Here is a 57,671-nt window from a genome sequence, read left to right as displayed (position 1 = left end):
TTTCCATCTCGTCAAGCAAAAACATGTGCGTAAAAAAAGGAAAAGGATCCAATTCATTTTTCTGAATAGCCACAATTGCTGCTTTTATTCCGTCAACATATTTTTGAGAATCGCGTTCGTGCGCGCTTATCATATCTATTCCCCGCCAGTTGAGCATTTGCACATTTACGTTTCGCATTCCATCCTGGTGAAATCCTGCCACAATAAGCTTTCCTCTTTCCCCCGTAAGTTCTATCGATAAATTCAGAGGCCATTCTTTTCCAGTGGCTTCAATCACACGTTCACAAAAATTACCTTTAGTTAATTCTTTAACTCTTTCAATAATCTGGTAATGATCATCCATTTTAACGATTTCATCTGCCCCGGCTTCTTTAGCCGCGTCCAGTGAAAACTGTCTCCTGGAAATCGCAATTACTTTTGCCCCTTTTGATTTTGCTAACTGGATTAGAAGCAAACCTAAAAAGCCACATCCTACAATTGCAACCGTGTGTCCGCTTTGGATATCAGCTCTTGAAAAAATGTTCATGGCACAACCTAAAGGCTCCCCGGGAAAAGGTTTGTCATCCAAGAAATCGGGTAACTTCACCAGGTTTTCCGGCTTCGCAATATCGTAAGTAGCATAGGCATTATAAGTAAGTCCTGTCACCCGCTCTCCTACAGCAAATCCTTTCACGTCCTCTCCCACGGCGTCTACTATTCCCCAGCCCTCGTGACCTGGATTACCTTTTTCAACTGGATAGTCGAACCAGTCCCGACCTTCCCAAACGGGAATATTTGAAGCACATACTCCGCTTCCCTGCAATTTTATCCGGACTTCTTCTTTTCCTGGTTCTGGAATCTCAGATTCTTTGGCAACTACTTTCCCCGGACTTTCAATTACCGCAGATTTATTAACTTCCGCCTCTTCAGGAAGTGAAGGCATTTCTTGTAATGTTCTGGTTATTCTCATAGAGCCATTGCTTTAGCTGATGATCTTGGATTATCTTTTAATTGAATATTTCTGGTCTTGCAAAGCCATTGAAGTAATTCTTCCATCCCTTCATCTACAGAATGTTTTGGTGACCAGCCGGTATCTTTTTCAAATTTCGAAGTATCAGACACATAATAAAGCTGATCCCCTGTTCTCCAGTCTTCAAAAGAAATATCCATTTCTTTTCCTGCTTTTTCCTTTATAACATTCAGGATTTCGATAAGGCTGACGGTATTTTTAGGTCCTCCTCCAATGTTGTAAACTTCTCCGGAAATCTTTTCGATATTCTCCCTTGCCGCTACAAAAGCATCCACGAGGTCTTCAACAAAAAGTATGTCCCGCACCTGCTTTCCGTTTCCGTAGATTACCACAGGATTATCTTCCAGCGCACTGATTAAAAAGTGTGCGACCCAACCCTGATCTTCTGTTCCAAATTGATGCGGACCATAAATACAACTCATCCTGAAAACGACAGTTTTCAACCCATAAGAACGGGAGTAGTCCAGGATATACTGATCTGCACCGCCTTTGGAGCAACCGTATGGACTATGAAAATCCAAAGGTCTCTCTTCGCTTATTCCATTTTCTTCTATTGTTTTATCTGATGGATAGTACCTGGTTTCATTAGGCTTCATCTCCAGATTGTTCAAATCCCCATAGACTTTATTTGTAGAAGTAAAAAGAAGTGGTGGCTGATGTTTAGATTTACGGATTGCTTCCAGAAGATTAAAAGTTCCCTGAAGGTTCACCTGAAAATCCAGCAAAGGATTAGTAAGAGAGGTGGTAACCGCCACCTGAGAAGAAAAGTGATAAACTTCTTTGGCATTTCTTACGCTTTCTTCAAGGATTCTCTTCTCCTGAATATCTGCAATCTGAATAATTAATTTATCTCCATATTCTTTCTGAAGCCATTGCAGGTTCTTTTCTACACCATCTCTAAAAAGACTGTCATAGATCATTACTTTTTTGCCTTCACTCAACAACCTACTGGCAAGATTTGTTCCTACGAAACCGGCTCCTCCTGTTATAAGACTATATTGCTCTTCATCTTCGAAGACATACTTTTTCTGAATATAGGAGTGATTCTGAATATTGTCCAGTCCACCATTTTCTAAAAGCCTGTAAAGCAACTTTTTTGTGCCGTCTGTCTTTTTTAGTCCGAAGAAATATTCCCTTTCATCCAAATGGAAACCTCCCACCGTCGCATTCTTAGGGTTAAGATCATTCAAGCTGTACCAATATACCCTATCAGCTGAAGTGTTTATTACTTTTTTAAATTCTTCGTATTGCTTTACCTCATCATTTTGCCAGGTAGAAAATCCTACTTCAGAAATCCAGAGTTCCTTTTCAAGATCAAATCGTTTAAGCACACGCTTAACCTGCTTAATGTTTTCTTCCCAGCCTTCCCATTGCTGATCGAAAACATGTGGAAACCCATGAATACCAATAGCATCAATATTTTCCAAAGTTCCGTTTTCAGCCATCATATGCAGCCAGTTTGGATCTATAGGACTCATTCCACCAAGCAAAGTTTTTTTACCTTTCTCTTTGGCCCAATAAGAAGCCATGTCGATCATTTTAGAAAACTTGTGCCAGGAATAATCCATTGTGAAGTCATACTCCACTTTATTGTTAGGTTCATTCCATAGTTCCACCCACTCAAAATAGTCTCCATATTTACTGATCATTAAATCCAGGAAATCTGCATAAGATTTTAAATATTTTGGAGGTGAAGAAGTTTTCGCAGTTTCCCCTATAGAAGGAGGAGTATATAGAAAACACGGAAGAATTTCTACATGTTTACTGAGTTCAGCAAAAAGCCAGTCATACCATTCCTCTGTGCCTTCCACATACCAGTCTGCCCAGGAAATCCCTGTTCGTAAATGGGTAATTCCTAAATTTTGCAGATCTTTAATTGTATTCTCAACTTCCTGATATTCTCCCGGCCTAAACCACTCTAGAATACCGATAACAGGAGTATTATTTTTATTTTCATTTTGCATAATGGGTCGGTTTAAACTGTTAATCCTCTGGAAGAAAGTTCATTACTTGCTTTGCTCACATTATCTGTAGCAATCTGATCCTTCAACCATTCTGCAAGCTCAAAAAGACCATCTTCAAAGTCCATCTGAGGTTCAAAACCTAAAATTTCTCTGGTTTTATCTGTATTCGCGAAGCAGTGGCGAATATCCCCAATCCGGTACTTGCCGGTAATTTCAGGAGAAATATCTTTACCCATTACCCCTGCCAGCTTATTGGCAATATGAGTAATGGTATACTGGTTACCACTACCAATATTCAGCACTTCACCGTTGGCTTCAGGCTTTTCCATTGCCAAACGACAGGCCCTAGCGACATCTTTAACATGAATAAAATCCCGTTTTTGCAAACCATCTTCAAAAATCATAGGAGCATTATCATTCAGAAGCCTGGAAGCAAATATGGCAAGCACTCCGGTATATGGATTAGAAAGCGCCTGTCTTGTTCCATAGACATTGAAAAACCGTAATGCGGTAGTCGGAATATTATATGCTTTTCCTGTGATGAGACTTAACCGCTCCTGATCGTATTTCGATAGCGCATAAACCGAAGCCAGGTTTGGCTTTTTACCTTCAGGAGTGGCAATTGGCGCTAACTCCTCTCCATCTTTGTACATTTCCCAGCGATCCTCTTTTAAATCTTCAAGTTTTCTTTCACACTCCATTATCAGGTTATCCTCAGAATCTTTGTATAAGCCTTCACCATAAATACTCATACTGGAAGCCACGACAAGTTTTTCTACGGGATTATTTGTAAGTGCCTCGAGAAGTGTGGCTGTTCCAAGATTATTCACTTCGGTATAATCTCTTATCTGGTACATACTTTGTCCCACTCCCACCATTGCGGCAAGGTGAAAAACGGCATGTACGCCCTCGAGCGCATTTTCTACTGCTTCTTTATCTCTAACATCTCCTACCAGAAGTTCTACTCCAGAGTTCAAATAAGAAGGTCTTTTCCTGTCTTTTCCATGAACCTGTTCAGAAAGATTATCCAACACTCTCACCTCATAACCCTGGTCCAATAATTCATCTGCCAGGTGAGAGCCAATAAATCCTGCTCCTCCGGTAATTAATATTCTCTTACTCATTTAAACTGTTTTTGGTTAATTAGAAAATTTGTTTTAATGGTCTGGTTATAATTTTATTAATACTTCTGTTGTTTTTCCTGCTAATGGCATAAAATACATCTTCGGCTAAATCTTCCGGTGAAATAAATCCCATATCCAGTCCCTCTACACTCGTGTGTCCGGAAATTTGATTTTCAAAGAATTTGGTATTGGTTATTCCGGGGCTTATAACTGTAACGTTTATATGCGGAAGAGTTTCCAACCTTAGCGTTTCAGCAATAACTTCAAGAGCAGTTTTTGAAGCACTGTAGATTCCTCCTGAAGGATGCGGTTGATTAGCTGAAACTGATGAGATGAACACAACATTTCCCTGCTTTTTTTCTAACATTGCAGGTACAAAAGCACGAATGATACGCAAGGCTCCCATCACATTAATATTGATTACCTCCTGCCATTTCTCGGGATCACCTTCAGTTAAAAGCTCCTGTATTCCTCTTCCTGCATTTATTACCAGAACATCCGGATCTCCTATGGTCTCTGTTGTATATTTAAAAAGATGGTCTATGTCTGAAGATCTGGAAACATCTGCCCTGCAGAAAAAGATGTTTTCTTCGTCTGTTTCAGTATTTTTAATATCGGCAATAACCGTTCTGAAATTTTCTGAAGAAAATTTTTTGGCAATAGCACATCCAATTCCGTTCGACCCGCCCGTTATTAATGCCTTTCTTGATAAAATTCCAGTTCGCATTCACTTTCTTTCTAATATTACAGGCTCTTCAGCCTAATCAAAATTTTTAATCTGTAAACCCAATGTTTCACAAATTACAAGCAGAATGTCGGTTAGATCTCCAAATCTCGCAGCCACTGTGGCGTACCAACCTTCTATGACAACCAAATTTATAGTAGATGAATAATAAATACTGCTAAAGACGGCATAAACATTTCTTAATATAAGTATTGATTATGAAAGCTGTATTTCCAAAAATTTCAGGCTATACGGTAGCTGCAGAAGCTATTACTTCTTTCATGTTGTTAATTAGGTGTTAAAAAATACTTATTTGCCATATCACATCTCTTATAGAAATAAAAAAACGGCTGCAAAACAGCCGTCTCAAGTATTAAAGCTTAATCTAATAATTTTATGGTGTGAGTACCACCTTTATACATCCATCTTTCTTCTCTTTAAAAGTTTTATAAGCTTCCGGAGCCTCGTCCAGCTTTAAACGATGTGTAATTATAAATGATGGGTCTATTAACCCTTTCTCCACCTTCTCCAGAAGAGGTTTAAGATAACGTTGTACGTGAGTTTGCCCCATTTTAAATGTAAGAGCTTTATTCATAGCCGCTCCAAAAGGAACTTCATTTACCATTCCCACATACACCCCGGGAATAGAAACAGTACCTGCTTTTTTGCAGCTCATCATTATTTGTTGTAACACATAAGGCCGGGACATAGGAACCTGTAATACTTCTTTTGTTTTATCTATTACTTTTCCAATCATGGAATCCCCGTGCGCTTCAGCTCCTACTGCATCTATACAGCAATCGGGTCCTTTCCCATTGGTCATTTCCATCAGCTTCTCGTAAACATCTGTTCGGTCGGTTGTTCTTATAGTTTCTGCTCTACCATGTGTCTCGGCCATATTTAATCTTTCAGGAACGTTGTCTATGGCTACAACTCTTTCGGCTCCAAGCATCCATGCGCTTTGTATAGCAAACTGTCCCACTGGTCCACATCCCCATATGGCCACGGTATCACCCTTTTGAATATTCGCATTTTCCGCAGCCATATACCCTGTCGGGAAAATATCTGAAAGGAATAACGACTGGTCGTCGGTAAGGGATTCAGGAACTTTTATAGGTCCTACATCAGCATAGGGCACTCTTACATATTCAGCCTGGCCTCCGTCAAAACCTCCCATCATGTGAGAATATCCAAAAATTGCTGATGTTGGCTGCCCCAAATTGGCTTTAGCCAATTCCTTTTTAGGATTGGAATTGTCACATAGCGAATATAACGTGTCATTACAATATTCGCAGTGTCCACAGGCTATAGTAAAAGGAACAACAACCCTGTCGCCTTTTTTAAATTTCTGAACGCTGCTTCCCGCTTCAACTACTTCTCCCATAAATTCGTGCCCAAGGATATCCCCTTCTTCCATTGTGGGTACCATTCCATCTACTAAATGAAGATCTGATCCACAGATTGCGGTAGAAGATATTTTTAATATGATATCACCGGCATCCTGGATCGTGGGATCTGGGACATTATCTATTCTTACATCATTTTTTCCATGCCATACTAATGCTTTCATAAATTATTTTTTTTGGTTAATAAATGGTAAACCCATATAAGGTTTTTTAAGCTTTGTCTTCATTCCGCACCCACTTCCCGTGGGCCGGAACTGCAACTTCTTCAAAATTTTTGCTAAGATTTTCCAGACCTTCCTTTAATTCTTCTCCTTCTACTGCTGCTCCATGACCGGTAATCGCAACCTGAGGCTCAAGTTCTTGTAGCTTTTGAACAGATTCTTTACTCTCTTCCCAGTTAGTAGTGAGGTAAACAGGCGGACCATTCACTTCCGTTTTTTGAACAAGCACCTTATATAATGAATCCTGCTTAACGGTCACAAAAGCATCTGCCGCAATTAAAGTTCTGTCACTTTCCCTAAAGAGCGCTATTTGTCCCGGTGCGTGTCCAGGTACATGGATCCACTGCCAATCAGGAAGTTCCGGTACGTCTCCACCTTCAGGCAATTCCTTTAAAGCGCATTTAATGTTGATGGGCTCATGCGGATAAATAGAAGAAATTTTTGCCAGTAAACCTCCTTCTACTGAAGTATCTGGTTCAGGATATTTTTTCTCTCCCGTTAGATATAATTCTTCCAATGGATGTGCGTAAACAGGGCAATTCCATTCATTTAATAAATGAACAATTCCGCCTACATGATCAAAATGGCCATGTGTGAGAATAATAGCTGCAGGTTTATTGCCTTTCCCGAATCTATTTTCGGCTACCTTTTCTATTTCGGGGCCGGAATGTGGCATACCTGCATCAACAAGCACCCAATCTTTGCTCCCGGGCTTCCCGATCATTATTACATTAACAATCTGGTTCGTATAGTAGTAAATGTCACTCTGTATTTCACTTCCTTTTCCACTTCTAAAAGAGGTCATAGGAATAAATTTATCATCATCACTCTGCTTCATGTTCTCCTTCAATTTTAAAGTTTATTTTTCTATTATTTTTTTTGGTAAGGGATGATAAGCGGGACCTTCTATCACCTCCCCAGAGGTATCAAACCTACTGCCGTGGCAGGGGCAATCCCAGCTTTCTTCTAAATTATTCCAATGCACCATGCAAGCCATATGGGTACACAATGCAGAAACAACCTTTAACTCTCCATTTTGTTGCCGATAAACTCCTGCTTTTTCTCCGTTTCTCGTAATAATTGCAGCTTCTCCCGGCATGATTTCGAGCAAATCCTTATCATCTCCTTTAAAGCTAAGATCTTTTAAAAACTCTCCCGCAACATTTGCATTTTCCTTAACGAACTTTTTAGCAGATTTAACTGGCTGGTGTCTTGCAGCCTCATACAGATCTTCAAAGCGATTAAATTTATCTTCGATTTTATCTGCAATTATCATTGCCGAAAGTGTTCCGTAAATCAATCCGTCTGTAGAAAATCCTGTTGCTATAAATTCCCTGGAATTCTTTATTTTTCTACCTATATATGGAAGAAGATCGGCTGGCTTGTAATTTTGGCCTCCCCAGGTATAGGTAATCTGGCCAACAATAAACCTATCCTGCAAAAAGTTAACGAGATCCTCTACATGCTTCCGGTTGTTTTCTGCCTGCCCTACTTTATGAGGACTACCAACAGCTATTAAATATTTCTCACCGTCACGGCTGTAGGACCTAATAGAATATTTCTGATTATTGTAATATCCCCAGAAAATTCCCTGCGGATAAGATGTTGACTCTAGTTTTGCTGCCACTCCATATTCCCGGTACGGCCCTAAGGTTGTGTGGTACTGCAATTCTAAACCTTTTGGGGTGTGCGTGGCGTGAACAACATATTTTGCTGCAACTATGGCATCATCTGTATTTACCAGCACTCTGTCTGCCTGCTCCTCTACAGAACGTACTGTGGTATTTTCATAAATAGAGCATTTTTCCTTATCCAGGGATGCTGCCAATCCCAACACATACAAGAGCGGATTAAATTGGGCCTGATGATCAAAATGGATTCCGTTGTCCTGTTCAAACGGAAAATCTTCGGCGAGTTCAGTAAACGCAAGATTGATCTCTTCAGCAACTTTTATTTCCTCCAGTATAATATTATTTACATCTTCATATAAATAAAGAGGCTGCCTGCTGAAATCACAGTCTATATTAAATTTCTCTACATTTTCCTCTATTTTTTCCAGGGCACTTTTTCTGGATTCAATAACCCGCATCACCACGTCATTGTCATACTTCGATTTTAAAGAAGATAAAAGTTCATCGATAATTATATACAAATTACCAGTACTGTGCCCTGTGGTTCCATAACCTACACTTCTCGCTTCCAGAACAGCTACTTTAAAGCCTCTTTCTGTTAACGTCTGAGCGGTAGTAATTCCTGTAATCCCTCCTCCAATAATTGCAACATCAACAGCGATATCTCCTTCAAGTTTTGGATACTTTAAAGGATTTGTTGCAAAAGAGCTCCATAATGATTTTTTAAGCATTAATTATTTTTTTGTGGTTAGTAATACAAAAGCCTGTTCCATAAAATGACACAGGCCTACGTTTAACTTCATATTTGTAACAGGCTTAATAGGATTAAGCCTTTAATTCAGCATCAAATTCAAAAGAAGGCTCGAGCGCTCCTTCCACATCTTCATAAATTCGAATTCCCATACATTTAATTTCCCTTAACCAGGATTTCGTTTTATTTTTTTGCGATAATAAAACTTCCCTTACACCACTCTCATTTACATGAGTAAGTGCATAATTATATAACTGTAAATTTCTTTTTTCCCTTCTGTAACACTCTTTAATAAGACCGTGCCTTTCATGCCTGGAAGTTTTAAATAATGGAGTGGTTTTTTCTTCTGAAGCTACTTCTGAAAAATACAATTTCGAATCAGGTGCTAGTTCTTTTTCTGTTTTTTCAATTGCCTCCTGAAGTTTAGCAACAAAATTTTCTTTCTGGTTAGAGAGATTCCGAAAAAAAGATTTTATCAGTAATTTGTCAGCATGTTGGGTTATTTGCTGATAGTCTTTCTGATGAGAAAGATTTTTACATTTTAGAGATCTTAAAATCCTCAAGGTTATTTCGCGGGAGTTCATGGCTTTTCAGTTTTTTTATAGAAGGGAAATAAATATTTTCTTTGTTCAAGTTAATGACGAAATGGTTTGAAGTATCTAGATTTAACTTTTTTAACCTGATTCCCAACGGTCAGAAATTTTGGCATAATATTTTCTTTTAGGAAAAAACCTCCGAAAGACTTAAAATATTAATACTTCTTATTAATACCCTTCAACAAAAGAATTATTGGGAAAGCGTGGAAAAAGTTAAAATATGTTATTTTTTCAATTACTTTGTCTTCAGCAGAAGGAGGTATGTTGAACTCCTTTGATGTTCTAACCAAAAAAAATCAGCATAAGAAAAGCCCGCTTTCGCAGGCTTTCACATTATAAATTCAACAGAAAATTATTTTGCCTCTTTATTAAGACGTCCTTCTGCCAGTTTATTAAGCTTTTCATCAGCTCCATATTCCTGGTCCAAAGTTTTCTTCAGTTTTTTAGCAATATCGTCATGACCCAATTCTTTTGCATAGCGAACTGCAGTACCATAACCGGAAATTTCATAATGCTCCACACGTTGTGCTTCGGCTACTAAACCTGCATCTTTTACATCTTCCTCTGCATCTTCTTTAATGAATTCTTCAGCTTCTTTTATAAGTCCCTTCATGGCCTTACACTCTTCACCGGTTGGTTTGATTCCAAGTTCATCACAAATCTCTTTGATCCGCTTTTGATGCTCTTTGGTTTCTTCCAGGTGGCTTTCAAAAGCTTTCTTCAGTTTATCATCCTTGGCAGTTTTTGCCATTTTAGGCAAAGCCTCTATTAATTGAGATTCTGCACTATACAGGTCCTTTAGCTGATGTTCAAATAAATCTTTCAAATTTTTCATAACTGCTTATTTAAATTATTGGTTATAATTATAAAATTAGGCACGATTCCCAATCCTTTCAGTTAAATGGTTAATAATACTTTGTTGTATTTGTATTAAATTATTCTTGTTATAATCTTCCCCTTCGGAAGAGGAAGTTTTTAGAAAATTTGCTGTTGTCTCTTCAATTGAAAATGGAGGTAAGAATCAGGTGCATTTCTTTAAAGAACAACATATAAATAATATCTTTCAGCTTCTGAAAATCTCTTACGCATAAGCTGAAAATTATATGAAAATCCTCCATACCGCCGACTGGCATATTGGCAAGAAATTACATAAACATGATCTTTCACAGGATTTTGAGCTCTTTATTCACTGGCTCTCCGGTACTATTGAAAAGGAAAAAGTAGACGTCCTGCTTGTCTCGGGAGATGTTTTTGATCTTGCCAATCCTTCTTCGGAAGCCCGGAAACAGTATTACAAAGCGCTCATGGAACTTAGAAAGCTGGATTGCAAAATCATCCTTACCGGAGGCAACCACGATTCCCCGGCGATGCTGGATGCACCCAGGGAAATTCTTCGGGAGCTGGATATGCATGTCATTGGAGGTTTGCCTGAAAATCTTAAGGACGCCATTATTCCGGTAAATGGAAAAGACGGAAAACCAGAGCTGGTAATCGCTGCCCTACCCTATTTGAGGGATTCAGATTTGCGCAGCGCGAATGATGGTTATTCGTACGATGACCGATTGGAAGCCATCAGGAGAGGCATTCAGGGGATCTTTGCACAGGCAGCCGATATTTGCCAAAAACAATACCTGGCTTTACCGGCACTTGCCATGGGACATTTATTTGCTGCAGGTTCTGAAACTTCAGAAAGTGAAAGAGATATCCAGATTGGGAATCAGGCGGCATTTAATGCGCTTCAGTTTGGAGAATACTTTAGTTACATCGCCCTTGGCCACATCCATAAACCCCAAAAAGTCTCTGCTGCCGTGCCAACTTACTATAGCGGATCTCCGCTTCAGCTTTCGTTCAGCGAAAGAAAAGATGATAAGCGGGTGCTGCTTATAGATTCTGAAAATGGCTGGATTCCGGAAAGTATACCTGTGCCCTCCTTTCGAAAATTATTGAAAATCTCGGGAACTGTGGAGGAATTACACTTTAAGCTGGATGCTCTGGAAATTCATCAGAACCTTGATTCTTTAATTGAAGTGGAACTGAAAGAAGAAAATTACGACGCGACAAAAATTTATTTACTCGACGAGCTGGTCACGAATTTCAAAATTAAGGGTTATGAAATTGTAAAACACCGGGCCACCTTTAAAAATCAGGTAAAATCTGCCGGTGCACTTTATGAAAATTCACAGCAGCTGGAAGATTTAAAACCGAAGGAGGTTTTTTCAAAGCTTGTAGATGAGCATCAATACGACGAAGAAACAAGGAACGAGCTCCTTGCTGCCTTTGACGAATTACTGGAAGAAGTGGAAAATAGTAAAAACGAAGAAAAATGAAGATTTTAAGAATAGAATTTCAGAATATAAATTCGCTGAAGGGCAGTTACATAATTGATTTTACAGAGGCGCCTTTCACTTCCAGTTCTTTGTTCGCCATCACCGGTCCTACAGGAAGTGGAAAAAGCACCATCCTGGATGTAATTTCTCTGGCGCTGTTCAATCATGTGCCCCGCCTGGGAAAGATCACAAAAAATGAGATCCTTTCTAAAGGCGCCATCCTTACCCGAAATCAAAAGGAGGCATTGGCGGCGGTTACTTATCAATGTAAAAGCGGCATTTTTCGCTCCCAGTGGAGTATTTCCACTAATCGGAATGACAATCTGAGGGATTATGAAATGGAGATCCTGGAAGAAGCTTCGGGAAAGATCCTGGATGTGAAGAAATCTGATATTCCGGGGAAAAACGAGGAGCTGATCGGACTCAATTACAACCAGTTTATAAAATCTGTTTTGCTGGCGCAGGGAGAATTTGCGCAGTTTTTAAAGGCTAAAAAAGAAGAGCGTGGGGAATTACTGGAAAAGATCACCGGCACCGGGATTTACCGAAAACTTGGAATTAAGGCTTTTGAAAAAAACCGTGCGGTAAACCAGGACATCCAGGAACAGCAAAATGAAATAAAAATTATTCAGCAGAAATTGCTGGAGGAAGAAATCCTGAAAGATCACAAAGAGCAATTTCAGAAGAAAACGAGTGCCTGCGAGAATTTTCAGAAGGAAATTGATGTCCTGAACAAAGCTTTGGAGCTTAAGGATACTATTGAAAAACAGAAAAAGGAGATTTTCCGGCTGGAAACTCAGAAAACTGAAGCTTTGGAGCGTCTGAAAACTTTTGAAAAAGAACACGGATTGCCACTAAAGCAACATGAAAAAGTTCAGGATTTTTCTGATGATCTAAGGGAATGGAATCAGTTAAAAAAGGAGATTTTAAGGCTGAGAGATGAATTAAAAAACATTCGGGAAAGGCAGCAGGAAAACCTTCAAAAAGCCGATGCTCAAAAAAGGCAAATATCGACTTTTATACATGCGGAAGTTACTGCTGAAGATCTTTCAGAAAAACTCCAGGCATTTACCAGGAAAATCCAGGAGTTGCAGGAGCAAAAAAAGGAAAAATTGAGTGAATATTCTTATCAGAAGTCTCAGTTTTTATCAGAATTAAGAGAAGTTCCGTTTCAGCTCAATGAAAAAGACCTTCTGGAAAGTCTGCAGGAATTGAAGGAGCTGAAAACAGAAGCAGGTCGAAAATTGGCAAATTTGAGCACCGACCTTAAAGCGCTGGACCTTCAGCATCCGGAAAAAGAAAAAGAGAAAATTCAGAAACATTTAAAACTGGCCCGGGAAGCGACGCGGGATTTCTTCAGTATCGAAAAAGCTTCAGAAGAAATAGGAAAACTGAATGCAGAGAAAGAAATAGTCACGCCAAAGCTTAAAATTCTTCCGGAAGAGATAAAAAATGCAGAAAACACTTCAGAAAAACTTAAAAATCAGCTTGAAAATTTCAATTTAAAGAAGGAAAATCAGCTACTTCGAGCCAATTTGGAAGAACACCGGCTGAATTTAAAAAATGGAGAAGCTTGCCCTCTTTGTGGTGCGCTCGAACATCCTTTTGCCGAAGATTTACCCGAAAAAGACAACACTCTGGAGAGCGAAATTGGCAAAACTGAGAAAGAATTACAGGAATGGAACCGGAAACTAAACACTGCAGCCCTGAATTTTAAAATTCTCCAGGATCGACTGCTAGAGCTGGATAAAAATCTTAAAGACGCGGAGAAAAAGGTCGGGCAGCAAAAATTGCAATTTTCGGAAAAATACGCAGCACTCCCCCAGGGCGAAACCAGTGCAGAATGGGAAAAAAACTGCAACTCTTTTGAGAATCAGCTTCACCAATTAGAGCAGTACGAAAAAGGGCAAAAAACAGCGGCGGAGATTTCTGCAGGAATTCCTGCGCTGGAAAAACTTATAGAAATCCTGCAGGAAGGGAAGGATTTAAAGCAAAAACTTGACAAGTTATATAAAGGAGATGATATTTTTCATGATAGTCAGCAGCTTCAGAATCGATGGATAGGTAATCATGAGGAAAAAAAGAGTTTATTCTCGAAAAACCAGGAACTGAGCAAAGCACTGGAAGAAAAAGAGGCTGCAAAATCTAAATTGGAAGTGGCTCTTTCTACAAAAGTGACTGCACAGGGTTTTGAAGCCATTGAGGAGGCTTTTAAAGCGGTAATGCCAGATGCAGAGTGTAACGCGCTGCGATCTGAACGGGAAACTGTTCGAAAGCAAATTGACAATACGGTTGCTTCTCAAAAAATCCTGAATGAACAGCTGGAAACCTTCAGAAAAATGGACGTGGAAAAAGAAAGGGAGGCCGTCGCACAGGAGCTGAAAGCGCAAAAGCAACGATTTCAGAATATCAGCGACGAGTGCAAGGAAATCCACCGCATCATCAAAAATCACGACGAAGACCTGGAGCGCCTCACAGAATTAAAATCTGAAATTGCCGAAAAAGAGAAGCTGACCAAAAGATGGCGACTGCTAAATGAGCTTATTGGGGATTCTAAAGGAAAGAATTTCAACGATTTCGCTCAGGATCTGAGTCTGAGTCAGTTACTCCAACTCGCCAACGTACGCCTTAAAGACCTCAGCGACCGTTACCACATCGATAAACCCGAAGAGGAGGAAGACGACGGGCTCGTAGCGATAGACGAACACATGGGCGGACAGCGACGATCTGTAAAAACACTTTCGGGCGGGGAAACTTTTATCCTCAGTTTATCCATGGCTTTGGCTTTATCAGATCTTGCTTCTAAAAATGTGGAAATAACCAGCCTTTTTATAGATGAAGGCTTTGGAACACTGGACCCCGAAACTTTGGACCAAACGCTTGACACATTGGAAAAACTGCAGGCGGAATCTTCAAAAACGATTGGAATTATTAGTCATGTGGATTCTTTGAAAGAGCGCATAGCTACACAAATTCGATTAACAAGGAACGGACAGGGATATAGTAGTTTGGAGGTGAGTTAGAAGCAAAGTTAAAAAGTCAAAGAGTAAAAAGTTAAAAAGTTGAAAGCTCAAATTCTTTTGTGGAGTACTCTCTAAAATTCTATTTTAAATGTTGAAACTCTACACTTCTTTTTCCTGTCACGAATACATAAATATGCAATATCTTTTTCGGCAAAAAGTCTTCCGCAGAAAATTCAGCTAAATTTTCACTATTCACTATTTACTACTCACTATTCCGTTGGAAGCACATAATAGTAGATAGAAATAAAGTGGCAAAAAGTGCCGAATAGCACAAACAGGTGAAATATTGCGTGGTTGAATTTTATACGGTTCAGGCTGAAAAGAACAGCACCTATCGTGTATGAAATTCCGCCGGCGACAAGCCACATTAGTCCGTTAAAGCTAAGATTTTCCAATAGTGGTTTTACTGCAAAAACAATGATCCAGCCCATTACCACATACATAATGGTAGAAAGTGTTTGATACTTTCCGGTGAAGAATATTTTTAGGATAATGCCTACCAGCGCGAGTCCCCAAACTACTCCAAAGATAATCCAACCAATGATTCCGTCTAATGTAACCAGTGCAAATGGGGTATAAGTTCCTGCTATAAGTACGTAAATGGACGCGTGGTCAAGGATATTCAGTTTTACCCGAAATCTATGTTTCTTTGCGCTGTGATAAAGTGTGGAAGCGGCGTATAAGAGTACCATGCTTGCCCCAAAGATCAGAAAGCTAACCAGGTGCACCGTTTCCCCGTAATCTTTGGCACGGAGGATAAGAAGAATTAATCCAAGAATACTCAGCCCAAAGCCAAAGGCATGGGAAATGACATTCAGTTTCTCCTCGAAAGGAGGATAAGTATTCGGATTCTGATCCACAGCAAAAGGAGTTTTTAAACAATCTTCAGAATAAATTTAAAGCATATTCTGAAGATTGTCAACCTCTTTTGCTTAAAGATAACTTTTAGTAAAGCACCCTGAATTTGATTGTGCCTTCTATTCCTTTTAATTCCTTGATCACATCAGCATCATATGCCTTGTCAATATCTGTAATCACATAACCAACGGTTTCATTGGTCTTAAGATACTGCCCAACGATATTAATATCGTTTGCAGCAAGAGTCTTGTTGATATGTGCGATAATACCAGGCTTGTTATGATGGATATGAATAAGCCTGTGGGCATTTTCAAGACTTGGCAACTGCAGATTAGGGAAGTTTACAGAATTAGTTGTGCCGCCGGTGTTGATATAATCAATGATTTTCCCCGGAACAAAATTCCCAATATTCTCCTGAGCTTCCTGGGTACTACCACCAATATGCGGAGTTAAAATCACATTTGGCAAGCCGCAAAGTTCAGATTCAAATTTTTCATTATTGGTTTTTGGCTCCTTTGGAAATACATCTATTCCTGCTCCTTTAATTTTTCCGGAAGAAATATGCTTTTTAAGTGCTTCAACATCTACCACCTGTCCCCTGCTCAAATTCAGAAGAATAGAACCGTCCCTCATTTGCTGAAATTGTTCTTCACCTATAAGATTTTGATTCGAGGCTCTTCCGTCTACATGAAGGGTTACAATTTCCACGGTTTCAAGAAGTTCCTGAAGGCTGCTGCATTTAGTAGCATTTCCCAGGGCAAGTCTCTCTACCAGGTCATAGTAATAAACATCAAAACCTATCGCCTCTGCCACAACAGAAAGTTGTGCTCCAATATTTCCGTAGCCAACAATTCCCAGCTTTTTACCGCGAATCTCGTAGCTTCCGGAAGCGGATTTATTCCATTTTCCCTGGTGCATCTCGGCAATACGATCAGGAAGATTTCGCATAAGAAGGATAATCTCACCAATTGCCAATTCTACCACAGAACGCGTGTTACTGTAAGGAGCGTTAAAAACGGCAACTCCTTTCTTAAGACATTCCTCCAGGTCTATCTGGTTGGTCCCGATACAAAAAGCACCAACTGCAATAAGTCGTTGTGCATTGTCAAGCACCTTTTTGGTAAGTTGCGTTTTGGAACGGATTCCCAAAACAGAAACATCTTTAATTTTTTCAGCTAATTCATCTTCATCCATTCCGCCGGCATAAGTGGACACATTGTAACCTTCTTTTTTCATGATGGCTACAGCATCTTCATGCACGTTTTCAAGAAGTAAAACTTTAATTCGGTTTTTTGGATAAGAAATAGCTTTATTCATTTTATGTAGATATAAGAATTCATCAAGACTCGGGGTAATATGATCTGCCTTTGCAGTCACTTTATCCCTTGATACGTTTTCAGTAAATGCGTAGAATTTATTGGCAAGGCCTGCCGCTTTAATTTCATAATCTGTGTACCCATCGCCAATCACATACACATCACCCTTAAGCTCCAGTGCTTTTAACTGCTCTACCTTACCGTTATTTGAAGAAAGCACATTGTCCTTATCAAAGCCCACAATCTTACCATCATCATCAAACATAAAACTATTGGCAAAGACATTTTCCTCTTTTATCCCGTACTGGGAAACAATAGGTACTATAAATTCCTTAAAACCATTCGAAAGAATAAAGATGTTATCTTTGTTTTCCTGGAAAAAATCTTCATTTCTTACAAAAGAAGAAGAAACTTTTCCTTTAAGGCTTTCAATAAGCGGTTCGAGATGGCTTTTTTCTGCCTGCAGTAATTCGAGACGTTTTTGAATAGATTCCCTTAGAGATAAACCTCCCTCCATTCCTCTGTCTGTTAAACTCTTTAGATCAGCAAGAAGTTGCTCACGATTTGGCTTTCCCGACAATGAAATTTCACCTAAAATATCCAGGGCTTCTACCTGGGTAAATGTACTGTCAAAATCTATTACGTAATTCCTATTGGTTTCCATGCAGAATACTATCTTCAGGTTTTAATAATAAGCCCCAAAACTAAGATTTTTAGCGCATTTATAAGCACTTCAAAAAATTATATCTGAAGCTTTTATCGTTTTTACACAAATTAGAGAAAATCGTTAAATACATTTAATTTTAAATGCACTATTAGGGATATGAATTATGAAAAAGATAAGTTTTAAAGTAAATTTGTTGCTTTTAATGAACTAGTAATGAATAAAACCAGAAACGGAAAACCGGGACGTTTCGCACTAATCACCGGTGCAAGCAGAGGCCTTGGAAAAGCCTTTGCATTTGATCTCGCTAAACGGCAAAGAAACTTAATCCTGGTAAGTTTACCTGGAGAGGGCCTGGAACAGGTAGCAGAAGAAATCCGGAAAACCGGATGCGAAGCTCATTTTTACGAAACAGATCTCACAGATAAACAGAATGTCCTGGAACTTACCGCATGGATAAATAATAATTTTAACCTCGACATCCTTATTAACAATGCAGGTTTTGGAGGTAACAAAAGATTTTTGGAAGCAGGTGCAGATTATATCGACCAGATGATTCAGCTTAATGTAAAGGCTACTTCCATTATTACCCACCAAATCCTTCCCAATCTGCTTAAAAGCGAGCAATCTTATGTGTTGAATGTTTCCAGCATGGCGGCAATGAGTCCTATAGCTTACAAGACGGTTTATCCCGCTTCAAAAGCTTTTGTACACAGTTTTACCCGAAGTCTTCAAAATGAGTTTTCAGATAAAGGTGTATTTTTTAGCGTATTAAATCCGGGACCTATTAAAACAAACGGAGACGTTTCCTCGAGAATTGACAAGCAAGGGATGCGCACGAAAATACTTGTTCTTCCGCCAGAAGAAATTGCCCGTCTTTCTATAGATCAACTCTTCAGCGGAAAAAAAATTATAAAACTGAATTGGGCACATCGCTTTGGCTGGTTCCTCCTGCACGTTTTACCTGTTTCGGTTAAGATGTCTATCCTGAGCAATAATGCCCTGAAGGAAATTGAAAACGCCGACTAATGAAGCTGCTTATTACCGGGGCTAACGGCTTACTGGCAACCAATACAATTAAATACTTCCTTGAGCTGGGCCACGAAGTAAAAGGACTTTTAAGAAGCAAAGAAAAGTTTGTGCTCCCGCCACATCCTAAGCTCGAATTGGTTCAAGGGGATATTACCGAGCCTTCTGCTGTAGAGAATGCTGTAAAAGATTGCGATGCCGTGATACATATAGCGGCTCTTACCTCCCCGGATTTGCCAAATTACGACAGCTACTATAAAGTGAATGTTGCCGGGAGTGAAAACTTGGTGAAAGCCGCGATAAAATTTAAGCTGAAAAAGTTTATCTACGTTAGCTCGGCAAATACTATGGGTTTTGGTTCTTCAGAAAATCCCGGAACAGAAACTACTCCGCTTAAACCTCCTTTTACAGAATCCCTATACGCAAAAAGCAAACTGGAAGCCCAGCAAAAGCTGTTCTCATATGCTGATAAGATTGCTATTGTAACGGTGAATCCCACCTTTATGTTGGGGCCTTATGATGGAAAACCCAGTTCTGGAGAAATTATCCTGATGGGCTACCGGAAAAAATTTATTTTTTATCCTCCCGGCGGAAAGAATTTTGTGGATGTTCGTGATGCTGCCAGGGGAATAAGTGCTGCTTTAAAAAAAGGTAAAAACCGGGAAATTTATCTTCTTGCAGGGCAAAATCTGAGTTATAAGGAGTTTTTTCAGAAACTGGTAAAAAAACGTACAGGAGCTAAATCGGTAATGATTAAAGTACCAAAACCCTTACTCCTAATCGCAGGTTACGCTGGTGATTTTCTTCGGAAGCTGAACGTGAAAACTTCAGCTTCATCTGCAAATATGAAAATTCTATGCGTGAAAAATTATTACTCCGCTAAAAAAGCAGAGGAAGAACTAGATGTGCATTTTCATCCTATTGGCGACGCGATAGAAGATGCTATTGCGTGGTTTCAGAAGAATGGCAAGTTGTAATTTTGAATCTTCCAGCAGCAATAAAATCGGGAATTTCTTCCCGGCATATGAGGAAATCCTGTAGTTTAGTAACTACAAAAAAAACTTTCCATGATTCGAAGATTTTTGCTGCTACTCTTGCTCATTTGTGCAGGCTGTAACGAAGCTAAAAAGAAACCTCAACATTTTACCGCTGTAAATGATTCTTACCACTATTCCGGCAGAATTGAAAAAATAAATGATACCACAGTTGCTCTTATAAACTCCGGCGCTTCAGTACAAATTCAGGTTTCGGGAGACAGTGTCAGTGTTTTGTTAAGCGGAGAAAATGAACAACCGCTTTTTGCAAATATCGAGCTGAATGAAAAATATCTCGGACGTTTTCGTACCGACGAGCCTATAAAAATTGATTTACCAGATTCTACCAACACTAATTCCTTAACCATTTATAAGGCTACGGAAGCCACTACCGGCACACTTTATTTCCACGGAATAACAGCCGACAAAATAAGTAGTCCGAAGATTAAAGATCGTCCAAAAATTGAATTTATCGGTAATTCAATCACTTGCGGAATGGGAGCCGATACTGAAGAATATCCTTGCGATACGGGAGAATGGTATTTCCAGCATAATGCTTATCTCGCATATGGTCAAAGGGTTGCGAGGGCTTTAGATGTAGATTTCGAGTTGTCCTGTGTTTCAGGAATGGGAATGTACCGTAACTGGAATGACGAAGATCAGCCTGTGATGCCGGACGTATATGAAAATCTTTATTTGAATAACGACGGTTCTAAAAAAGCAAATTTTAAGGAAGCTCCTGAAGTAGTAAGTATTGCCCTTGGCACAAATGATCTTTCCCTTGGCGATGGTGAAAAAGAACGAGCCGATTTTAATCAGGAAAAATTTACTTCGAATTATATAAAGTTCGTAAAAATGATCTTCGAAAAGTATCCGGAGGTGAAAATTGCCCTTTTAACCAGCCCTATGGTCAGCGGCGAAAACAATGAAATGTTAGTGGAATCGCTGCAAAAGGTAAAAGAAAATTTTCCCGATCACGAAATAAAGGATTTTGAATTTGAAGCGGTAACTCCGCATGGCTGCGGCTATCATCCCGATATTGAGGACCATAAACAGATGGCAGCGCAACTCATTCCGTTTTTTAACGATCTACTTCAAAATAATTTATAATGAAACTGAAATTCTTTTTTTTTCTGCTTTTCACCCTGAGTAGTGTCCCTAATTTTGCAAATATCAGCCTTCCGGAAATATTTTCAGATAATATGGTATTGCAGCGCAATTCCGAGGTAAAAATCTGGGGATGGGCAAAGCCGGGTGAGAAGATCCGGTTAAGCACAAGCTGGAGCAATAAAGAAATTAGTACGAAAGCCGATAGAAATGGCAATTGGCAGCTCATTCTCTCCACTCCAGACGTAAGAGGCAGCCAGGAAATAACAATTTCAGGATATAACGAGGTAAAACTTAAGAATGTACTTTTAGGCGAAGTCTGGCTGGTTTCAGGACAATCGAATATGGAATGGAGCGCGGGCGCAGGCATCACAAATGCTGAAGAAGCTATTGCAGGAGCAGAAAACGATCAAATCAGGTTCTTTTCTGTAGCCCATCGCACTGCAGGGAATCCGCAGCAGGATTTGGATGGCAGCTGGGTGCAGAGCACGCCGGAGACGATGAAAAATTTTAGTGCCGTGGCTTATTTCTTCGGAAAAAAACTTCAGGAGGAACTTGGCGTGCCTGTAGGGCTGATCAATTCGAGTTGGGGTGGTACTCCTGCTGAAGTCTGGATTCCTGCAGAAGCAATTGCAAGTAACGACAGCCTTGCAAAAGCAGCCAAAATGCTTCCCGATGAACGTTGGGGACCAAACGAACCCGGACTTTTGTACAACGCGATGATTGCTCCTCTTGTTCGGTTTAAAATTCAGGGGGTTTTATGGTATCAGGGAGAGTCCAACACCAGTAATTCCGATTATTATGAGCAGATTTTTTCTACATTAATTAGAAGCTGGCGAGAGCAATGGGGAACAGAGTTTCCTTTCTACTATGCTCAAATAGCACCTTATGAATACGGAGATAATTTTTCCGGTGTGGAAATACGAGATGCACAGCGCAAAGTGCGAAAATTGCCAAAAACCGAGATGATCATGACCAGCGATATTGGAAATATTAAGGATATCCACCCTCGGAATAAGCTGGATGTAGGATTAAGGTTTGCCAATCTCGCACTTGCAGATCACTATGGAAAAGAAGTTGATAACGCTTATGCTCCACAATTCCAAAAAGCAGAAAAAGAAGGCAATAAAGTCACTATTTACTTTGAACATGCTGAAAAATTAAATTTTGACAAGGCAAATAAGAAGTCACAATTTGAACTTGCCGGTGAAAATGGTCAATTTCATCCTGCCAACGTAAAAATTGAAGGCAACACTATTATTTTAAAGACGAATAAAGTAAAAGAACCAAAACAGGTTAGGTTTTCCTGGGGAAATACGAGTACTTCAAATGTTTTTAATGAAGCAGGACTGCCTGTATCTAGTTTTAAGGAAGAATTATAGCAATTTTCAACCGGAGAAAAGAGCAAAGAGCGCTACGCTGCAAAAGGCAGCATCGTTTTTTGCCAATTATCGGCCTTCATTTCGCATGAAACTGTGGATAAAGTTGAAGAGAGGCTGCGACAAGCTCTGCCTGCCTGTTCTGCTTGTTTTAAAAAGCAGAAGACGTCTATAAAACAAAACTCCTGCATCATTGACACAGGAGTTTGTTTTTAAAAATAAATAACCTGGTTATTCAATTAAATCGAAAGAAGCCTGTAGTCCTTCTACAGAATTTCCTCCTACGAGTATTTGGAATTCTCCAGGCTCCACAACATATTCTCCCTGGGCATTATAGAAACCCAATTCTTTTTCGGTAAGGGTGAAATTCACTGTTTTTGTTTCTCCTTTGGCAATTTCAACTAATTCAAAACCCTTCAGTTCTTTTACCGGCCTTATCACACTGGCATACAAGTCCCTTATGTAAAGCTGAACCACTTCTTTCCCGTCGTAATCTCCCCGATTGGTCACTTCAACAGAAATATTAAGTTCTCCGGAAGCTGGTACTTCTTTTTTGTCCAGCTTCAGATTATCATAACTAAAGTCGGTATAACTTAAACCGAATCCAAATGGATAAAGCGGCGTATTTTCAACATCCATATAGTGTGACCAGAAAACCATTCCGTCGCCGGTTGCTTCAGGTCTCCCGGTATTTCCGTGGTTGTAGTAAATTGGGGTCTGGCCGATATTTCGTGGAAACGTCATAGGTAATTTTCCGCTGGGATTATAATCGCCGTAAAGAACCTGAGCCACTGCATTTCCGGTTTCTGTACCCAAATGCCATGCTTCAACGATTGCCGGGATATTTTCTACTGCCCATTCAATTGCCAAAGGACGACCGTTGTTCAGAACAAGAACGATATTCTTGTTTACCTCGTGAACTTTTTCCATTAATTCCTGCTGCACTCCGGGAAGATCGAGGTTGGTACGGCTCCTGCCCTCTCCACTCTGGAACCCATGCTCTCCAAGCACCATTACCACCACATCTGCATTTTTTGCCGCCTCTATAGCAGCATCAAATCCGGTTTTATCTGTGGTATTAAAATTGAGTTCGTTAATAAATGTTACTGTTCCGGTTACCAGGTCTGCTCCTTTTTCAAAAACAAGATTATTGCCTTCATACTTTTGCATTCCTTCTAAAACCGAAACAGCAGTATTATCGTCTGATGCTATTCTCCAGCTTCCTAACGGACTGTTTTTATCGTTCGCGAGCGGACCAATTAGGGCGATATTCTCACCTTTTTTCTTCAGAGGTAAAATATCATTTTCATTTTTCAGCAGCACTATGGATTTTTTGGCCATATCAAGAACGGCATCGTGGTTCTCTTTGCTTCCAATGATTTGCTGCTCTCTTTCCTCATCAAGATATCTATAAGGATCTTCAAACAATCCCAGTTCAAATTTTACCCGCAAAATTCTTCTAACCGCATCATCGATAAGTGCTTCATCCACCTGACCTTCATTTACCAGTGCTACCAGTTCATTCACATAAGAATAGGATTCCATATCCATATCTACACCCGCCTGTACAGCTTTTTTAGCAGCCATCTTTTCGTTTTTTACAAATCCATGCATTGCCATTTCTTCAATAGAGGCATAATCTGAAATTACAAAGCCTTCAAAGCCCCATTTGTCTTTAAGAATGTCCCTTAGAAGATATTCACTTCCTGTGACAGGCACTCCATTCAGTTCGTTAAAGCCATTCATAAAAGACCTTACTCCGGCCTCTTCCGCAGCTTTAAAAGGCGGCAGTACAATGTTGTGAAGTGTTAGTGAACCGATATCTGCTTTGTTGTATTCTTTTCCGGCTTCAGCAAAACCATATCCGGCAAAATGTTTAGCCGTTGCGGCAATGGTAAGCGGGTGTGACAGATCTTCACCCTGAAAGCCTTTCACCCTGGCTACAGCAATTTTACTGCCCAGGTAAGGATCTTCTCCTCCTCCTTCCATCACCCGGCCCCAACGTGCATCCCGGGAGATATCGACCATTGGCGCAAAAGTCCAATTGATCCCGGAAGCTGCAGCTTCGGCAGCTGCAACCTCAGCCGATTTCCTGATCGCTTCAATATCCCAACTCGCCGATTCTGCCAAAGGAATCGGACTTAATGTTTTATAACCGTGAATTACATCAAAACCAATGATTAGCGGAATTCCCAATCTGGTTTCTTCAACTACGATTTTTTGAACCGCTCTAACCTGTTCCACTCCGCGAACGGTTAACATAGATCCAACCAGGCCACTGCGCAAATGCTCATATTTAAGTTCTGCACTCCCGCCTTCGGGAGCCGGGCCTGTGACTTCCCAAAATCCGTTATATTGGTTCATTTGCCCCACTTTTTCTTCCAGGGTCATCAGGTTTAACAAAGAATCTACCTTTTCCTTAATACTGTCGGTTTCTAAAGTTTCCATAGATTGGTTTAGTCTTCTGTCGTTACCGCTGAAACTTAACATTCCAATTGCGGCAATAACGGCCAGTGAATAACGTGCTGTTCTTATCATCCTATTATTAATTTAATTCGATTAGTTAGTCTTATATAAGTTGCAAAGCGAATTGTCCCTGCCAGATATTCTTGTTTAATAAAAATCAACTAGTCCTAATTAGCAGGTAGCTCGTACAATGATGGGAGATCTTCTAATAAAAGCGCTTCCTCTTTATCAACGAACTCGACGAAATCATCCTCCCCTTCTACTCCCGGAACAGGGACAGTATACGAGTCGGAGTAATTTTGCCAGAACATTATAAAGCCGATATTCACATCATTTTCTGTAATGACTTTGTAAATATTTTCAGAATAAAAATTGGGAGGCAGTGGGTTTTGTGCATCTACAAAATAACCTGTTTCGGTTAAAGCTGCCACTTTATTTTTTTCCTTCGCAAGATCTGAAACAACTTTTAGCTTTTGGTTTGCGGTTGCCACACCAGAGCCGTCCTGCGCTGCAAGATCTCCGTAGTTATCCATACCCAGAATATCCACATATTCGTCTCCGGGATACCGACTCAAATAGGCGCTTTTGCTGGTATAGCTATTATCTGGTGAGAAAGCGTACAGTAAATTATGGACATTCATCTCATCCCTGAGGTAAGTAACGGTAAATCTCCAAACCTCCTTATACTCTGCCGGTGTGGAATAAGGTGCTCCCCACCAGAAAAAATCACCATCGAATTCGTGGAAGGGTCTAAAAATCACCGGTACAAGAACACCGTCGCTTCCTCTCATGTTTTTCACCACCTCTGCTACTTTTTGAAGCTTTTCCTTATAATATTCATGATTGGCACCTCCTTCCATTATACTTCTAAAAGCATTTTCTTTTTGAAAGGCAGTCATTTCACTGGTATAAAAATGATCCCCTTCATAAGGTTCACGCAGGTGCCAGCTAAAAGCATTCACCATGCCTTTGTCGTAAGCTTCGATAGCGTCCTGAATAATTTGTTGTTCCTGTTGGTAGAACCAGTTACCGGCCTCCCCGTTATTGGAATCATCTGTTATAAACATGAAATCTGAGCCGAGCATCCCGGGATCGCTTCCGGTTAGCTTTTTCATATCGGATTCTCCGGAATCATCATTATAAAAAGCATTAAAAGCATCCTGCTGGCCTATGATAAACCGGGAATCGGAAATTGCTTTCAAGTGATAAAATAATGCCACAGTTTCTTCTGAAGCCGATCCATCTACTATATAGCTCCTGGCCTCCCCGGGAGTAAAAGCATAAGTCTGCTGATCCTCATCTTCGGGTGTTTCTTCGGGAGCTTCAGGTTCTGTAGGTTCTTCCGGAACTTCTTCGGGTGTTTCTTCAACCGTATCCGGTTCATCAAAACTATCGTCATCACTGCAAGCAGTAGTAATTATAAAGACGAACAATAACAATAAGTAACTAAGCTTTTTCATAATTTTTTATTTTAATAACATCATGCACGCCCTTGAATTGTGATACGGCGCTTTCCACATGCTCAATTTATCCTCTTTTGTGTAGGGTTCATTATTCTTGTTTAAACGAAAATGCCACTCTCCGTTTTCCCTGTCTATAATTTGCGATTTAGTGTACTCCCAAATATCGGATATTGCCTCCTGAAATTCATTTTCATTGGTTATTCTGAAGGCAAAATCCAAACCTACCATTGCCTCCACCTGTGGCCACCAGTGCCTGTCGGTATCAAGGTTCCCCGTATCCAGGTTCTTTTCGTTCAGTACTCCCGCTCCTTTTACATATCCTTCTTTCAGAAAAGTTTCTGCTACATCAACAGCCACTCTATTTGCTTTTTTAAGAAGATCGGTATCGTTTAATGTTCTTACCGCTTCAATTATGAGCCAAACTGCTTCGATGTCGTGCCCATAGGAAACAATATTGTTTGTTCTGTTCCACTTTACATCGAAAAACAGGTGAAAATGCTGAATTTCTTCAGCATAAAATTTTTCAAGAAAAAGAATTGACAGATTATGTAAAGCTTCCCTAACTTTTTCCTCTTTGGTAATCTGATACAAGGTGGTATAAGCCTCAAGAATATGAAGATGTGTATTCATGGTTTTAGCAGAGTTGTCTTCTTTTTCGCTTAAACGCATATCTTCAATTGGTGACCAATCCTGCTGAAAAGCTTCTAGATATCCGTTATTCTTTCTATCTCTCCCATGCTCTTCAATAAGTTCGAATAGAGAAACAGCCCAGTTTTTAACTTCCTCTTCCTTAGTGAGTTTGTAATATTCAGACAAAGCGTAAACAGCAAAAGCCTGGGCGTATATTTGTTTCCTGGTATTTACCGGCTTCCCTGTATAATCCAGTTCCCAAAACACGCCTCCGTTTTTCTTGTCCTGAAAATAATCCTTCAGATATTTATAAGCTCTTGTTGCAAGTTCAACTGTGCTTTTGTCCTGCCTAAAGTTTCCTATCGCCGAAAAGGTCCAGAGAAGACGTGTGTTTAGAATAATTCCTTTATTAGCTTTAAGAATAAGCTTGTTGTAGTGATCACGACAGCCTACAAAACCACCATGTTCATCGTCGGGACTGAACCTTTTCCAGTAACCCAAAATATTGTCCAGTTCTGCCGATAACTCGTTCCTAAAGTCTTTGTGGGAATTAAGTTGCATTTTTATAGAGTTTTATTTCTGTCTACCCGCTGTACAATCTTGTCTACGGAAGCGGCTGAAGTGAAATCGTCTTCAGGCGTGTTTTTTACATAATCCAAAAGTTTTTCCACTGAAGATACTGCAACATGCGAGCGCGTATCTGAAGATGCGTAGTAAATAAAAACCTTACCATCTTCATCTTTTATCCATCCGTTTCCGAAGAGAACGTTAGGAACGTCCCCTACTGTTTCTGTATAATTTGGAGCCATAAAATAACCTGCAGGTTGGTGGATCACCTTAGAAATATCCTCTAGGGCCGTCATAAAAAGATAAAGCGTATATCTTAGACCTCCTGCCGTGTTACGCACACCATGTGCCAGGTGCAGCCAGCCTTCTTTTGTTTTAATTGGTGCAGGGCCAAGGCCGTTTTTCATCTCATAAATGGTATGATATGCCTTATGATTAATGATTTTTTCCTCTTCCAGCACAGGGTTGTTCAGGTCCTTCACATACCCTAGACCAATTCCCCCTCCTTTACCCACTTCTATAAATCCATCCTGCGGACGGGTATACAGCGCATATTTTCCATCTACAAATTCAGGATGCAGGACAACGTTGCGCTGTTGTCCCGAATTAGAAATTAAATCGGGCAAACGTTCCCAGTTTACAAGGTCCTTAGTACGGGCAATCCCTGCATTGGCCACCGCCGCAGTAGTATCTTCAGGACGGTTTTTATCTTTTCTTTCTGTACAGAACACTCCGTAAATCCAGCCATCTTTATGACGCGTAAGCCGCATATCATAAACGTTAGTATCGGGCTCGTCTGTTTGCGGAAGAACTACAGGTTTTTCCCAAAACTTAAAATTATCTACACCATTAGGACTTTCGGCAATGGCAAAAAAGGATTTCCTGTCATTCCCTTCCACCCTTAAAGCGAGAACATAATTATCGTTCCATTTTATGGCACCAGGATTAAAGGTGGCATTGATCCCGATTCGCTCAAGCCCATAAGGGTTAGTATCAAGGTTAAAGTCGTATCTCCACTCTAATGGCGTATGTGCTGCTGTAATCACAGGAAATTGAAACCTCTCATAAACTCCATTGGAAATTTCTTCCGGATGATTTGCTCTTTCGATTAGCTTTTGATGGCGTTCCAGCAACTTTTGAAAGTTGGAAAGCTTATTTATAGTATTGTTTTCATCTTTAAAGGTCATCTTTTTCTTCAATTTTTTCTGGTAATATTTGGTTCGGTTTTAATTTTATCCCACCAGTTTTTCTTTAAAATTATCACACTGATGATAAGGATTATACAAGAGATAATAAGAGGAACATTTTCCCTCAGAATTATGTAAAACGGGATTACAACAAGAAGTGTTTGGGCTATAGTTCCCATAAGGACGTTAAACATATCTCTTCCAAAAGCTTTATTTTCCTGAAACCCGGGATCGTCCTGTTTTACTTTTTCCTTTATTGGTTTCCAGAATCCCCATGGTCTTGTCTGCTTATAAAAATTTATGAGTGTCTGTTCGTCTGTTGGTGCTGCAGTATAAGTTCCTATTAAACTACCTGCAATTGATATTAATAAAATTACCGGGAAGTAATAAAGATCAAGGGTATCGGTGAAAATAGGGAAAACTAAAGCTGGAATTATACCAGATAGCATTCCCCAAAAATAACCTTCTCCATTAAATCTCCACCAGTGCCATTTAAGTACGTTGGAAACCACATAACTTCCATATAATGCTGAAACGATCCACTGTAATATTGAGTTTACGTCCTGAACAAAAAATCCCAGAATAATACTAATAATTACCACTACAATCCCGCTGCTATAATTCATCAGCTTAACCTTAGATGAAGAGGCTAGAGGATTTTTATATTTTAAGTAAATATCATTTACCAGGTATGCCTGGGCAGCATTTAAAGTTCCTGCGAAAGTGGACATGAATGCGGCCAAGAGACCGGCTAGAAGCAGACCAAGCAGACCTACCGGTACAAATTGTTCTATGGAAGCGGGAAGAACTTTTTCAAAATCCAGGAGTCCTGCAGTCGTAAGGTCTAGTCGATCATAAAAAAGAACTGCCAGAATCCCAAATCCCCCCACCATTAAATACCTGGTAGGCATAAGGGCAAACATCGAAAACGCACTCATTTTTGCAGCTTCAAGAGGCGATTTGGTGGAAAGGATCTTCTGCATATCATAATTAGGTGCCGGCCCCGCGATACTGGCAAGGATTCCTTTAAAGACCATGAGCATAAAAAATATTCCGAAGAGGGAATATCCGTCGGAGATAATTTTGGTATTTACTTCATCAATAATACCGCTCCAATCCATATTTAATTCCCAGTTAAAAAATGGATTAAGCCATCCATCAGGAACATTAAGGGTGTTCTCCCCTACCGCCTGCCACGCAATTACAGCAATAGCAATAGAAGAAACGGTCATGATCGTATATTGAAGCAGGTCTGTCCAAACAATACCGGACATCCCTCCTAAAACGGAGTAGAAAACTGCAAACAGAGTGAAAATTGTACCATAAAAATGCGGTATATAGGCCGGAGGTATATCAAAAGGTATATAAGCCGAAACAATTTCCCACGGAATAAAGATTTCTACAAATTTTCCCAGTCCGATAAATCCATAAGCAAGGAATCCAAGACAACTAAGTATTGCAAAAACGACGATAATTGCATGGGAACGCCTTCCTCCTTTGCCACTACTAAAGCGAAAGAGAATCCATTCTGCACCTGTGGTCACATTGGATCGTCTAAGCCAGGCCGATAAATAGATCATTAGGAAAACCTGGTTAAAGACCGGCCAGAGCCATGGGATCCAGATACTTTTAAAACCGTAGACGAAGGTTAATGTAACCAGCCACATAGTACCTGAGATATCGAACATGCCCGATGCATTTGAAAGTCCCAGCATGTACCAGGGAAGGCTTTTCCCGCCCAGCAGGTAATCATCTTTACTTTTCTGAGCTTTTTTCCGTAATGCAAGTCCTATTAAAATAGTTCCTACCAGATATGCCAGGATGATGGCAATGTCTAAACCTTGTAGCATTAACGCTTATTTTAATTAAAAATATCTTCTACTGCATCAAGAAATAAAATCTCTTCAAAAGATTCGAATTCTTTAAAATCCTCTTCAGAAATTTCTCCTTTATACGTAGAAAAATAATGAGAAGGACTATCATTCCTCCAAAGTAAAACCCACGAGATACCAGAATCTTTTATTCCGGGATAAAGAACCTGTGTCCACCAATTTTCCCCTTCACCAAAATTGTTATTTCCCGTTTCTGTAAGTGCATAGGGTTTATCTGCTAATTCTGCTTTACCTTTTAGAATCTCCAGGTTAGACTTTAGGTTCTTCAAAAAAACCTCGTCTCCTCCATGGTTGTAAATATCAATTCCCAGGATATCCACATAAGCATCCCCGGGGTAATATTTCTCGTATTCCTCTTTATCTGAAACTGTATTTGGGGAATAAGCGTACAGGAGATTATGCACATTATTACCTTGTAAAAGCTCCAGAGTTTCCTTCCACAATTGTACATAATCTGAATTTGAAACATTGCCCTCACCCCACCAGAACCATCCGCCATTCATTTCGTGATAAGGCCTGAAGATCACAGGTATAAATTGGCCATTATCGTCCTTTAGAGAAAGGAAAAACTCTGAAATTCTTCTTATCCAAAGTTTATATTTTTCGCGTTGAGCTCCACCAGAAAGAATTTCTGATACCGCAGAAGTAGCATCCCAGGAACTTCCATTTGTCACAGGATTGTCCAAATGCCAGCTAAAAGTAATCACAGCACCTTTTCTATGCATCTCCCGGATATGATTCCGCATTAACTCGAAAGATACGGTATCGAGATTATGTGGTTTTCCAAGTTCTATATGCCCAAGATCAAAACCGTGAACTGCAGGAAATTTTCCTGTAACTTCTTTTATATCACTTCTTACTTTACCCGGTTCATCTTCATGTTTCCATCCAATCCCATAGGCTGTTGCGTCCTGATGTCCAAATGCAATCCCTTCCTTCGCTATTTCATTTATGCGGTGATAAAGAATTTTAGTTTCCCTTGTCGCGTCTTTATCTGCTAAAACAACGGCATTAAATGTATTTAGAGAACCACAAGAGGCGATTATGAAGAAGAAAAATACCGCAATTAATTTGACAAAATATTTCATGATATTAGATTAAATCTGCAAAGTGATGATAATATCTTTTTATTTTAATAAAAGCTTATAGTATCTTTAACCTTTCTTATTTAGACAAAATGCTATTTATCCTAAAAATTTAAAGTGATTCCAAAATTAAAACGATTGAGCTTATTATATTAATACCATTTTGTCATTTTATAATTAAATTTTAATAGTTGACTTTAAAACTTTTTTCATGAATAAAGATATTCACAGAGAGATTACCCAACTTTCACCTGAAGACAGCTTCCTTGTTTTCGACAGGGTAAAGGACGATTTTGATTTCCCCATTCATTTTCACCCTGAATACGAGTTGAATTTTATCGCTAACGGTAAAGGTGTAAGAAGGATTGTTGGCGACAGCATGGAAGAGATTAACGAAATTGAACTTGTTTTGGTTGGCCCAAACCTTCAGCATGGATGGGAACTACATAATTGCAAGAGCAAAGCCATACACGAAGTTACTATACACTTTCATAACGACCTCTTTGACTCCAAGTTATTAAGCCGCAGAATCATGAAGCCGATAAAAGATATGTTCGACAGGTCTGCTCACGGTATATTATTTTCGGCTAAAATTTCAGAAGAAATAAAACCAAAGATCCAGCGCTTATCAAGAATTGATAGTATTGATTATTTCCTGGAGTTTATTTCGGTGTTGCACGACCTGGCAAACTCCAGAAAACAACGCCTGCTATCCACGTATATTTCTGATAACAAAAATTTTGAGAATAGCGAGAAGATAAAAATAATATATGAATTTGTTCAGGAAAACTATCAGAACAAAATAAGTCTTGAAGAGATGTCACAACTGGTAAATATGAGTCAGGTTTCTTTTAACCGGTTTATTAAGAAAAGAACCGGAAAAACCTTTATAGATTATGTAAACGATACGAGAATAGGCTATGCATCCAGATGGCTCATCGAGAAGGATATGAGTATTGCTGAAATTGCATTTAATTGTGGTTTTAATAATATAGCCAATTTTAACCGTGTTTTCAAGAAAACCCGGAATTGCACCCCCAGCCAATACAGGGAAGAATTCAGCGGAATCAAACGTGTACTCTAAATAATATTTAATAATTTTATCATGCTTTTGAAAAAAAATATACTTGTAGTTCTACTATTAATTCAACCATTATTCTTCACTGGCTGCTCTCCTGCCCAGGAACCCGCAGAAGAAAGACCTATAGAAGAAACTCCCGCAGTTGATGAGGAAACAAATGAAGAAGCCGCTCCTGAACAGGAACAAGCGGAAGAAGAGGAAACAGAAGCTGAGGAAGAAGTAGCCGGTAATGAGACTCCTGTGGCTATTCATGGACAACTCCGCATACAGGGGAAAAACCTGGTAGACCAGAATGGTGAAAATATTCAGCTAAGAGGAATGTCACTTTTCTGGAGCCAATGGGAGCCTGAATTTTACAACTTCGAGACTGTAAAAAACCTAAAGGAAGGCTGGAATGTTAACGTAATAAGAGCAGCTATGGCGATTGAGCATGATGGCTATTTACAAAATCCAGAAAGGGAAAAAGAAAAGGTTTACCGCGTAATAGATGCCGCTATTGAATTGGGAATTTATGTAATCGTAGACTGGCACGACCACCATGCCGAAGATCACATAGAAGCTTCAAAAGAATTCTTTGGGGAATTAGCTCAAAAATACGGGGATAAGCCTAACCTTCTATATGAAACCTATAATGAACCGCTCGACGTGTCATGGAGCAATGTCTTAAAGCCATATCATAAAACAATTATTTCAGAAATAAGAAGTCATGATCCTGACAATATTATTATATGTGGTACACCACGGTGGTCCCAAAGAGTAGATCTGGCCGCTGAAGATCCTATAGAAGGAGATAATATTGCTTACACCCTGCATTATTACGCTGCCACGCATAAACAGGAGTTGCGAAATATTGCCCAAACTGCATTAAATAAAAACCTGCCCTTGTTTATCACAGAATTTGGCACTACCCTCGCCAGTGGCGATGATGAGATTAATGTTGAAGAATCCCATAGATGGTGGAACTTTGCAGAAGAAAACAATATTTCCTGGTGCAATTGGTCTATTGCAGACAAAGACGAGAAGTCTGCAGCGATAATACCGGGAACAACACCTGAACAACTAAAGGATGACGAGGTGCTAACAGAATCTGGGAGGCTGGTGAAAGCAGAACTAACAAAAGAATAATTTTTTGATATGCAAAACCTTCGCTTTCACCTTTTAACAAATTAGGAAAGGAAAAATGCAAAAATTTTAACACAATTAGTGTAAAAAACACAATTAACCACCTTTTCAGATATAACACCCTGTAATACAATTATTTAATCCACTTCTAATTCTGAACATTGTGCAGAGGGAGGAAAAATAACACAACTAAATGATAAAATAATATTAACCAAGGCTTAACTTTCCGTCTAAATTTGAAGACTATTAAAAAAGGGGCCGGTGTTTTTAGCGATGTTCTAAAATAGAACTTAAAAAATCCCAAAACCATAATTGTTTAAATAAATCAAACAATTTTATTCTTATGCAAATTAAATTACTTAAAAGTAAAGGCTGTTTAAACAGAAGAGGCAGGATGATCCTTTTCGCAGCATTCTGTCTAATCACACAACTAGGCTTTGCCCAGGAAACTGTTACAGGTAATGTTACAGACGCCCAGGGAATGCCACTGTTAGGTGTAAACGTTATTGAAAAAGGAACCAGTAACGGAACCACCACAAATTTTGATGGTGAGTTCGAAATTACTGTAGGGGAAAACGGCGTACTCGTCTTTAGCTTCGTCGGTTTTCTGTCTCAGGAGATTACTGTACAGGGAGACGAAAGAATTAGCGTTACTTTAGATGAAGATTCGCAAAGCCTGCAAGAGGTAGTGGTAATTGGGTATGGTGCCCAGTTGCAGGAGAATATTACTGGGTCTGTATCTAAGATAAGCTCAGAATCATTTGAAAATGTTCCACAGGTAAGTGTGGACCAGCTTATGCAGGGTCGTGCTTCAGGGGTTATGGTCACCAAGAACTCCGGGCAACCGGGTGCTGCGGTTTCCGTAAGAATTCGTGGTGTAAATACCATTTCCGGTTCCAGCGAACCTCTTTATATCATTGATGGTGTACCGGTTTCCGGTGAGGCCGGAGCAGAAGGATTAAGTCCTTTAGCGGCGATTAACCCTAATGACATTGCTGACATCAACATCCTTAAAGATGCCTCAGCCACTGCCATTTATGGATCCAGAGGATCTAATGGTGTAGTATTGATCACCACCAAAAAAGGTAAAATTGGCCAAGGCAGATTAGCCTACAATACCTACACCGCTCTTCAACGTCCAACAAATAAAATGGACGTGATGAACCTGCAGCAGTATGCAATTCACCAGAATAATGTTGCGGAGATCTATGAACTTAATCCGCAAATGGAATTTATGCATCCAGATCTTTTAGGTCCTGGAACCGACTGGCAGGCACAAATATTTGATGATGCCCTTCAGCAAAACCATGAGTTATCATTCTCTGGAGCAAATGAGAAAATAAACTATTTTATCTCTTCTTCTTATACAGATCAGGAAGGAACAGTAATCGGTTCAGGATTTGATCGTATGACTGTACGCGCAAACGTAAACGGAGAGGTTAATGACTGGATAAAAACAGGTATTAATATCTCTGCAAGTAGAACCAACGACCAGATAACACTGAACAATGCCAGTAACGGGATTATTTCGCTGTCTTTATTAAATAACCCTGCCACGGCTGTTTACAATCCTGACGGTTCTTTTGCAGGGCCGGTTACTGCTGATGAAATAGCATATGGTACAAGAAACCCAATTGCTGAAGCTTTAAGTATTCAAAATAATATTCAAAGAAACAGAGTTTTGGGTAATCTTTTTGTAGAATTTGAGCTTCACGAAAATTTAAGTCTCAGAAGTGAATTTGGTGGAGACTTTGGAAATAATCTTAATGACCAGTTCCAACCTACCTTCACCTATGGTGCTTTAGATAGAGGACGGAACCAATTGAATGCAGGCAGGGAAAACAATGATTACTGGATCGTAAAAAACCTGTTAACCTACGATAATTCCTTTGGGGAAAATCATGATGTAACAGTACTGCTGGGGCAGGAAGTCCAGGAGTCAAGCTGGCAAGGAATTAGTGCGCAGGATGCAGATTTTGTAGGCAATGAGGTACCTGTGCTTGGTACAGGAGACGCAGCCGATATTGCTAGTCAATATATAGGAAGTTCTGCATTAGAATCTTATTTTGGAAGGGCTATCTATTCTTTTGACAATAGGTTTAATATTACCGCCTCTTTTAGGGCAGATGGTTCTTCAAAATTTGCAGAAGGGAACAGATGGGGATATTTCCCTTCACTCTCTGCTTCATGGAGCCTTTCAAATGAAGCCTTTATGGAAGACTTTGATGTTTTACAGAACATCAAAATTTACGGTGGTTACGGGGAAGTAGGAAACCAAAACATTCCTAACTTCGCTTACGGTGTTAGACTAAACACAATGAATACTGGATTAGGTACAGGTTTTGAATATGCAAATTTTGAAAGACAGGATCTTACCTGGGAATCATCAACGCAAACAAACCTCGGTCTAAATTTTTCCTTGTTCAACAGGAGGTTAGGAACCACGGTAGAAGTGTACAATAAAGTATCAAGAGATTTCCTATACCAACATGCTGCAACAGATTTTGTTACCGGTGGAAATTCTCCGGGAGCTATCGCTGCTCCATGGGTTAACCTTGGAGAAATGGTGAACAGAGGAATTGATGTGACATTAAATTATAGTACTATAGGAGATGGTGACTTTAACTGGAATTCTAATTTAACATTTTCCCATTACAAAAATGAAGTGAACGAATTGCTGGGAGATCTTGTAATCTACGGACAGCTATACATGAATGATTCCAATGAAAATGTTACAAGAACAGAAGCCGGTCAACCGGTGGGAATGTTCTATGGATATGAAGTAGAAGGACTTTTCAGAACTACGGCTGATTTTGAGGATGCTCCAATTCAATTTGGCAGACCTTTTGAAGATGCTCTTTTTGACACCAACTGGTTAGGAGACATAAAATATCGAGATGTTAACGGAGATGGAGTAATAAATACTGACGACAGAACACAGATAGGTAATCCGCATCCTGATTTTACTTTCGGCTTTCAGAACACATTCTCTTACAAAGCATTCGATCTTTCAGTTTTCTTACAAGGCTCTTATGGTAATGACATCTTTAATGGGGTGAAAAGGACCCTAACTGCAGGAAGTAGTTACTTTGTTAACCAGAATCCAATAGTTCTTGATTATTGGTCTGTTAATAATCCAGACGGAAACCAGCCAAGATTGGTAAGAGGTAGTGAAAGTAACCCAAACATCAGAATTTCTGACAGATATATTGATGATGGTTCATACCTGAGAGTTCAGAATGTCACGTTAGGATATACCCTCTCTTCTAATGCTGCAGATCAAATAGGAATTAACAGATTAAAAATATATGGAAGTGTACAGAACCTTTTCACTTTTACAAATTATACAGGATACGATCCTGAAGTAGGTACATTTAATCAGAATGCGCTTTTAATGGGTGTTGACAATGGACGTTATCCTTCTCCCAGAACCTTTACCCTGGGACTTAATGTTGAATTATAAAAAATAAATGATGAAGAATTTAATTAAATCAAAGGCTGCAGTATTGGTTGTCCTTTCAGCCGTACTCTTTTTCCCTTCCTGTAGTGAGGATTTTCTGGACAGACCGCCAGAGGACTCGTATAGTGTGGATAATTTTTACCAGACCGACCGTCAGGTTGCATCTGCGGCAAACCATTTATACTCAAAACCCTGGTTTGCATTTATTAGTAACGTTGCCTGGCCAATTGGCGAGATAGCATCAGGTAATGCCAGAACATGGGACGCCAGGAATCAGGAATTTTCAAATTATTCTATAACCGGGGCTCACGGGACTTTAACCCAGGCATGGGAATCCCTTTATGCTGTTATTGCTCAATCTAACGCAGTAATAAACACCCTTCCCACAGCTATAGGTCCTGATGTTTCTGAAGATGTACTTAATAACTCCATAGCAGAAGCACGTTATATAAGAGCCACAGCATACTTCTACCTGGTACGTATATTTGGATCTGTTCCAATTCTTGCAGATAATTCAGATTATGTTTTAGAGCCGGTTGTACCGCGTAACCCGGTAGAGGATGTGTATGAATTTATTAAGCGTGACTATCAATTTGCTATTGAAAATCTATATGACAGGACTATGGATACAGATGTCCAGGCTGGTCGTGTTTCCAGTAATTCTGCAAAAGCCGCGTTATCTAAAATTTATTTGTATGAAGAAAACTGGTCAATGGCATATCAACTGTCAAATGAAGTAATAGAATCTGGTGAATTTGCTCTTTTGGAAGAATATAACGACCTGTTTTTAGAACAAAATGATAATAATGTTGAATCTGTATTCGCATTACAATGGGCAAATACAGGAATTTATGCTGAAGGAAACGCAATACAGTCTTTTTATGCTTCGGCAGGTATTACAGGATTCTCCGACGGTTGGGCCGCTTTAGGGCCATCTATAGATCTACAGGAAGCCTATGAAACGGGAGATGAGCGTTACTATGCCACCATTATGGAACCGGGAGCATTTTACCCCAACATAAACGGGGGATTCACTGTTCCTGAGACTGTAAATCATCAGGGGACCAACGTAGGTATTAAAAAATATGTAATCGGGAACCCTTCAAACGGAGCATCTCAAAGTTATCCTAACAATACTTATATTTTGCGTTATGCTGAAGTATTGTTAATTAATGCTGAAGCAGCCATCATGGGCGGTGGTCCTCTTGAAGAAGGCATTGAATCCTTCAACATGGTTCGTGAAAGAGCAGGACTGGATCCAATTGAAAATCCAACCATAGAAGATATCTTTCACGAAAGAAGAATTGAACTAGCACTGGAGCTGGAATTCTGGTATGACGTAGTTAGACGAGGACCGGAATTTGCCATAGAATTCCTTGGTAACGTAGAAAGAGGACCGTATAATAACGATACTACCCCTCCTACGGTTGATTCACAAAAATATGTTCCTACAGTAGAGGATTTATTGTACCCTTATCCAGATAGCGAAATTCAAAGTAACCCGGCATTATTGGAAGATCCGGTTCCTTATGATTTTAATGCTAACGCTGACGAGGAAAATTAATTTTTAAAATATTATTATGAAAAGAACAAATTTTAAAATAAAGACTGTATCACAGTTGTTGTTAATGATCTTTACAGTATTCTCATTAGTTTCCTGTGATAGTGATTTTGACGTAGAATCTATTGAGACAGCAGAGGCAGCCCCTGTTATTCATAGTGTAAGTGAGGCAAGAGAAGATGTGCCAGTTACGCAAGGAGTTTTGGAAAATACTTACATTATACGAGGTGAGAATTTAGCCAGCTTAGTTGCTGTTTATTTTAATGGCTACCAGGCAAGTTTTAATCCTGCTTTGACGACAGACAATCTTACTTTTGTAACAGTTCCTGAATCTGCCCCTTATGTAGGGCAGGAAAATACCTTAAGATTAGAAAATCTGTATGGATCTACAGATTATGATTTTTCTCTTTTAACCATTGAGGACTTTACAGAAGGAACTACTGAGGACGGAATTAAAACAGTAACCCTTATAGGAGGAGATTTCACCGACACATCCGAAGTTACTTTTACTTCCGGTACCGAAGAAGAAGGCAACCTTGTAGAGCGACCAGCTGAAATACTTTCTGTTTCAGAAACAGAAGTTACCGTGGCAGTACCAGACGGAGTGGAGCAAGCCTACATCAACCTGGAAACATCAAGAGGCGCAAGTGCCCAGTCAGATTCCTATGGATTTAGCTATTCTATTTATATCGATCAGTTAAACCCGGCATGGTCAATGAGCCAATGGGGCGGTACTTATGATATAGAAGCAACAGATCCTGCTTTGGGACAGTACTCGATACAGAGCGTAAGGGAAGGCTGGTCTGGTTTAACATTCACACCAGAAACACCTATACCTTTTAATCAATATACGGCTCTGACAGTATCCCTTTATGGTACAGGAGATGCTGGCGACATGGTAAACGTTGCCATAAACGACTTCGCCGGTACAGTTGGCGTAGAGTTAATTCCGGGACAGTGGAACAAAGTAGTTCTCCCAATGGGTAGTTTTTTCCCTACCGGTGGCGCGCCAGCGGTAATCAACAGGATAGATTTCCAGGAAGCATCAGGCACATCAAAACCGCAGTATATTTTCTATGTGGACGATTTCGGATTTCTATAGATCGATACCTCTGAACCATTAACAAAACACAAACAGATGAAATTAAATAAAATATATTACCTGTTATTCCTCGCAGTAATTACGAGCCTAAGCTCTTGTGACGATGACGACGACCTATATCCGCAGTTGGGTGAAGATCCCCGAAACATAGATGAAATACTTTCTGAAACTGCAGACTTATCGGTTTTATACCAGGCGTTGGTCGAAGCTGAGCTGGATTCTATTTTGAGAGAAACAACCACCTATACGGTTTTTGCTCCCAGAAATGCAGCTTTTGATCAGGCGGATCTTTCAGGATTAGATCAGGAAGAAAGAGAAAACCTCTTAAGAAATCATGTTTTAAGCACAGTCACAGCAGATTTTGCTTCTACCTTAACAACAGGTTATCGTCCTACCATGGCTACAGGGCCGGATGGGAATTTTCTTAGCTTGTATATAAATACAGAAGGAGAAACTACTTTAAACGGTGATGTAACCCTGGTAAGCGCATCCTCAGACATAGGATCTACTAACGGTGTATTACATGTTGTAGATGGGATTATAACCCCTCCTGCTATTCTGGATCACGTAGAAGCTAACAATCAGTTTTCTACTTTTATGGAAGCTGTTGAACTGGCAGGACTAACAGAAATGTTATCTGTAACTGAAGTCACAGACGCCGAGAATGCAGATTATCCATTAACTGTTTTTGCTCCTACCAATGCTGCTTTTGAAAATTTACTTGGAGAATTAAATGGTGCTTTTGGATGGTCTACGCTAGCCGATATTCCTACTGATGTTTTGAGAAGTTTGCTTGAACAACATGTAATCACAGGATCTAATCTTGTTTCTGCAGAAGTTTTTGGAACTGAGCAGACTCCGGTTTCCGGAGAAGTATTTTCGGTAAGTGCAGCTGGAGTCGTTTCTGATGCTAGCTATACCGACGGTAATGTAACAGTACCGGAAATCCAGTCCACTAATGGCGTCATTCACGGAGTAGACAAAGTTATGTTGACTGAAGCTGTTTTCCAGAGCATACTGGACGAAACACTAAACTTAAAAGAAAGAATTGAAGACAGAGGTTACTCTTCTTTTATTGCTGCAGCTGAAAAAGCTGGATTAATGGAGACTTTGGAATCTGAAGAATTAACTGCTTTTATTCCATCTAATGCTGCATTCGATTCCTTCCTTTCAGTTATTGAGAATTTTGAAAGCCTTGAAGATTTTGAAACTCCGGAAGAAATTGAATTACTTAAAAGTGTACTGGAATATCATTTATACGAAGGTAGGTTAATGAGTAGTTCTTTGACCGATGGCCCGTTAACTACTGTACAAGGTGATGAATTGACTTTTGACACTGCTACAGGAAGGCTAACCCCTTCTTATGAATTTGCTCCTAAAGCAACTTTAGAAACAACCAACATAGGTGCAAGTAACGGAGTCATACATCAAATAAGCAATGTGTTGGTTTCTGCTGAAGATGCAGGAGCACTAGGCTATCCAGTACCGGACACTGGCGCTCCAGAGTTTGCATTGCCAGTGTATTATGATGCTGTAGAATCAGGCTTCCAAGATTCTTGGGATGGTTGGGGTGGAACTTACACCTACAATAGTACTGAGATTGTTTCCAACGGAAATAATGCTATAAAACTTGAATACGAAGCAGGTTCTTATGGTGCCCTACAAATTGGCGGTGCTAGTCCGGTTCCAGACATTTCTTCATATAGCACTTTCCATTTCTCTGCTTATGGCGCTGCAGGATCAGGTACTACAAATGTCTTAGTATCGTTATGTGACTGTGATGCCGGGGTGGAAATCCAGGTAGTCGAAGGAGAATGGAACACATATTCTATTCCAATTAGCAGTTTTACCGATACATCATTAGGTGCTATTAGGTTTAAAAATAATGAAGATGCGGCCAGCACCATTTATCTTGACGATATAGGTTTTGACCTGCAGGCTCCTGCTGCTCCAAATTTTGCTTTACCCATCTATTTTGATGAGGGTGCAGAATCTGGATTTAACGACACCTGGGATGGCTGGGGAGGCACCTACACCTGGGCCAGCACAGAACAGGTTCAGGATGGAACTACAGCTGTTAAGTTGGAATATGATGCAGATTCTTATGGTGCCCTTCAAATAGGTGGTGCAGATCCTGTACCGGACCTTTCAGGATATTCTACTTTTAATTTCTCTGCTTACGGTGCTCCTGGTTCCGGAACTAAAACCCTGTTAGTATCTCTTTGTGGATGTGATGCGGGAATAGAGGTTCAGGTAGTGGAAGGTGAATGGACAGACTATAGTTTACCTTTGTCCACTTTTACTGATACTTCTTTAGGTGAAATAAGAATTAAAAATAATGTAAGTGATTCTTATACCATTTACGTTGATAACATAGGATTCAACTAATAAAAGGATCAATTTTTAGTATTATTCCCTGTAAAATTCATTTTTTACAGGGAATAATCTTTAAATTAAAGAAGAAATACCATTTAATAAAAAAATTACAAATGAAGAATAAGATAGCATCCCTACTCTGCCTCCTTATAGGCTTGAGCGGTTATTCACAGAAATTCGAAGGATTGGCAGATACTCCGCCTATGGGATGGAACACATGGAATACCTTCGCCTGCGATATTAATGAAGACCTTATTAAAGAAACCGCCGATGCCATAGTGGCAAGCGGGATGAAAGAAGCCGGTTATGAATATGTTATTATTGACGATTGCTGGCACGGGGAACGTGACGAAAAAGGCTTTATCCAGGTGGATCCTGAACGATTCCCTTCCGGCATGAAAGCCCTTGCAGATTACGTACATTCCAAAGGCCTGAAAATCGGAATTTATTCTGATGCAGGAACCCAGACTTGTGCCGGTGAACCCGGTAGCCGCGGATATGAATACCAGGATGCTATCCGGTATGCGGAATGGGGTATTGATTATTTAAAATACGACTGGTGCAATACAGAAAACATCAACCCGATTGGAGCTTATACTACCATGCGTGATGCACTATACAGCGCCGGCAGACCTGTTCTTTTTGCAATGTGTGAATGGGGGGACAATCAGCCGTGGGAATGGGCAGAAGATGTCGCCCATATGTGGAGAACTACCGGCGACATTTATAACTGTTGGAATTGCGAAGAAGATCACGGCAGCTGGTCATCCTGGGGTGTTCTTAGAATTCTGGATATGCAGGACGGACTAAGAAAATATGCCGGTCCCGGTCACTGGAATGATCCCGATATGATGGAAGTTGGTAACGGAATGAGCCAAAGTGAGGATCGTGCCCATTTTACCATGTGGAGCATGTTGGCCGCTCCCCTTATTGCCGGTAACGATGTACGAAATATGACTCCGGAAACAATAGAAATTCTTACCAATAAGAAAATGATCGCTATAAACCAGGATTCCCTTGGTGTTCAGGCTTTTAAATATAATTCGGAAGACGGACTGGAAACATGGTTCAAGCCCCTAAGCAATGGGGAATGGGCCGTTACTTTCCTCAATCGGTCAGATGAGCCAGAAAAAGTAAATTTTGACTGGGAGAGTAAGAAGATTGAAGATCCTCATTTCGACTATGCAGTAGATTTTAGTGAAGTTACCTACAGTATAGAGGATATTTGGAATGAAAAGGAACTCAAAAATACCAAAAAAACATTAAAGGCTACTGTAGCACCACACGATGTGCTTACATTAAGGCTCAAAAAGAATTAATAACACCCAGAGTTATTACCGTATTTAAGAGGCGGTTCAAAAAAGACAATTATCGGCACTAAGAGTACGATAATGGTCATTTTTGGACCGTCTCTCTTTTTATTCCTCCTCTTCTAATTTTAAAAAGCAATTGGTAAGTGCCCTAAAGTTATGGTATGCGGCTTTCCAGATATGCCCCTTAGAATCATCCCATACTTCGGGTTGAGCATCCAGCCCCCACTCATACCAGCCGCCGTAAAGCTCATCCATAAAGAAAAGTTGAGTGTAAACCCATAATTTATCAAAGTACTTTCTGTAATCTACAGCATCTTCAGGAAAATAGTGTTCCATAATTAATAAAGTATTTAAACCTTCAGCCTGCGACCACCAGTTCTTTTCATCATTAACAATTTCCAATTCTGTCGCACCTTCAAAATAATAACCACCATCATAAAAACCACCAATTTCATCATCCCAACCTGTATTTAGGGCGTGATCTACCATTTTTTTCCCTTTCCGAAGTGTTAATTCTTCATCCAGCCCCAGGGCGTGGGTAGCTTCCAGCATTAAATAAGCAGTTTCAACATCATGCCCAAAAGAAACGTGATCCAGGTAATAATGCTGCTGAATTTCTTCCCTGGACCTGTTTCTGAAACTTACCGGCGTCCAGTCGGGTTCAAAAAACAGGTTCATATATCCTTTTTCTGTGGTGATCGTCTCCCGAATGAGCACCAGCATCTCCTCCACGCGTTCTGCCAATAATTCGTCCGGCCAAACCTGGTACAATTCGGTAAAAGCTTCGAGTAAATGAATAGAACTGTTTTGATCTTTATAACCAACATCTGAAGTCGACGGAAAATCAGGTGTACGCTTAATTGGTGTACCATTTAGGTTCAAAGACTGGTAATATCCCTTATATTCAGGATCGTGGCTATGCTCCTCCAGCCAATGGAACGCTCTTTTTGCCAATTCTAAAGCTTCTTCATTACCTGAAGCTCTGTAATAAGCTGCGAGTCCATAAATTGCGAAAGAATTACCGTAAGCCGTTTTCTCCTGCCCTTGTTGTAAAATAGGTTCTCCAGTCTTGGTAACCAATTGATGAAAACCGCCATTTTCGGCATCCCACATTACATCCCTTAGAAACTCAAAACCATGCCTGGCATATTCCAGGTATCTTTCTTTTTCTAAAAAAATTTCCGAAGCTCTGGCATTCGTCCATACATGTCGGGCCTGGGTTACTATCATTTTATTATGCTCCTCCCCCACTTTAAAATCATGGGTGATCTCACTGTAGTACCCACCATCTTCCTTGTCCAGAGTTAAAGGGTACCACTTTTCAAGAAGCTGTTCTTTTGCCGCATAACGTAGTCCTTTAATAAGGCGCTCATCATTTGCTTTTTTGTCCTGTTCCTGAGCGGCACAAGTTGAAATTGATAGTAGTGCCACAACAAAAAAAGCCGTAAATTTCATATATTTCATTTTTTCAGAATAAAGATAGGATAATAAGGATATTATTTATGCCTCTGATCATATCCTATACGAAAATGATAAAAAAGTATTAAGCATACCATTAGCCATTACCATAGTTTTATTCATTAAATTTTAGAAATATGAAAACAGTTTTACAAAGTCTAATTTGTCTTTGTTTTTTAAGCACTTATGCTCAACAAGTAAGTGATTCTTCCCAGGTTTTTACCATTAACGAGCAGGAATATCTTGAAATGCGCGGCGCAAACGTTATGCTGGCGCACGATTTTTATCCGGAAAGCCATCAGGGCGGTGTTGGTATTATCCAAAACGGGATTAGAGTTGCTACAAATGGTGACCTTAGGCTGGAGCCAACCCCCGGGCAATGGCAACCAGTACCTAAAGTTGGAGAAAGGCAGGTAGATCGTGGGAATAATGAGATTAGTGTGCACATGAGTTACCCAGATCCTTCCAAAAACAGAAAGGGCTTTAATCCTATTGAATATCCAGATCTTAATATGGAATACGACCTGAGAATTATACCTGAAGGAAAATCTTTCAGGATCGTCGTAGACCTGGAGCAGCCTCTCCCTGAAGAATGGGTGGGCAAAGTAGGCATGAATATCGAATTATTTCCTGGAATCCTCTTCGGAAAATCATATTATATGAATGATGAATTTGGAATATTTAACCTTCAGGCAAACGGGCCGGGATTTTACAATGAAGATGGAGAGTTTGAGCTGGAACCAATGGCTACAGGCAACGAGCTTGTTATTGTTCCTGAAGATGAAAAGCAAACCCTTAAGATTCAAAACTTAAAGAGCAATGAACTTCAGCTATTGGATGGACGTGCAATTCACAGTAACGGTTGGTTTATTGTAAGGTCGCTTGTGCCCGCAGGTGTAACAGATAATGCTATAGAATGGCTTATCACTCCAAACGCAGTGGAGGATTTCACCTATAGCCCTGTAGTCCAAATTTCGCAGGTGGGTTATCACCCAAACCAGCAAAAAGTTGCGGTTATAGAAACTGATAAAAATGACAATAATGTACAACAGGCGAAATTACTTCGGATAAATGAAGAAGGAGGAACTACCACAGTGAAATCTGAAAATCCTTCAGAGTGGGGAGATTTTCTTCGGTACAATTATTATCAACTGGATTTTACCGATGTTGAAGAGCCGGGAATGTACCAGGTAACGTACGGCGACTATAAAACAGAACCTTTTAAGATTTCAGAAAACGTATATAAAAGAAACGTATGGCAGCCTACTTTGGAGTATTTTCTTCCTGTGCAGATGTGCCATATGCTTATAAACGATCGCTATAAGATCTGGCACGGCCGGTGCCACCTTGATGATGCCCGTATGGCCCCTACAGATCATAACCATTTTGACGGTTACATCCAGGGCAGTGAAACCCTCACAGATTATGCGCCAGGCGAATTTATACCAGGTCTTAATCTTGGAGGCTGGCATGATGCAGGTGACTTCGATTTACGTGTAGAATCCCAGGCTTCTACTATTCAGGGGTTATCGCATATTTATGAACTTTTCAATATAGAATACGACAACACAAGTATAGATCAGGACACTAAAACTGTAGATATTCTTCAGCCCGACGGGAAAGCTGATATTCTACAGCAAATTGAACATGGTGCATTATCTGTAGTAGGAGGTTATAAAGCACTTGGCCGTTTCTATAGAGGAATAATTGTTCCATCCCTGGACCAGTACATTTTGCTTGGAGATCCTGTAAACCATTCAGACGGCGAATCCTTTGACGAAGCTTTTGGTCAGGAAGATGCCACAGAAAATGTTGACTGGGGACGTCCGGGAGACCAGGATGACCGTTGGGTTTTCACAGAAGATAACCCGAGAAGGGAACTTGGCGCAGCGGCAGGATTGGCTGCAACTGCACGAGCCCTAAAAGACTATAACCCTGAACTGGCGCAGGACAGCCGGGAAATTGCTGAAGAGGTTTGGAATATTACTGAAACCGACAATCCGCTAAACAAGATTGAACTGGCTGTAGAATTACTACAAACCACCGGAGATCAGAAATATGCCGATTTTATAGTTGAAAACAGGCAACTTATTACTGAGAATATTGAAAGGACCGGTTGGATTGTAGGACGCGCACTCCCTCAAATCGATAATAAAAGATTTAAAAAAGAAGTACGTGATGCTGTTAAAGAGTATTTAACTGTGGTACAGGAAAGAGAGAGAAAAACACCTTACGGTTTGCCGTATGAACCCGATATCTGGGGAGCAGGCTGGGGTATTCAAAGTTTTGGAGTAAGACAGTATTTCTTACATACCGGTTTTCCTGATATTTTCCCAAAAGATTATATGCTACACGCTATGAATTTTGTGCTGGGAGTTCATCCGGGGGTTAACACCTCTTCCTTTGCTTCAGGAGTAGGTTCAAGATCTTTAACACAGGCTTACGGAATTAACCGCGGAGATTTCTCTTTTACCCCGGGCGGTATAGGATCTGGTACAGCACTAATACGTCCAGATTTTCCAGAACTTTTAGAGTGGCCTTTCCTATGGCAACAAACAGAATACGTATTGGGAGGTGGAACCACAGATTATCTATTTCTGATAATCGCTGCAGATAAACTTCTTAATCAACAATAAATTAAAAATGACAAAATTGATCTTAATATTGGTGCTCTTTGTCACCGGAAATTGCTTATCACAAAATCCGGTAAATAAAAATGCCACCAAAGAAGCCAAACAGTTGTTGGCCTACATCTACTCCCTTGAGGATAAAATACTTTCAGGGCAGCACAGCTACAATGAAGAGCCTGAAAGTTACTATAACTTAGCTGAAGAGATTTCAGGTAATTATCCCGCTGTTTGGGGAACAGATTTCTATTGGAACCGGGAAGATAACCCGGGTGACAGGATTGTAGAAGCGGCCAGAAAAAAACATGAAGACGGTGCGATTATTACCCTTATGTGGCACGTTGGCAGGCCTACAGACAATCCTCCTTTTGACTGGAGCACCAGTGTACAGGCCGAGCTATCTAATGCAGACTGGGAGCAACTTGTTACTCCTGGAACTCCCCTAAATAAGCGTTGGCAGGACCAGGTAGACGTGGTTGCAGAATCTTTAAAAGAACTTCAGGAAGAAAACATTCCTGTTCTCTGGAGACCTTATCATGAAATGAATGGTGTATGGTTCTGGTGGGGAGATAAAAAAGGCGAAAAGGGTTTTAAAGAACTTTGGAAGATGTTGTACGATCGCATGGTCAATCATCATCAATTAAACAATCTTATCTGGGTCTGGAATGCCAATGGACCGAGAGATATTCCGGAGGATGAAGCTTTCCCTTATAATGAATTTTATCCCGGCCATGAATATGTGGATATTCTTGCTACAGATGTCTATCACTTCGATTATGAACAGAAAGATTACCAGGAATTACTTGATTTAGCTGAAGGTAAACCTATTGCCCTTGGAGAGGTAGGACAATTGCCGAAAATTGCCATTTTGGAGCAACAGCCAAAATGGTCCTGGTTTATGGTTTGGTCTAATTGGTTAGAAACGGCAAATTCGCCCGAAAGAGTAAAAGAAATTTATAATTATCCCAAAACAATTACAAGAGATGAAGTTGAAATCACAGACTAGCCTTATCAGAAACATTTTACCGGCAATGATCCTGTTTATCATGCTGCTGGTATCAAAACAAACCAGTGCACAGGCCGAATTTACCACCTGGGGGAACATGACAGGAATACGGGTGGACAACCAGTTAATGGAATTTAGTACCAGCCTGGCCATAGTTAATAAAAACGACCGCACCTGGCGCACCCGAAAAGAAGGACAAACCATAGATTTTAAAAGGGATGGTCAGGAAAAGCAATTCTCCTATGAAATGCGGGACATAAAATGGACCAACTACATAGAATCTACCGGAAAAGGCGAAGCCGAAGTGGAAGTTAGCTTCAGCTCTCCAACAGATACTCTAATAAAAGGTGCATATTTCACCGTAGATCTTCCCGAAGAATTTGGAACAGAAACAGAATTCAGACTTATTTCTCCTGATAAAATTGGTCTCCGTGATATCCGTTCCAACTTTTCTGATGCAGGATACAAAGCACCTGCAAAAGGTATTGTTGTGGAGTCGCCAACAAGGAAAATCGAAATCAATTTTACGGAACCTACTGAAGTTATCATTAAAACTGAAGATTCTTTAAACCCGGAGATCAGGTTAAATTTTGTTCTGGCTTCCGGCGAGGTAGAAGCCGGTAAGACCTATGCAAATACCTTTACCATTAAAGCAACCGGGGAGATCGATACCTCACCACTAAACCTAAAAGTATATCCCGACCAGGAAGGAGATAAATTTGACGGAATTGGAGGGAATTTCAGGCTTCAGAACCCCGAAACAGATCCTCAGGTAATTGACTATAGCCTTGAAAATCTAAGGGTTTCCTGGTCCCGTGTGGAAATGCCCTGGAGGGAATGGCATCAAAACGAAAATGAAGATCCTTTGGAAGAGGCCAGAAAAGGAAATCTCCATCCAAAAGTAAAGGCAGCTATGGAAATGGCGCAACGCCTGGACAAAAAAGGTATTCCTGTAATTCTTGCCGCGTGGTTTGCACCCAACTGGGCTATTATTGGAGAACCCTTTAAAGGGAAGCATCCCGATGGCACTATGGGGAACTCTCTTGATCTTTCCAAAGAAGAAACTATCTACAACTCCCTTACCTCCTACATAAAATTCCTGAAGGAAGAGTACGGAGTAAAGACGGTAATGTTCTCTTTTAACGAATCTGATTTGGGAATAGACGTAAGACAAACCGCAGAAGAGCATAACCAGTTGATCAAGGAGCTGGGAAAAAAATTCCGTTCTGAAGGTCTTGAGACTAAATTCCTGTTGGGAGACACGGCAGATGCCAATGGCTGGGATTTTACTACCCTTGCCTCTACAGATCCTGAAGCCATACCCTTTATTGGAGGAGTGTCTTTCCACTCCTGGAGAGGTTGGACGAGGGAAAATCTTATAAAATGGGCAGATATTTCGAATCGTGTAAATGCACCACTTTTTGTGGGTGAGGGAAGTATAGACGCGGGAGCATGGCGCTATCCACAAATTTTTGAGGAACCCACCTATGCCCTGGATGAAATTGATGTTTACCTTAAAATCCTGCGAACTGCCACACCTTTAACTATTTTACAATGGCAGCTCACTGCAGATTACTCTCCACTTTCGGGCGGCGGGATCTTTGGAAATGATGAGGATGAACTTTATCCAACCCAACGTTTCTATAATCTTGAACAGTTAGGTTCCACTCCAAAGGGACTTTTTGCTATTCCAATAAATAAGGACAAGGAAACAGTTACGGCAGCCGCATTTGGTGACAAAAACAAAGGAATATATGCTATTCATTTAGTGAATAAAGGAGCGACAAGAAATGTAAAATTAACTGGTTTACCAGAAAATGTAAAAAACCTGCAAATCCGTTTGACGAATAAGGAAAATTCCTACAAAAACACTAAGACCATTCAGGTTAAAAATGGAGAAGTAAATTTTCAACTTCAGGGAGCAAGTTATGTTTCCCTGTTTTCTCAAAACTAATCTAATCCACTGATTATTAGAAGGCAGCCCCTTTCCGGTGCTGCTTTTTTTTGTTATAGATAAAGCATCAATTAGATCTGATTTGCATGGCACTAGCTCTTCTTTTTAATTTAGGGGGGTAATCGATTGACGAATACAGGAAATTTCCTATTTTGTTAAATATTTGCTAAAGAACCTGACTAAATATTTTGTCAGGATTTAGGATCGTAACCCTAAAACGGCCCCGACTTATATGACATTAGAAGAATTGAAAGCAGTCTTCGGACTCTTTCCTGTTGCAGCTGCTATTATTGATCCTGAAAATCTGATGATTCATCTGGCGAATGACAAATACTCCCGGCTCCCTGCTAGAAAAAACTACGTTGCGGCAGGTGAACATGTTACAGATGATTATTCCCAAGCTGAAGATTTCAGCTTTATTGAAGCAACACATCAACAGGATATTCTTACTTCATTAAAAGAAGTTCAGGTATCAAAATTAAAAAACATATTAGAATGTCGGGCTTTTTCACCATCAGAAGCGGAAAACCCTTCAACATCTTCTTTTCTTAAAATTACCCATCAACCTATATTGGACGACCAGGGGGAAATTATTTACATTCTTCAGACAGTAGAAAAATCTGATAAAAAATTAAACAAAGAAGAAGATTTTAAGGTTCTCATGGAGAACTTCCCGGGAATTGCTTACCGCTGTTTACCAGATGAACAATGGACGATGAAGTACTTAAGTTCTGAGGTAGAAACCATTACCGGATATCCCGTTTCAGACTTTATTGATAATGAAAAAAGAAGTTTTGCCAGCATTATACATCCCGATGATCTAAGGCTAACCTACAGCGCCATTGAAAAGGTAAAGAAGAAAAAACCTTTTTTTGCTGAATATCGAATAACAGGAGCCAATGAGGAAACTATATGGGTACAGGAACGGGGCTCAGGTGTTTTCTCCTCTTCAGGAGAACTTAAATTCATTGATGGCGTCCTTATAGATATTACTGAAAGGCTAAACCAGCAGAGAGAAATATGTAATTATAACAGAAGATTTGAAGCCCTCGTTCAGGAAGCTTCAGATATAATTGCTATTCTAAACGAAAATGCAGAAATCATTTTCGCCAGTGCAAGTGCAGAAAAATTATTGGGTTTTACTCAGGAAGAGTATCTTGAAAAAAGTGTTTTTGACTTTATCCATCCCGATGATGTTCAAACTGTACAGGAAAAGTTTGCAGAACTCCATCATCATAAACAGGTAAAAACCCCACCCTTCCGCTTTCGAAACAAAGATGGGGAATTCCGTTGGTTGCAATCCATGGCTACAGACCTACAGGATGATCCTGCGGTAAAGGGGATTGTAGTTAATTCTAAGGATATTACTAAAGAATTTCTACATAAAAAGGAGCTGCAAAAAGCAAATGAAAGATATCGCCTCGCGAACAAAGCTACTAATGATGCCTTATGGGACTATAACATTTCAAAAAAAGAAATTCAGTGGGGTGAAGGTTACAGGAAGATTTTTGGATATTATTCAACCCGTACTTCCTTAGATCTACAAAATCCTAAAGCATATAAACCTATCTACCCTGAAGATGTAGAAGCTGTGATTACAAGCCTGCAAAAAGCTTTGGAAAATCCGGAAAAAGGCGATTGGAAAGCAAATTACAGGTATTATAGAGCAGATGGCTCTCTGGCCGCTGTAGTCAACCGCGCAACCATCTTGCGAAATAAAAAAGGTAAAGCAAAAAGAATTGTTGGTGCGCTACAGGATATTAGCGAGGAAAAAAACCGGGAAGAACGAAAAAGCCTTATTTCCGGAATCCAGAAAGATATTCATAATTCCGCCAGTTTCAAAAAAGGACTTGGCAGAATGCTGGAACGCCTCACCCACTATTTCGAAGTAGATCTAGCCGAGCTGTGGCTTACTTCTATAGATGATAAACACCTTAACCTGGTCTGCCAGAAAACCACAACTTCTGTTGGAGAAAAATTTGTTAAAAATAATAAGGAAGTCAAGGTATTACTTAAAGGTCAAGGCCTCCCGGGAACGATCTGGAGTGAAAAAACGCTTCATTCCTGGAATAAGAATGATCTTGATTTCTTGCTCCGAAACAACAAAGAATTTACCCGCGCCTACGGAATTCCACTTAAAAGTGAAGAAGAAATTATTGGAGTTTTCTCTTTCTTTAGTCAGCGGAGCCAGGAACATACCCAGAAATTCCGGGAGATACTTGAAGCTATAAATGAAGAAATAGGGCTGGCCATTCTTCATAGAAAAAAAGAAGAGGAACTAAACAGCTTTTTCAACCTCTCTAATGATCTGCTATGTATTGTAGGTCTGGATGGTTATTTTAAAAGAGTTAATCCCGCGTTTACCAGAAGCCTGGGATATTCTGAAGAAGAGATTTACAGTATTCCCTACAGGGATATTATTCATCCTGAACATATAGAGGCTGCAAAAAATGAAGTAGTAAAACTGGAAGATGGTAACACCACTTCTTCCTTTGAAGCCAGGTATTACCATAAGAATGGCAGCATAGTATGGATTTCCTGGACCTCATCCCCCGTTCCAGGGGAAGGGCTTATCTATGCAATAGGTAAAAACATTACTCCTTCCAAACGCTCTGCATTACAGCTTCTGGAAAGTACCCAAAGGTTGAAATATGCACAGGAAATTGCGAAGCTGGGCTATTGGAGCCGTGAAATAAAGTGTACTGAATTTCAATGGTCTTCTGAAGTATATAAAATTCTGGATCGTAAACCGGGAGAATTTGTTCCAAACCTTGAAAATGTAAAAACAATTTTCCATCCCGATGACAGGCATTTCCTGGAGAAAACTATCCATAAAAATCACTTTCAGGATTTCGAGCACCGTATTATTACATCCCAGGGAGAAGTAAAGTGGGTTTTGCAGCGTGTAAAACTAATTACAGACGATAAGAATAAACCATTAAGATTAGAAGGGATCGTCCAGGATATTAATGATAAGAAAGAGAAAGAACACCAGATACAAGTTAGTAACGGTCGTTTTAAAAAAGCCATGAAGGCTACAGAAGAAATGATTTGGGACTGGGATCTAATTGCAGATAAGGTAGTTAGGGGAAAGAGTTTTCACAAAGTTTTTGGTTACAGGACTTCGGCCGCAACTACTTCGCAAAATTTCTGGTTTAACAACATTCATTCTGAAGACCGCAAAAAAGTAAAAAAATCCCTCTTTAAGGCCTTAAAAAGTAAGAGCAAAAAGAAATGGGCGATGCATTACCGGTTCGTTAAAGCCAATGGAGAACTGGCTCATGTCTCTGACAAGGCATTTATCGTACGAAACAAAGAAAAAGAAGCCGTAAGAATTGTTGGAGCTGCAAGGGATATTACCCGTTCTAAAGAAATGATTCAGGAGATTCAACTTCAAAACAGCCTTTTAAAAGATATCACGTGGATCCAATCCCACAAAGTAAGAGCGCCATTAAGCCGAATTTTAAGTCTTGTAGAACTACTTCCTGAAGCAAAAAACAGTAAAGACCACAAAGAAATCCTTGATTATCTGGAACGGTCTGCAAAAGAGCTGGATGAAGTTGTGAAAAACGTAGTAAAAAAATCTGAATATTTAGAAATAGACAAAATTCAGGAAGAAATACAACCAAGCCAGCTAAAAAAACCTGATGAAAAAAAAGAGATAAAGCTTAGATCTTAATTGTCTCTGTTTTTAATTGCACAAATAGCGGCTGCAGCTTTACTATAGTATGAAAATTGGCATTTTGGACATGCTCCTTTTTTGGCTACTTCAGTTTTAAATTTTTAATATTCTTCAGCTCTTTTTTGACGTACTTTTTGACGGTTTTCTCTGACTATAATCCATTTGAAGACAATAAAGTGATACTTTCACCCTTCTACTGAAGAAAACGGTTAAAATACTTGCTCCTGAAGGATTTTCATCGATTTTAAAATAATGAACAGAGAATCCTGAAGACAAACGTTCAAAATTTTCATTTTCCCAGTCTTCATATCTTCAAATACCTCATTTTGAAATAAAATTCATCAGAAGTTAGCGCTATATAAGTACGATAATTGACAATTTCTTGAGGTGCCTTGGAATTTCAGAAGTTCCTATTGTTTACATGGAAGATTTACAGCTTTTCTTCAGGATTATTATCTAAAAATGACGATTTGCTTTTAAAACCTATTCATTTTTCAAAATTATCCTGCTAAAATAGGAAGTTTAAGAATGCTGAAACATCTTTTATGATATCATTAAAACAGAGATAATCCAAACCTGATTAACTTATATGGAAATCTAAAAAACTCAAAATGGAAAAGGACAAGAAGCAAACAGTATTAATTACAGGAGCAACGAGTGGTATAGGTAGAGCGCTTGCCAATAAATTTGCAAGCAATGGCTATGATATTATCGCAGTAGCGCGTAATGAGGATAAGTTACAGGAAGTTACCTCTGAACTTCAGGACAAACACGGCGTTGAAGTATTCGTAATTAAAAAAGACCTCGCCAGAGATGGCGCTGCAATGGAAGTTTATAACGAAGTAAAGCAGACAAAACGTACGGTGAACATTTTAGTAAACGACGCCGGAGTAGGACAACGGGGAAAATTTGTAGATATTCCTAAAGAGAAAGATTCAGAATTAATTCATCTTAATGTTCTGGCACTTGCCCAACTCACTAAACTTTATGCTAAGGAAATGGTAGAAAGGGACGAAGGCCGAATTCTTAATTTAGGTTCTGTTGCAGGTTTCCAGCCAGGACCATTACTAGCGGTTTATCACGCGACAAAAGCATTTGTAGTTTCATTGTCTGAAGCTTTGGCTACAGAACTGGAGGATATGAAAAGCGCAGTGACAGTTACCTGCTTATGCCCCGGCCCGACCGATACAAATTTCTTTTCAAGAGGTGATATGGAAAATACAAATGTTGTTGCCCATAAAGATAAAATGATGGAATCTCCAGAAAAAGTTGCTGAAGAAGGTTATGATGCATTAATGAAAGGAGAACGAACACATATTCCTGGAGCAACTAATAAGGTGATGACTTTTACTCGAAGGGTTATTCCTAAAAGTCTGCAATCTAAAATCCAGAAGAAATTTTATGAAACCCACGAGGAATAGAAATTCCAAAACGTGTTTTTTAAAAATAGGATAAGCAGGGTAAGTATTTATTTGTCCTGCTTATCATTTTATAAACGAAATAAAAAATGAATGCATTTATTTTAATCCTAGGAGTAGTAATAATTGTACTGGTCACAATAGACATGTTAAGTACTATTCTCAGGATGAATGGAGGAAGCTATCTCTCAAATTTTATTGCAAAAAACATATGGAAAGCCCTTTTGTTACTCAGTAATCACAATGGTCGCTCAAAAACATTATCTAATGCCGGATTTTTAATAATCCTGATATTATTCTGTTTATGGATTGGGCTAATCTGGCTGGGTTATAGCTTAATCTTTCTTTCCTCCGTCTCCTCTGTAGTCGATACCGCTACATTATTACCTTCTAACTGGGTTGGTAAAATTTATTTTGTAGGCTACACCCTTAGCTCCTTAGGAAACGGAGATTTAAAATCTGGAGGTGATCACTGGCGTATCCTCTCCAATACTATGTCACTACACGGGACTTTTTTGGTAACGCTCTCTATTTCTTATATAATACCTGTTTTAGATGCAGTCATTAAAAAACGTACATTATCTGCCTACATCTATCAGTTAGGCCGGTCTCCCGCAGAATTAATCAGGAATTGCTGGAATGGTAAAGACTTTTCTATTTTACACGATCAGTTTCAAAGTTTGCACACAATGATTTTGGAACATAGTGAAAGGCATCTTGCTTATCCTGTTATCCGCTATTTTCACAGTAACGAATTAAAATACTCAGCACCACTTTGTATGGCAATTTTAGATGAAGTTGTTACAATTCAGGAAGTTTACAAGATCGATAAATCTGACAAAGCTTATAACTGGCAAATTCTGAAAAAGTCTTTAAATTCCTACCTGGACATTCTTAGCAAATCCTATACAAAACCTACAAAGGAAGCCCCTCCATTTGATTACTCAGATGATTTGGATTTCTCTGTTTTAACCACAGATAAAAAGCACTCAGAAATTTTGGAAGAATTAAAAACCAGAAGAAAATATCTAATGGGATCTGTTATAGAAGATGGCTGGAAGTGGGAAGATGTGATCGTAAAGAGAGATATAGAAAGGAAGTTCTAATTATACTTTCATTTTATAACAAAAGCGCCCGGAGAAATATTCCGGGCGCTTTTCTTACTTAAAGATTCAGAAAAATTATTTTTTGATCTTGTTGAATGCAGATTTAATTACAGATTCATTCTCGGTCATTTGTTCCTTCTGAGCAAATCCGGCAGGATGTGGTTTTCCCAAATTTGGTTTACCTCCCTGTGGCACTCCTTTTTCAAAAGTAAACTCTCCTTTTCCATCTATAGACTTTCCTTCGCTCCATCTTCCGTGGGCTTTAGAATCTCCATCTATATGGGTAGAAATAAAGTTATAATTAAAATTCTGGTTCTCTTTTTCCTGTGGAAAGCTGTTAGGGATCGGGTGGTTACCTTGTACGCCTCCTAATTCTTCCAGCACAGCCAGCCACTGGTTCTGGTGCATGGTATCCCGCGCAATTAAGAAAGAAAGCATATCCTTCATTCCCTTATCGTCTGTAGATTTCCATAACCTTGTGGCGAGCACCCTTCCTGCAGATTCTGCCATGACATTGGCATACATATCTGTAGCAAGATTTCCTGTTCCCACAACCCATGAACCATTAAATGGTACTCCGCTGCTATCTACTGCCATGGCAGCCATTCCGCTGGAAAGAATATGTCTTGGATTAGCTCCGCCCATAATTTGTTCCATAAAAGGATCTTTTGCGGCTTCGTCTTTCACATCGTTGGTTGCACCTTCCAGGTTTAGTGCTACTGCTGTAGCAAGCAGTTCTATATGTGCCATTTCCTCTGTTCCCGTTTCAAGGAGCATATCCCGGTATTTCTCAGGTCCCCTGGCTCCCCAAGCCTGGAAAAGGTATTGGAGGCAAACTTTCATTTCACCTTCTATTCCGCCGATTGCCTGTTGTAGCATTTTTGCAAATTGTGGATTAGGTTTGTCGACTTTTACGTCGTACTGTAATTTTCCGTCGTGATAAAACATGTTT

General features: G+C 39.8%; 38 protein-coding genes (1 of these 38 cut by a window edge). 19 read left to right on the top strand and 19 right to left on the bottom strand.

The features are described 5' to 3' along the window. The 9 genes from RM549_RS04380 to RM549_RS04340 all read right to left on the bottom strand — a co-directional run. Positions 1 to 949 carry the 5' portion of an MDR/zinc-dependent alcohol dehydrogenase-like family protein gene (locus RM549_RS04380; RefSeq protein ID WP_311682023.1) on the bottom strand. It extends 68 nt beyond the left edge of the window, so 949 of the gene's 1,017 nt are visible here — the first part of the coding sequence; the start codon lies at positions 947 to 949; its stop codon lies off the left edge, out of view. After that, entirely contained in the window at positions 946 to 2,973 is a 2,028-nt protein-coding gene (locus tag RM549_RS04375) for a GDP-mannose 4,6-dehydratase (protein ID WP_311682021.1), read from the bottom strand. Before RM549_RS04375 ends, RM549_RS04380 begins: the two co-directional genes overlap by 4 nt. 11 nt (positions 2,974 to 2,984) lie before the next feature. Beyond that, positions 2,985 to 4,097, bottom strand: a complete 1,113-nt coding sequence (locus RM549_RS04370; RefSeq protein WP_311682019.1) for an SDR family NAD(P)-dependent oxidoreductase — start codon at positions 4,095 to 4,097, stop codon at positions 2,985 to 2,987. Between the two features lie 19 nt (positions 4,098 to 4,116). Next, positions 4,117 to 4,824, bottom strand: a complete 708-nt coding sequence (locus RM549_RS04365; RefSeq protein ID WP_311682017.1) for an SDR family oxidoreductase — start codon at positions 4,822 to 4,824, stop codon at positions 4,117 to 4,119. A 391-nt stretch (positions 4,825 to 5,215) separates the two neighbouring features. After that, complete coding sequence (locus RM549_RS04360) at positions 5,216 to 6,391, bottom strand: zinc-dependent alcohol dehydrogenase (protein ID WP_311682013.1); 1,176 nt, start codon at positions 6,389 to 6,391, stop codon at positions 5,216 to 5,218. Positions 6,392 to 6,437: 46 nt separating this feature from the next. Next, on the bottom strand, positions 6,438 to 7,286 hold the full coding sequence (locus tag RM549_RS04355; RefSeq protein ID WP_311682007.1) for an MBL fold metallo-hydrolase: 849 nt from the start codon (positions 7,284 to 7,286) through the stop codon (positions 6,438 to 6,440). A gap of 21 nt (positions 7,287 to 7,307) precedes the next feature. Beyond that, positions 7,308 to 8,810 carry an FAD-dependent oxidoreductase gene (locus RM549_RS04350; protein ID WP_311682005.1) on the bottom strand — a complete coding sequence of 501 codons (1,503 nt, stop codon included), beginning with the start codon at positions 8,808 to 8,810 and terminating at the stop codon, positions 7,308 to 7,310. 94 nt (positions 8,811 to 8,904) lie between these two features. After that, complete coding sequence (locus RM549_RS04345) at positions 8,905 to 9,414, bottom strand: hypothetical protein (RefSeq protein ID WP_311682002.1); 510 nt, start codon at positions 9,412 to 9,414, stop codon at positions 8,905 to 8,907. 364 nt (positions 9,415 to 9,778) lie between these two features. Beyond that, positions 9,779 to 10,261 (bottom strand): YciE/YciF ferroxidase family protein, encoded by a 483-nt coding sequence (locus tag RM549_RS04340; protein ID WP_311682000.1) that lies wholly within the window; start codon positions 10,259 to 10,261, stop codon positions 9,779 to 9,781. Positions 10,262 to 10,529: 268 nt separating this feature from the next. Here RM549_RS04340 and RM549_RS04335 point away from each other — a divergent pair, with 268 nt between their 5' ends. Beyond that, positions 10,530 to 11,753 carry an exonuclease SbcCD subunit D C-terminal domain-containing protein gene (locus RM549_RS04335; protein ID WP_311681999.1) on the top strand — a complete coding sequence of 408 codons (1,224 nt, stop codon included), beginning with the start codon at positions 10,530 to 10,532 and terminating at the stop codon, positions 11,751 to 11,753. Then, entirely contained in the window at positions 11,750 to 14,776 is a 3,027-nt protein-coding gene (locus RM549_RS04330; RefSeq protein ID WP_311681995.1) for an AAA family ATPase, read from the top strand. Before RM549_RS04335 ends, RM549_RS04330 begins: the two co-directional genes overlap by 4 nt. 209 nt (positions 14,777 to 14,985) lie before the next feature. Here RM549_RS04330 and trhA read toward each other — a convergent pair whose 3' ends face one another. Together trhA and serA are read right to left on the bottom strand one after the other, a co-directional pair. Then, on the bottom strand, positions 14,986 to 15,636 hold the full coding sequence (gene trhA / locus RM549_RS04325) for a PAQR family membrane homeostasis protein TrhA (protein WP_311681980.1): 651 nt from the start codon (positions 15,634 to 15,636) through the stop codon (positions 14,986 to 14,988). 85 nt (positions 15,637 to 15,721) lie between these two features. Further along, positions 15,722 to 17,614 (bottom strand): phosphoglycerate dehydrogenase, encoded by a 1,893-nt coding sequence (gene serA / locus RM549_RS04320; protein ID WP_311681973.1) that lies wholly within the window; start codon positions 17,612 to 17,614, stop codon positions 15,722 to 15,724. A 216-nt stretch (positions 17,615 to 17,830) separates the two neighbouring features. Here serA and RM549_RS04315 point away from each other — a divergent pair, with 216 nt between their 5' ends. The 4 genes from RM549_RS04315 (at position 17,831) to RM549_RS04300 (ending at position 22,166) form a co-directional block, all read left to right on the top strand. Continuing rightward, positions 17,831 to 18,643: an SDR family NAD(P)-dependent oxidoreductase gene (locus RM549_RS04315; RefSeq protein WP_311681966.1), complete on the top strand. Its 813-nt coding sequence runs from the start codon at positions 17,831 to 17,833 to the stop codon at positions 18,641 to 18,643. After that, positions 18,643 to 19,620, top strand: a complete 978-nt coding sequence (locus RM549_RS04310) for an NAD-dependent epimerase/dehydratase family protein (RefSeq protein WP_311681959.1) — start codon at positions 18,643 to 18,645, stop codon at positions 19,618 to 19,620. The genes RM549_RS04315 and RM549_RS04310 overlap by 1 nt, the downstream gene beginning before the upstream one ends. A gap of 90 nt (positions 19,621 to 19,710) precedes the next feature. Continuing rightward, positions 19,711 to 20,787: an SGNH/GDSL hydrolase family protein gene (locus tag RM549_RS04305; protein WP_311681952.1), complete on the top strand. Its 1,077-nt coding sequence runs from the start codon at positions 19,711 to 19,713 to the stop codon at positions 20,785 to 20,787. Beyond that, entirely contained in the window at positions 20,787 to 22,166 is a 1,380-nt protein-coding gene (locus RM549_RS04300) for a sialate O-acetylesterase (protein ID WP_311681944.1), read from the top strand. The genes RM549_RS04305 and RM549_RS04300 overlap by 1 nt, the downstream gene beginning before the upstream one ends. 228 nt (positions 22,167 to 22,394) lie before the next feature. Here RM549_RS04300 and bglX read toward each other — a convergent pair whose 3' ends face one another. The 6 genes from bglX to RM549_RS04270 form a co-directional block, all read right to left on the bottom strand. Beyond that, the gene (gene bglX, locus RM549_RS04295) at positions 22,395 to 24,701 is read right to left on the bottom strand and encodes a beta-glucosidase BglX (RefSeq protein ID WP_311681937.1); all 2,307 of its coding nucleotides are present in this window, start codon (positions 24,699 to 24,701) and stop codon (positions 22,395 to 22,397) included. 95 nt (positions 24,702 to 24,796) lie between these two features. Continuing rightward, entirely contained in the window at positions 24,797 to 26,089 is a 1,293-nt protein-coding gene (locus tag RM549_RS04290) for a glycoside hydrolase family 26 protein (protein WP_311681930.1), read from the bottom strand. Between the two features lie 6 nt (positions 26,090 to 26,095). Continuing rightward, positions 26,096 to 27,283: an AGE family epimerase/isomerase gene (locus RM549_RS04285; protein WP_311681922.1), complete on the bottom strand. Its 1,188-nt coding sequence runs from the start codon at positions 27,281 to 27,283 to the stop codon at positions 26,096 to 26,098. 2 nt (positions 27,284 to 27,285) lie between these two features. Next, positions 27,286 to 28,488 (bottom strand): glycoside hydrolase family 130 protein, encoded by a 1,203-nt coding sequence (locus RM549_RS04280; RefSeq protein ID WP_489752688.1) that lies wholly within the window; start codon positions 28,486 to 28,488, stop codon positions 27,286 to 27,288. Continuing rightward, positions 28,485 to 30,326: a sodium:solute symporter family protein gene (locus RM549_RS04275; RefSeq protein WP_311681915.1), complete on the bottom strand. Its 1,842-nt coding sequence runs from the start codon at positions 30,324 to 30,326 to the stop codon at positions 28,485 to 28,487. Before RM549_RS04275 ends, RM549_RS04280 begins: the two co-directional genes overlap by 4 nt. Before the next feature lie 11 nt (positions 30,327 to 30,337). Continuing rightward, positions 30,338 to 31,456 carry a glycoside hydrolase family 26 protein gene (locus tag RM549_RS04270; protein ID WP_311681907.1) on the bottom strand — a complete coding sequence of 373 codons (1,119 nt, stop codon included), beginning with the start codon at positions 31,454 to 31,456 and terminating at the stop codon, positions 30,338 to 30,340. 208 nt (positions 31,457 to 31,664) lie between these two features. Here RM549_RS04270 and RM549_RS04265 point away from each other — a divergent pair, with 208 nt between their 5' ends. From RM549_RS04265 to RM549_RS04235, 7 genes are all read left to right on the top strand, one after another. After that, positions 31,665 to 32,537, top strand: a complete 873-nt coding sequence (locus tag RM549_RS04265; protein WP_311681901.1) for an AraC family transcriptional regulator — start codon at positions 31,665 to 31,667, stop codon at positions 32,535 to 32,537. Positions 32,538 to 32,558: 21 nt separating this feature from the next. Further along, positions 32,559 to 33,659 (top strand): glycoside hydrolase family 5 protein, encoded by a 1,101-nt coding sequence (locus RM549_RS04260; RefSeq protein ID WP_311681899.1) that lies wholly within the window; start codon positions 32,559 to 32,561, stop codon positions 33,657 to 33,659. Between the two features lie 340 nt (positions 33,660 to 33,999). Further along, positions 34,000 to 37,119 carry a SusC/RagA family TonB-linked outer membrane protein gene (locus tag RM549_RS04255; RefSeq protein WP_311681896.1) on the top strand — a complete coding sequence of 1,040 codons (3,120 nt, stop codon included), beginning with the start codon at positions 34,000 to 34,002 and terminating at the stop codon, positions 37,117 to 37,119. 7 nt (positions 37,120 to 37,126) lie between these two features. Next, entirely contained in the window at positions 37,127 to 38,680 is a 1,554-nt protein-coding gene (locus RM549_RS04250) for a RagB/SusD family nutrient uptake outer membrane protein (RefSeq protein ID WP_311681893.1), read from the top strand. 16 nt (positions 38,681 to 38,696) lie between these two features. Then, a complete protein-coding gene (locus tag RM549_RS04245) occupies positions 38,697 to 39,779 on the top strand; it encodes a hypothetical protein (RefSeq protein WP_311681889.1) in 1,083 nt (360 codons plus the stop codon). 36 nt (positions 39,780 to 39,815) lie between these two features. Continuing rightward, the gene (locus tag RM549_RS04240) at positions 39,816 to 42,167 is read left to right on the top strand and encodes a fasciclin domain-containing protein (RefSeq protein WP_311681886.1); all 2,352 of its coding nucleotides are present in this window, start codon (positions 39,816 to 39,818) and stop codon (positions 42,165 to 42,167) included. Positions 42,168 to 42,268: 101 nt separating this feature from the next. Beyond that, the gene (locus RM549_RS04235; protein ID WP_311681881.1) at positions 42,269 to 43,474 is read left to right on the top strand and encodes a glycoside hydrolase family 27 protein; all 1,206 of its coding nucleotides are present in this window, start codon (positions 42,269 to 42,271) and stop codon (positions 43,472 to 43,474) included. Between the two features lie 99 nt (positions 43,475 to 43,573). On the opposite strand, the gene RM549_RS04230 is transcribed toward RM549_RS04235, so the two are convergent. Continuing rightward, positions 43,574 to 44,923 (bottom strand): AGE family epimerase/isomerase, encoded by a 1,350-nt coding sequence (locus RM549_RS04230; protein ID WP_311681879.1) that lies wholly within the window; start codon positions 44,921 to 44,923, stop codon positions 43,574 to 43,576. A 140-nt stretch (positions 44,924 to 45,063) separates the two neighbouring features. On the opposite strand from RM549_RS04230, the gene RM549_RS04225 reads away from it, so the two are divergent. The 6 genes from RM549_RS04225 (at position 45,064) to RM549_RS04200 (ending at position 56,719) form a co-directional block, all read left to right on the top strand. Continuing rightward, the gene (locus RM549_RS04225) at positions 45,064 to 47,562 is read left to right on the top strand and encodes a glycoside hydrolase family 9 protein (protein ID WP_311681877.1); all 2,499 of its coding nucleotides are present in this window, start codon (positions 45,064 to 45,066) and stop codon (positions 47,560 to 47,562) included. A gap of 7 nt (positions 47,563 to 47,569) precedes the next feature. Beyond that, the gene (locus RM549_RS04220) at positions 47,570 to 48,559 is read left to right on the top strand and encodes a glycosyl hydrolase (RefSeq protein ID WP_311681875.1); all 990 of its coding nucleotides are present in this window, start codon (positions 47,570 to 47,572) and stop codon (positions 48,557 to 48,559) included. Further along, entirely contained in the window at positions 48,537 to 50,513 is a 1,977-nt protein-coding gene (locus RM549_RS04215) for a hypothetical protein (RefSeq protein ID WP_311681873.1), read from the top strand. Before RM549_RS04220 ends, RM549_RS04215 begins: the two co-directional genes overlap by 23 nt. 232 nt (positions 50,514 to 50,745) lie before the next feature. Further along, a complete protein-coding gene (locus tag RM549_RS04210; RefSeq protein ID WP_311681871.1) occupies positions 50,746 to 54,192 on the top strand; it encodes a PAS domain-containing protein in 3,447 nt (1,148 codons plus the stop codon). A 614-nt stretch (positions 54,193 to 54,806) separates the two neighbouring features. Continuing rightward, on the top strand, positions 54,807 to 55,616 hold the full coding sequence (locus RM549_RS04205; protein WP_311681869.1) for an SDR family NAD(P)-dependent oxidoreductase: 810 nt from the start codon (positions 54,807 to 54,809) through the stop codon (positions 55,614 to 55,616). An 86-nt stretch (positions 55,617 to 55,702) separates the two neighbouring features. Next, entirely contained in the window at positions 55,703 to 56,719 is a 1,017-nt protein-coding gene (locus RM549_RS04200; RefSeq protein ID WP_311681867.1) for a hypothetical protein, read from the top strand. A 75-nt stretch (positions 56,720 to 56,794) separates the two neighbouring features. Here the strand turns inward: RM549_RS04200 and RM549_RS04195 are convergent, their stop codons facing one another. Continuing rightward, on the bottom strand, positions 56,795 to 57,667 hold the full coding sequence (locus tag RM549_RS04195; protein WP_311681863.1) for a manganese catalase family protein: 873 nt from the start codon (positions 57,665 to 57,667) through the stop codon (positions 56,795 to 56,797). Positions 57,668 to 57,671 lie beyond the last annotated feature (4 nt).

It is taken from the genome of Autumnicola patrickiae, assembly GCF_031846525.1.
GTDB lineage: Bacteria > Bacteroidota > Bacteroidia > Flavobacteriales > Flavobacteriaceae > Autumnicola > Autumnicola patrickiae.
The sequence above is the reverse complement of the archived record's forward strand: the minus strand, read 5'-3'. Positions and strand labels throughout refer to the sequence as shown.

Bases quoted from the DNA above. Each gene is read 5' to 3' on its own strand.
- RM549_RS04375 (WP_311682021.1), bottom strand. From the start codon at position 2,973: ATGCAAAATGAAAATAAAAATAATACTCCTGTTATCGGTATTCTAGAG.
- RM549_RS04370 (WP_311682019.1), bottom strand. From the start codon at position 4,097: ATGAGTAAGAGAATATTAATTACCGGAGGAGCAGGATTTATTGGCTCT.
- RM549_RS04365 (WP_311682017.1), bottom strand. From the start codon at position 4,824: ATGCGAACTGGAATTTTATCAAGAAAGGCATTAATAACGGGCGGGTCG.
- RM549_RS04360 (WP_311682013.1), bottom strand. From the start codon at position 6,391: ATGAAAGCATTAGTATGGCATGGAAAAAATGATGTAAGAATAGATAAT.
- RM549_RS04355 (WP_311682007.1), bottom strand. From the start codon at position 7,286: ATGAAGCAGAGTGATGATGATAAATTTATTCCTATGACCTCTTTTAGA.
- RM549_RS04350 (WP_311682005.1), bottom strand. From the start codon at position 8,810: ATGCTTAAAAAATCATTATGGAGCTCTTTTGCAACAAATCCTTTAAAG.
- RM549_RS04345 (WP_311682002.1), bottom strand. From the start codon at position 9,414: ATGAACTCCCGCGAAATAACCTTGAGGATTTTAAGATCTCTAAAATGT.
- RM549_RS04340 (WP_311682000.1), bottom strand. From the start codon at position 10,261: ATGAAAAATTTGAAAGATTTATTTGAACATCAGCTAAAGGACCTGTAT.
- RM549_RS04335 (WP_311681999.1), top strand. From the start codon at position 10,530: ATGAAAATCCTCCATACCGCCGACTGGCATATTGGCAAGAAATTACAT.
- RM549_RS04330 (WP_311681995.1), top strand. From the start codon at position 11,750: ATGAAGATTTTAAGAATAGAATTTCAGAATATAAATTCGCTGAAGGGC.
- serA (WP_311681973.1), bottom strand. From the start codon at position 17,614: ATGGAAACCAATAGGAATTACGTAATAGATTTTGACAGTACATTTACC.
- RM549_RS04315 (WP_311681966.1), top strand. From the start codon at position 17,831: ATGAATAAAACCAGAAACGGAAAACCGGGACGTTTCGCACTAATCACC.
- RM549_RS04310 (WP_311681959.1), top strand. From the start codon at position 18,643: ATGAAGCTGCTTATTACCGGGGCTAACGGCTTACTGGCAACCAATACA.
- RM549_RS04305 (WP_311681952.1), top strand. From the start codon at position 19,711: ATGATTCGAAGATTTTTGCTGCTACTCTTGCTCATTTGTGCAGGCTGT.
- RM549_RS04300 (WP_311681944.1), top strand. From the start codon at position 20,787: ATGAAACTGAAATTCTTTTTTTTTCTGCTTTTCACCCTGAGTAGTGTC.
- bglX (WP_311681937.1), bottom strand. From the start codon at position 24,701: ATGATAAGAACAGCACGTTATTCACTGGCCGTTATTGCCGCAATTGGA.
- RM549_RS04290 (WP_311681930.1), bottom strand. From the start codon at position 26,089: ATGAAAAAGCTTAGTTACTTATTGTTATTGTTCGTCTTTATAATTACT.
- RM549_RS04285 (WP_311681922.1), bottom strand. From the start codon at position 27,283: ATGCAACTTAATTCCCACAAAGACTTTAGGAACGAGTTATCGGCAGAA.
- RM549_RS04275 (WP_311681915.1), bottom strand. From the start codon at position 30,326: ATGCTACAAGGTTTAGACATTGCCATCATCCTGGCATATCTGGTAGGA.
- RM549_RS04270 (WP_311681907.1), bottom strand. From the start codon at position 31,456: ATGAAATATTTTGTCAAATTAATTGCGGTATTTTTCTTCTTCATAATC.
- RM549_RS04265 (WP_311681901.1), top strand. From the start codon at position 31,665: ATGAATAAAGATATTCACAGAGAGATTACCCAACTTTCACCTGAAGAC.
- RM549_RS04260 (WP_311681899.1), top strand. From the start codon at position 32,559: ATGCTTTTGAAAAAAAATATACTTGTAGTTCTACTATTAATTCAACCA.
- RM549_RS04255 (WP_311681896.1), top strand. From the start codon at position 34,000: ATGCAAATTAAATTACTTAAAAGTAAAGGCTGTTTAAACAGAAGAGGC.
- RM549_RS04250 (WP_311681893.1), top strand. From the start codon at position 37,127: ATGATGAAGAATTTAATTAAATCAAAGGCTGCAGTATTGGTTGTCCTT.
- RM549_RS04245 (WP_311681889.1), top strand. From the start codon at position 38,697: ATGAAAAGAACAAATTTTAAAATAAAGACTGTATCACAGTTGTTGTTA.
- RM549_RS04240 (WP_311681886.1), top strand. From the start codon at position 39,816: ATGAAATTAAATAAAATATATTACCTGTTATTCCTCGCAGTAATTACG.
- RM549_RS04235 (WP_311681881.1), top strand. From the start codon at position 42,269: ATGAAGAATAAGATAGCATCCCTACTCTGCCTCCTTATAGGCTTGAGC.
- RM549_RS04230 (WP_311681879.1), bottom strand. From the start codon at position 44,923: ATGAAATTTACGGCTTTTTTTGTTGTGGCACTACTATCAATTTCAACT.
- RM549_RS04225 (WP_311681877.1), top strand. From the start codon at position 45,064: ATGAAAACAGTTTTACAAAGTCTAATTTGTCTTTGTTTTTTAAGCACT.
- RM549_RS04220 (WP_311681875.1), top strand. From the start codon at position 47,570: ATGACAAAATTGATCTTAATATTGGTGCTCTTTGTCACCGGAAATTGC.
- RM549_RS04215 (WP_311681873.1), top strand. From the start codon at position 48,537: ATGAAGTTGAAATCACAGACTAGCCTTATCAGAAACATTTTACCGGCA.
- RM549_RS04210 (WP_311681871.1), top strand. From the start codon at position 50,746: ATGACATTAGAAGAATTGAAAGCAGTCTTCGGACTCTTTCCTGTTGCA.
- RM549_RS04205 (WP_311681869.1), top strand. From the start codon at position 54,807: ATGGAAAAGGACAAGAAGCAAACAGTATTAATTACAGGAGCAACGAGT.
- RM549_RS04200 (WP_311681867.1), top strand. From the start codon at position 55,703: ATGAATGCATTTATTTTAATCCTAGGAGTAGTAATAATTGTACTGGTC.
- RM549_RS04195 (WP_311681863.1), bottom strand. From the start codon at position 57,667: ATGTTTTATCACGACGGAAAATTACAGTACGACGTAAAAGTCGACAAA.